Annotated in this window: 46 protein-coding genes, 1 tRNA gene and 1 pseudogene; 31 read left to right on the forward strand and 17 right to left on the reverse strand. The window is 64.6% G+C overall.

The features are described 5' to 3' along the window. Window positions 1–174: 174 nt before the first annotated feature. A tRNA-Leu gene (locus JWP90_RS00150) sits at window positions 175–257 on the reverse strand. Between the two features lie 38 nt (window positions 258–295). On the opposite strand from JWP90_RS00150, the gene JWP90_RS00155 reads away from it, so the two are divergent. Beyond that, window positions 296–901, forward strand: a complete 606-nt coding sequence (locus JWP90_RS00155) for a response regulator (protein WP_090712872.1) — start codon at window positions 296–298, stop codon at window positions 899–901. 155 nt (window positions 902–1,056) lie between these two features. Here the strand turns inward: JWP90_RS00155 and JWP90_RS00160 are convergent, their stop codons facing one another. Beyond that, window positions 1,057–1,479 (reverse strand): hotdog fold thioesterase, encoded by a 423-nt coding sequence (locus tag JWP90_RS00160; protein ID WP_297358341.1) that lies wholly within the window; start codon window positions 1,477–1,479, stop codon window positions 1,057–1,059. A 57-nt stretch (window positions 1,480–1,536) separates the two neighbouring features. Here JWP90_RS00160 and polA point away from each other — a divergent pair, with 57 nt between their 5' ends. The 8 genes from polA (at window position 1,537) to uvrB (ending at window position 15,367) form a co-directional block, all read left to right on the forward strand. Then, the gene (gene polA / locus JWP90_RS00165; RefSeq protein ID WP_297358343.1) at window positions 1,537–4,200 is read left to right on the forward strand and encodes a DNA polymerase I; all 2,664 of its coding nucleotides are present in this window, start codon (window positions 1,537–1,539) and stop codon (window positions 4,198–4,200) included. Between the two features lie 41 nt (window positions 4,201–4,241). Beyond that, entirely contained in the window at window positions 4,242–5,918 is a 1,677-nt protein-coding gene (locus tag JWP90_RS00170; RefSeq protein WP_297358344.1) for a DUF885 domain-containing protein, read from the forward strand. 4 nt (window positions 5,919–5,922) lie between these two features. Beyond that, window positions 5,923–6,837: a hypothetical protein gene (locus JWP90_RS00175; protein WP_297358346.1), complete on the forward strand. Its 915-nt coding sequence runs from the start codon at window positions 5,923–5,925 to the stop codon at window positions 6,835–6,837. Between the two features lie 145 nt (window positions 6,838–6,982). Further along, window positions 6,983–10,171, forward strand: a complete 3,189-nt coding sequence (locus JWP90_RS00180; RefSeq protein ID WP_297358348.1) for a metallophosphoesterase — start codon at window positions 6,983–6,985, stop codon at window positions 10,169–10,171. A 175-nt stretch (window positions 10,172–10,346) separates the two neighbouring features. Beyond that, window positions 10,347–11,792: a 30S ribosomal protein S1 gene (gene rpsA / locus JWP90_RS00185; protein ID WP_297358350.1), complete on the forward strand. Its 1,446-nt coding sequence runs from the start codon at window positions 10,347–10,349 to the stop codon at window positions 11,790–11,792. A gap of 182 nt (window positions 11,793–11,974) precedes the next feature. Next, window positions 11,975–12,634, forward strand: a complete 660-nt coding sequence (locus JWP90_RS00190; RefSeq protein ID WP_297358352.1) for a TetR/AcrR family transcriptional regulator — start codon at window positions 11,975–11,977, stop codon at window positions 12,632–12,634. Between the two features lie 13 nt (window positions 12,635–12,647). Further along, window positions 12,648–13,256: a dephospho-CoA kinase gene (coaE, locus tag JWP90_RS00195; protein WP_297358354.1), complete on the forward strand. Its 609-nt coding sequence runs from the start codon at window positions 12,648–12,650 to the stop codon at window positions 13,254–13,256. 44 nt (window positions 13,257–13,300) lie between these two features. Beyond that, window positions 13,301–15,367 (forward strand): excinuclease ABC subunit UvrB, encoded by a 2,067-nt coding sequence (uvrB, locus tag JWP90_RS00200; protein WP_297358356.1) that lies wholly within the window; start codon window positions 13,301–13,303, stop codon window positions 15,365–15,367. A gap of 5 nt (window positions 15,368–15,372) precedes the next feature. Here the strand turns inward: uvrB and JWP90_RS00205 are convergent, their stop codons facing one another. Further along, on the reverse strand, window positions 15,373–16,047 hold the full coding sequence (locus tag JWP90_RS00205) for a protein-L-isoaspartate(D-aspartate) O-methyltransferase (RefSeq protein ID WP_297358358.1): 675 nt from the start codon (window positions 16,045–16,047) through the stop codon (window positions 15,373–15,375). Between the two features lie 58 nt (window positions 16,048–16,105). Here JWP90_RS00205 and uvrA point away from each other — a divergent pair, with 58 nt between their 5' ends. The 10 genes from uvrA (at window position 16,106) to JWP90_RS00255 (ending at window position 27,421) form a co-directional block, all read left to right on the forward strand. Beyond that, window positions 16,106–19,012: an excinuclease ABC subunit UvrA gene (uvrA, locus tag JWP90_RS00210; RefSeq protein ID WP_297358360.1), complete on the forward strand. Its 2,907-nt coding sequence runs from the start codon at window positions 16,106–16,108 to the stop codon at window positions 19,010–19,012. After that, window positions 19,013–20,914 carry an excinuclease ABC subunit UvrC gene (uvrC, locus tag JWP90_RS00215; protein WP_297358362.1) on the forward strand — a complete coding sequence of 634 codons (1,902 nt, stop codon included), beginning with the start codon at window positions 19,013–19,015 and terminating at the stop codon, window positions 20,912–20,914. Window positions 20,915–20,968: 54 nt separating this feature from the next. Then, the gene (gene rapZ, locus JWP90_RS00220) at window positions 20,969–21,841 is read left to right on the forward strand and encodes an RNase adapter RapZ (RefSeq protein ID WP_297358364.1); all 873 of its coding nucleotides are present in this window, start codon (window positions 20,969–20,971) and stop codon (window positions 21,839–21,841) included. Between the two features lie 48 nt (window positions 21,842–21,889). Continuing rightward, window positions 21,890–22,870, forward strand: a complete 981-nt coding sequence (gene whiA, locus JWP90_RS00225) for a DNA-binding protein WhiA (protein ID WP_297358366.1) — start codon at window positions 21,890–21,892, stop codon at window positions 22,868–22,870. Between the two features lie 108 nt (window positions 22,871–22,978). After that, complete coding sequence (locus JWP90_RS00230) at window positions 22,979–23,605, forward strand: superoxide dismutase (RefSeq protein WP_297358368.1); 627 nt, start codon at window positions 22,979–22,981, stop codon at window positions 23,603–23,605. A gap of 101 nt (window positions 23,606–23,706) precedes the next feature. Next, a complete protein-coding gene (gap, locus tag JWP90_RS00235; protein WP_297358370.1) occupies window positions 23,707–24,711 on the forward strand; it encodes a type I glyceraldehyde-3-phosphate dehydrogenase in 1,005 nt (334 codons plus the stop codon). Window positions 24,712–24,721: 10 nt separating this feature from the next. Beyond that, a complete protein-coding gene (gene pgk, locus JWP90_RS00240; protein WP_297358372.1) occupies window positions 24,722–25,939 on the forward strand; it encodes a phosphoglycerate kinase in 1,218 nt (405 codons plus the stop codon). Next, window positions 25,936–26,730, forward strand: a complete 795-nt coding sequence (gene tpiA / locus JWP90_RS00245; RefSeq protein ID WP_297358374.1) for a triose-phosphate isomerase — start codon at window positions 25,936–25,938, stop codon at window positions 26,728–26,730. The genes pgk and tpiA overlap by 4 nt, the downstream gene beginning before the upstream one ends. 70 nt (window positions 26,731–26,800) lie before the next feature. Beyond that, the gene (gene secG, locus JWP90_RS00250) at window positions 26,801–27,052 is read left to right on the forward strand and encodes a preprotein translocase subunit SecG (RefSeq protein ID WP_297358376.1); all 252 of its coding nucleotides are present in this window, start codon (window positions 26,801–26,803) and stop codon (window positions 27,050–27,052) included. A gap of 9 nt (window positions 27,053–27,061) precedes the next feature. After that, window positions 27,062–27,421 (forward strand): RNA polymerase-binding protein RbpA, encoded by a 360-nt coding sequence (locus tag JWP90_RS00255; RefSeq protein ID WP_297358379.1) that lies wholly within the window; start codon window positions 27,062–27,064, stop codon window positions 27,419–27,421. 80 nt (window positions 27,422–27,501) lie between these two features. Here JWP90_RS00255 and pgl read toward each other — a convergent pair whose 3' ends face one another. The 6 genes from pgl to tkt are packed head-to-tail and all read right to left on the reverse strand — an operon-like array spanning window position 27,502 to window position 35,636. Next, on the reverse strand, window positions 27,502–28,272 hold the full coding sequence (gene pgl / locus JWP90_RS00260) for a 6-phosphogluconolactonase (protein WP_297358381.1): 771 nt from the start codon (window positions 28,270–28,272) through the stop codon (window positions 27,502–27,504). Continuing rightward, window positions 28,269–29,231, reverse strand: a complete 963-nt coding sequence (locus JWP90_RS00265) for a glucose-6-phosphate dehydrogenase assembly protein OpcA (RefSeq protein WP_297358383.1) — start codon at window positions 29,229–29,231, stop codon at window positions 28,269–28,271. The genes pgl and JWP90_RS00265 overlap by 4 nt, the downstream gene beginning before the upstream one ends. Beyond that, complete coding sequence (gene zwf, locus JWP90_RS00270) at window positions 29,228–30,772, reverse strand: glucose-6-phosphate dehydrogenase (RefSeq protein ID WP_297358385.1); 1,545 nt, start codon at window positions 30,770–30,772, stop codon at window positions 29,228–29,230. Before zwf ends, JWP90_RS00265 begins: the two co-directional genes overlap by 4 nt. 32 nt (window positions 30,773–30,804) lie before the next feature. Then, window positions 30,805–32,415, reverse strand: a complete 1,611-nt coding sequence (locus JWP90_RS00275; RefSeq protein ID WP_297358387.1) for a glucose-6-phosphate isomerase — start codon at window positions 32,413–32,415, stop codon at window positions 30,805–30,807. Beyond that, a complete protein-coding gene (tal, locus tag JWP90_RS00280) occupies window positions 32,412–33,524 on the reverse strand; it encodes a transaldolase (protein ID WP_297358389.1) in 1,113 nt (370 codons plus the stop codon). The genes JWP90_RS00275 and tal overlap by 4 nt, the downstream gene beginning before the upstream one ends. Window positions 33,525–33,545: 21 nt before the next feature. Continuing rightward, on the reverse strand, window positions 33,546–35,636 hold the full coding sequence (tkt, locus tag JWP90_RS00285; RefSeq protein WP_297358391.1) for a transketolase: 2,091 nt from the start codon (window positions 35,634–35,636) through the stop codon (window positions 33,546–33,548). 278 nt (window positions 35,637–35,914) lie between these two features. Between tkt and JWP90_RS00290 the strand changes: the two genes are divergently transcribed. After that, window positions 35,915–36,835, forward strand: coding sequence for a heme o synthase (locus JWP90_RS00290; RefSeq protein ID WP_297358393.1), 921 nt, complete (start codon window positions 35,915–35,917; stop codon window positions 36,833–36,835). 131 nt (window positions 36,836–36,966) lie between these two features. Here JWP90_RS00290 and JWP90_RS00295 read toward each other — a convergent pair whose 3' ends face one another. Then, the gene (locus JWP90_RS00295; RefSeq protein WP_297358395.1) at window positions 36,967–37,926 is read right to left on the reverse strand and encodes a COX15/CtaA family protein; all 960 of its coding nucleotides are present in this window, start codon (window positions 37,924–37,926) and stop codon (window positions 36,967–36,969) included. A 271-nt stretch (window positions 37,927–38,197) separates the two neighbouring features. Between JWP90_RS00295 and sufB the strand changes: the two genes are divergently transcribed. The 7 genes from sufB (at window position 38,198) to JWP90_RS00330 (ending at window position 45,170) form a co-directional block, all read left to right on the forward strand. After that, window positions 38,198–39,616 carry a Fe-S cluster assembly protein SufB gene (gene sufB / locus JWP90_RS00300; protein ID WP_297358397.1) on the forward strand — a complete coding sequence of 473 codons (1,419 nt, stop codon included), beginning with the start codon at window positions 38,198–38,200 and terminating at the stop codon, window positions 39,614–39,616. Further along, entirely contained in the window at window positions 39,617–40,834 is a 1,218-nt protein-coding gene (gene sufD / locus JWP90_RS00305) for a Fe-S cluster assembly protein SufD (RefSeq protein ID WP_297358399.1), read from the forward strand. It begins immediately after the preceding gene. A 2-nt stretch (window positions 40,835–40,836) separates the two neighbouring features. Continuing rightward, on the forward strand, window positions 40,837–41,160 hold the full coding sequence (locus JWP90_RS00310; RefSeq protein ID WP_297358401.1) for a non-heme iron oxygenase ferredoxin subunit: 324 nt from the start codon (window positions 40,837–40,839) through the stop codon (window positions 41,158–41,160). A gap of 4 nt (window positions 41,161–41,164) precedes the next feature. Then, entirely contained in the window at window positions 41,165–41,929 is a 765-nt protein-coding gene (sufC, locus tag JWP90_RS00315) for a Fe-S cluster assembly ATPase SufC (RefSeq protein ID WP_297358403.1), read from the forward strand. A gap of 9 nt (window positions 41,930–41,938) precedes the next feature. Continuing rightward, complete coding sequence (locus JWP90_RS00320; protein ID WP_297358405.1) at window positions 41,939–42,268, forward strand: metal-sulfur cluster assembly factor; 330 nt, start codon at window positions 41,939–41,941, stop codon at window positions 42,266–42,268. 26 nt (window positions 42,269–42,294) lie between these two features. Next, window positions 42,295–43,506: an aminotransferase class I/II-fold pyridoxal phosphate-dependent enzyme gene (locus JWP90_RS00325; protein WP_297358407.1), complete on the forward strand. Its 1,212-nt coding sequence runs from the start codon at window positions 42,295–42,297 to the stop codon at window positions 43,504–43,506. A gap of 65 nt (window positions 43,507–43,571) precedes the next feature. Continuing rightward, entirely contained in the window at window positions 43,572–45,170 is a 1,599-nt protein-coding gene (locus tag JWP90_RS00330; RefSeq protein ID WP_297358409.1) for an ABC-F family ATP-binding cassette domain-containing protein, read from the forward strand. Between the two features lie 3 nt (window positions 45,171–45,173). Here JWP90_RS00330 and JWP90_RS00335 read toward each other — a convergent pair whose 3' ends face one another. Genes JWP90_RS00335 through JWP90_RS00345 form a run of 3 tightly spaced genes read right to left on the reverse strand, consistent with a single transcriptional unit; the run spans window position 45,174 to window position 46,539 of the window. Next, window positions 45,174–46,019: an SURF1 family protein gene (locus JWP90_RS00335; RefSeq protein WP_297358411.1), complete on the reverse strand. Its 846-nt coding sequence runs from the start codon at window positions 46,017–46,019 to the stop codon at window positions 45,174–45,176. After that, window positions 46,016–46,240, reverse strand: a complete 225-nt coding sequence (locus tag JWP90_RS00340; protein WP_297358414.1) for a hypothetical protein — start codon at window positions 46,238–46,240, stop codon at window positions 46,016–46,018. Before JWP90_RS00340 ends, JWP90_RS00335 begins: the two co-directional genes overlap by 4 nt. Continuing rightward, entirely contained in the window at window positions 46,237–46,539 is a 303-nt protein-coding gene (locus JWP90_RS00345) for a DUF3099 domain-containing protein (RefSeq protein ID WP_297358416.1), read from the reverse strand. The genes JWP90_RS00340 and JWP90_RS00345 overlap by 4 nt, the downstream gene beginning before the upstream one ends. Before the next feature lie 97 nt (window positions 46,540–46,636). Between JWP90_RS00345 and JWP90_RS00350 the strand changes: the two genes are divergently transcribed. Beyond that, window positions 46,637–47,359 carry a beta-ketoacyl-ACP reductase gene (locus JWP90_RS00350; RefSeq protein WP_297358418.1) on the forward strand — a complete coding sequence of 241 codons (723 nt, stop codon included), beginning with the start codon at window positions 46,637–46,639 and terminating at the stop codon, window positions 47,357–47,359. A 7-nt stretch (window positions 47,360–47,366) separates the two neighbouring features. Here the strand turns inward: JWP90_RS00350 and serB are convergent, their stop codons facing one another. Next, a complete protein-coding gene (gene serB, locus JWP90_RS00355) occupies window positions 47,367–48,038 on the reverse strand; it encodes a phosphoserine phosphatase SerB (protein ID WP_297358420.1) in 672 nt (223 codons plus the stop codon). Beyond that, window positions 48,035–49,279 carry a glucose-1-phosphate adenylyltransferase gene (locus JWP90_RS00360; protein ID WP_297358423.1) on the reverse strand — a complete coding sequence of 415 codons (1,245 nt, stop codon included), beginning with the start codon at window positions 49,277–49,279 and terminating at the stop codon, window positions 48,035–48,037. The genes serB and JWP90_RS00360 overlap by 4 nt, the downstream gene beginning before the upstream one ends. 46 nt (window positions 49,280–49,325) lie before the next feature. Here JWP90_RS00360 and glgA point away from each other — a divergent pair, with 46 nt between their 5' ends. The 3 genes from glgA to JWP90_RS00375 all read left to right on the forward strand — a co-directional run bounded on the left by glgA (window position 49,326) and on the right by JWP90_RS00375 (window position 51,713). Then, window positions 49,326–50,513, forward strand: a complete 1,188-nt coding sequence (gene glgA, locus JWP90_RS00365) for a glycogen synthase (RefSeq protein WP_297358425.1) — start codon at window positions 49,326–49,328, stop codon at window positions 50,511–50,513. Window positions 50,514–50,563: 50 nt separating this feature from the next. After that, complete coding sequence (locus JWP90_RS00370) at window positions 50,564–51,346, forward strand: ABC transporter ATP-binding protein (protein ID WP_297358427.1); 783 nt, start codon at window positions 50,564–50,566, stop codon at window positions 51,344–51,346. A gap of 115 nt (window positions 51,347–51,461) precedes the next feature. Next, entirely contained in the window at window positions 51,462–51,713 is a 252-nt protein-coding gene (locus JWP90_RS00375; protein WP_121672176.1) for a type B 50S ribosomal protein L31, read from the forward strand. 233 nt (window positions 51,714–51,946) lie between these two features. On the opposite strand, the gene JWP90_RS00380 is transcribed toward JWP90_RS00375, so the two are convergent. Beyond that, a complete protein-coding gene (locus tag JWP90_RS00380; RefSeq protein ID WP_297358431.1) occupies window positions 51,947–52,642 on the reverse strand; it encodes an exonuclease domain-containing protein in 696 nt (231 codons plus the stop codon). Between the two features lie 44 nt (window positions 52,643–52,686). Further along, window positions 52,687–54,435 (reverse strand): annotated as a pseudogene (treS, locus tag JWP90_RS00385) (maltose alpha-D-glucosyltransferase). Between the last annotated feature and the right edge of the window lie 149 nt (window positions 54,436–54,584).

Raw genomic sequence — 54,584 nt, forward strand, 5'->3', positions numbered from 1 at the left:
CTCGGCACCTACCCCGTAGCTCGACAAGCACATGGCGATCGGCTCGGCTCTGTCGATGTGCAACAACAGGCTGTCCGCCCGTTTCGGCGGGAACAGACCACGCCACCGGCGTCGAAAGCAGACAACCCCTCGGCTTCCGTGTGAGCACGGGGAAGCCGAGGGGTCATCGTGTTGTACCGGTGGTGGGACTCGAACCCACACGTCCTTTCGAACAAAGCATTTTGAGTGCTCCGCGTCTGCCATTCCGCCACACCGGCGCGTAACAACGAGGACAAGAGTACCGTAGGATTAAGGCGTGACCGAGCCAGATGTAACACCCCCAGCCCCGCGCCGAGTTGTCGTAGCCGAAGATGAATCCCTCATCCGCCTCGATATCGTCGAGATCCTCCGAGACAACGGGTTCGAGGTCGTCGGAGAAGCTGGCGACGGAGAGACCGCCGTGGCCCTCGCCACCGAACTGCGCCCAGACCTGGTCATCATGGATGTCAAGATGCCGCAGCTCGATGGCATCTCCGCCGCTGAGCGCCTCAACAAGGCTCAGATCGCCCCGGTTGTGCTGCTCACCGCATTCAGCCAGAAAGAGCTCGTCGAACGCGCAAGCGAAGCGGGAGCACTGGCCTATGTCGTCAAGCCGTTCACCCCGAACGACCTCCTCCCGGCCATCGAGATCGCTCTCAGCCGTTACCAGCAGATCATCACCCTCGAAGCCGAAGTCGCCGACATGGTCGAGCGTTTCGAGACCCGCAAGCTCGTCGACCGCGCCAAGGGTTTGCTCAACGAGAAGATGGGCCTGACCGAGCCCGAAGCATTCCGCTGGATCCAGAAGGCGTCGATGGACCGCCGTCTGACCATGCACGACGTCGCCCAGGCGATCGTCGAACAGCTCACCGCGAAGAAGTAACGTCGACGTAAAAACGGGCCGGTTCTCCGGCCCGTTTTGCGGTTAACGGATGCCGCCGACTCATCCGTCGCAAACGTCGGGTCCCCGTCGCCGAAACCGGCATTCAGGACGGACGAACGCACCGTGACGGCATCCGTCCCCAATGCCGAATTCCGTCAGCCGACAGGCAGATCCTTGATCAGGTTCGTGATCCGGATGGTCGAACAGCGCCGGCCCTGCTCGTCGGTGACCGCGATCTCGTGCACGGTCATCGATCGGCCCAGGTGGATCGGCGTGCAGACGCCTGTGACGATCCCCGAGGTGGCAGACCGGGTGTGGGTGGCATTGATGTCGATGCCGACCGCGAGTTTTCCGGCGCCGGCCCACAGGTTCGCCGACATCGAGCCGAGCGACTCACCCAGGACCACATAGGCACCGCCGTGGAGCAGCATGGCTGGCTGGGTGTTGCCTTCGACCGGCATGGTCGCAACGGCCCGATCGATGGAGAATTCGAGGAACTCGATACCCATCTTCGCCGCCAGTGCACCGCCGCCGCGCTGCAGAACATAGTCGAGGTCGTCGGGGGTCGTCTCGGTCATCGTCGCCTTTGCTCGTGCTCGAAACCCACTGTCGCAAGTCGCTTGTAGGCTGGTGTGGTGTCGGACAACGAAAAGCCTACCCTCCTCGTCATTGACGGTCATTCCCTAGCATTCCGGGCGTTCTACGCACTTCCGGTCGACAGCTTCTCGACGAAGGACGGACAGCACACCAACGCCATCCACGGCTTCCTCGCGATGTTGATCAACCTCCTTCGCGACCACAAACCGACGCACATCGCTGTCGCTTTCGACATCTCCCGATCCAGCTTCCGCACGCGGGAGTACCCGGACTACAAGGGCACGCGGGGCGAGACCCCTTCGGAGTTCATCGGGCAGGTTCCGCTCCTCCAGGACGCGCTCAAGGCGATGAACATCACCACCATCTCGATCGAGGACTACGAAGCCGACGACATCCTGGCCACGCTCTCCGTACAGGGCAAGGAGCAGGGATTCCGCGTGCTCGTGGTCTCCGGCGACCGCGACACCATCCAGCTCGTCAACGACGACGTGATCCTGCTCTACCCGTCGCGCATGGGTGTCTCCGACCTGACCCGCTACGACGCCGCGAAGGTCATGGAACGCTACGGTATTCAGCCCCACCAGTACCCGGAGGTCGCCGCTCTCGTCGGGGAGACCAGCGACAACCTCCCCGGCGTACCGAAGGTCGGCGAGAAGACCGCTGTGAAGTGGCTGAACCTCTACGGCTCGCTCGACGGCATCCTCCAGAACGCCGACAAAATCACCGGCAAGGTCGGCGAGAGCCTCCGCGAGCACAAAGAGAACGCCGTCCGTAACCGGCGGCTCAACCACCTGCTTACGGATGTGGAACTTCCGGTCACCATCGACTCGCTTATGAAGCGCCCCATCGATCAGCAGGCGGTGCGCGACATCTTCGGCCGGCTCGAATTGCGCACCATGCTCGACCGCCTGCTCAAGGCGGAGGGCGTCGAGGAGGAAAACGACGCATCCGGATCGCCCTCCGGCGCCGGACTCGCCAGCCCTGTGCCGCAGCAACTCCTCGATGAAGAGCTCGACGCGTGGCTGACCCGCGCCGTCGCGGCACACCCGGACGGCCTCGGCTTCACGGTGGACCTGCACGACGGCAAGCCCGCCGGGATGGGCATCTCGACGCCGACGGAGTGCCTCACCGTCGGCTGGGTTCCCGGCCGCGCTGACTACGCGCCGTTCGAGAAATGGCTGGCCAGCCCGTCGCCGAAGCTCATGAACGACGCGAAGCGGCAGCTCAAGGCGCTCAAGACCGCGGGGCTTTCGTTCGACGGGCTCGCCTATGACACCCACGTTGCCGGCTGGCTTCTGCGTCCAGGCGGTCAGGACAAGACTCTCTCCGACCTCGTCAGCCGGTACCTGGACGAAACCCTTCCGGTGTCAGATCCCAACCAGCTCGTCCCGGTGAACGAACCGGCGTCAGCGCCGGTCGAGGCCTGGTACACGCTCCGGCTCGTCGACGCGCTCAACGAGGTGCTCGACCCCGGCTCCAGGAACGTGCTGACCTCGATCGAAGTGCCGACCCTGCTCACCCTCGTCGACATCGAACTGCGCGGCGTCACCGTCAACCACGCCCAGCTCACCGGACTGAGCGCCGAACTGGCCGCGAAAGCCGCCGACCTGGCATCCCAGGCCTACGCGATTCTCGGACACGAAGTGAACCTCGGCTCGCCGAAGCAGTTGCAGGAAGTGCTGTTCAACGAACTGGACATGCCGAAGACCCGCGCCAATAAGACGGGCTTCTCGACCGATGCCGGTGCGCTGGCCGACCTGCAGGCATCCAACCCGCATCCTTTCCTCGGGCTCCTGCTCGAACACCGTGACGCGAGCAAGCTGCGTCAGATCGTCGAAACAGTCGACAAAGCCATCGGGAACGACGGCAGGGTCCACACGAGTTACGTGCAGACTGGGACGACGACGGGGCGGATCTCGTCGACCGACCCGAACCTCCAGAACATTCCTGTGCGCACCGAAGAGGGCAGGCGCATCCGTGCGTCGTTCGAGGCAGGCGCCGGCTACGAGACGCTGCTCACCGCTGACTACTCACAGATCGAGATGCGAATCATGGCGCACCTCTCAGGCGACGAGGGCCTGATCGAGGCGTTCCGCTCCGGTGAAGACCTGCACCGGTTCGTCGGGGCGCGGATCTTCGGCGTGGAGCCGGCAGATGTGACGAACGAGATGCGCACGAAGGTCAAGGCGATGTCGTATGGCCTCGCCTATGGGCTCAGCGCCTTCGGGCTGTCGAAGCAGCTGCGGATCGACTCATCCGAAGCCAAAACGCTCATGAGCGACTACTTCGCTCGCTTCGGCGCCGTGCGGGACTACCTCCGCAACGTCGTGGAACAGGCTGTTGAAGACGGCTACACCACGACCATCTTCGGCCGCCGCCGCCCGTTCCCTGACCTGAAGAGCCCCAACCGCGTGTTGCGCGACAACGCGCAGCGCGCAGCCCTCAACGCTCCGATCCAGGGGTCGGCTGCCGACATCATGAAGATCGCGATGATCCATATCGAAGCAGACACGGCAGCTCAGAATCTCGGTTCCCGCATGCTCATGCAGGTGCACGACGAATTGATCTTCGAAGTGGTCGAGGGGGAGTGGGACGCCCTCGAGGCGATCGTCCGCACCAGAATGGCGGGCGCTGCAGACCTGACAGTGCCGCTCGACGTCCACGTCGGCCGGGGCCACAACTGGGATACCGCCGCGCACTGAACTCCGTGACGGGCGGGCGCCACTGTCCTATGCTCGACTCCATGACCGAACCCACGCGCGCCCCGTCTGCCGTCGATGCCATCGCCGAGGATTGGGTCGACACTCTCGTCGACCTGGACCCGCTGGTCGGAACCTACATCGGTCGCACCGAGGCCAACGCCAGGTTCGGGGACTTCTCGCCGGCGGGGCATGACCGGTACGTCGCCGAGGCGAAACGGGTCCTTGCCGATCTCGAGGCGGTGAAGCCCGTCGACGAGATCGACGAGGTCACCAGGACAGACCTTGCCAGTGAACTCCGGCTCGACCTGGAAAGCGCGGATGCGCAGTTGCACCTGCGCGACCTCAACGTCATCGCATCGCCCGCGCAAGGCATCCGTGAAATCTTCGACATCATGCCGACGGCGACGGTCGACGACTGGGATGACGTCTCCACCCGGTTGAAAGCGCTTCCTGACGCCATCGCCGGATACATCGAGACGTTGCGCCTCGGCATCGAACGAGGAGTGACCCCGGCGAAACGGCAAGTGCGTGAGGTGTTCGAACAGGCGAAGAAGTACAGCGCGGACGAGGGCTTCTTCCTCGACCTCGCCGCCACGGCGGCTCCGGCTGAGGGCCAGCTTCCTGCGTCTCTCGCGTACGACCTCTCCGCCAACGCCGGGCAGGCGGCTGTCGCCTACCGCTCGCTCGCTGATTTCCTCGCCCACGAACTGGAACCGGTCGCCCAGGAGCAGGATGCCGTCGGCCGCGAAATCTACGCGCTCCAGTCGCGCCGGTTCCTCGGCGCCACCGTCGATCTCGACGAGACCTACGAGTGGGGGATCGACGAGCTCGCCAGAATGACGGCCGAACAGGAGTCCATCGCCCGCGAGATCAAGCCAGGGGCAAGCGTTGCAGAGGCCATCGCATTCCTCGACGGCGACCCCACCCGCAAGCTCCACGGCACCGAAGCGTTGCAGGCTTGGATGCAGCAGATCAGCGACCGCGCTGTCGCCGAACTCGGGCAGAGCCATTTCGACATCCCCGACGAGATCCGCACGATCGAATGCAGGATCGCCCCGACACAGGAGGGCGGGATCTACTACACCGGCCCAACCGATGACTTCTCGCGCCCCGGTCGCATGTGGTGGTCGGTGCCAGAGGGCGTCACAGAGTTCGACACCTGGCGTGAACTCACCACCGTCTATCACGAGGGCGTTCCCGGACACCACCTGCAAATCGGCCAGGCGGTGTACAACCGCGCCAAGCTCAACACCTGGCGCCGGCAGCTCGCCGGTACGTCTGGCCATGCGGAGGGGTGGGCCCTCTACGCCGAGCGGCTGATGGAGCAGCTCGGATACCTCGACGACCCGGCCGACCGGCTCGGGATGCTCGACGGACAGCGGATGCGGGCAGCGCGTGTCGTCCTCGACATCGGGGTGCACCTCGGAAAACCACACCCGGACGGCACTGGCACGTGGACGGCGGACGATGCGTTCGCGTTCCTCGGGAAGAATGTGAACATGAACGAGGGTTTCGTGCGCTTCGAGGTGAACCGTTACCTCGGCTGGCCCGGGCAGGCTCCGTCGTACAAGGTGGGACAGCGGATCTGGGAGCAGCTTCGTGACGAGTACGCGCGCCGTGAAGGGAACGCTTTCGACATCAAGGAGTTCCACAGGAAAGCGCTCGACCTCGGCGGCGTCGGCCTCGACACTCTCAAGCGCACTCTCCTTGCCGGCTGACCCGTTGAGCCGAATCGCCCTCGTCAGCCACGGGCTGACCGATCCAGCGTTCTCCGACGACGACCTCCCGTTCCTCGTCGATGGCTTCGCCAACGCCGGAGTCGACGCCCGGGTCGTTCTCTGGACTGACCCGTCGGCCAACTGGCGGGACTTTGATCTCGTGATCATCAGATCGCCGTGGGACTACCCGGCTCGAGCGGCGGAGTTCCTGACCTGGCTCGACCGGGTGGCATCCGTCGTCCCCGTGCTGAATACACCTGCCGTGATCCGGTGGAACATCGACAAGGTCTACCTGCGGGACATCGCCGCCGTCTCGGACGTGCCACTCGTGCCGACAATCTTCTGTACGACGATCGAGGAGGTTCACGCCGCCGTCTCTGGACTGGGTTCCGCCCGGCTCGTCGTCAAGCCTTCTGTGTCCGCTGGGTCGCAGAACACCGGCCTGTTCGACTCCGGCGACGCGGCGGCCACCGAGCTCGCCGCCCATATCCTCGATATCGGCAAGACGGTCATGGTGCAGCCGGCGATCGAAGGGGTGCAGGAACGCGGCGAACACGCGCTCCTCTATTTCGACGGGCGTTTCAGCCACGCCATCTCGAAGGGGCCGTTGCTCGCCGTCGGTGGGGGACTGCTCGGCGGAGCGTATGCCGAGACGATCGAATCCATCGACGCCCACCCGGCTGAACGAGCGATCGGTGACGCCCTCATCTCGGCAGCAACCAGGGTACTGGTCCGGCACGGACTGTCCGATTCGGATGCGCTCCCGCTGTATGCGCGTATCGACATCGTCCACGACCCGGAACTCGGCCCTCTTGTTCTGGAGGCAGAGCTTTTCGAGCCGTCGCTGTTCATCGGATGGGATCCGTCGGCCGGGGCCCGATTCGTCGCAGCAGTGCTGCAGCGGCTGACGCATATCTGAGTGTCCCTCACTTTGGGGACTGTTGTGGGGCACTCCGAGGGACCGATCCTGATACCAGCCGTGTCGAACCAGCCCGGCACGGCAGGAGATGTATATGGTCTGGCAGCCAGGGAGAGCTCGTCGGGATTCCGCGGCCCGGGCCCGGATGTGGGCACTCGCAGCCCTGCTCGCTGCCGTTCTGCTTGGCGCGCTTCTCGTCCCGAACATCCGCGCTTCGGTCGCGGGGGATCCTCCTGCCGCCGAGGACTTCACGCTCGCGGTTCTGCCAGATGTCCAGGGATACACCGCGACCACGACCCATGAATCGACCCTCGGCGATCAGGTCAAGTGGCTCGTGGAGAAGAAGGAGGATCTCAACATCGCCTGGGTCACCCAGCTCGGAGACCTCGTCGAGGCCTGGCCGGACGGTGACCAATGGGGACGAGCCGACAAATACATGAAAGTACTCGACGACGCCCGGATACCGAACAGCGTGCTTCCCGGCAACCATGACCTTGACCTCGTGACAGGCGAATCAAGCACCTACGACAGTTATTTTCCGCCGTCACGATATTCGACGGCGAGCTGGAACTCGGCGACGGCGTCCTACGGCGGCTACCTCGGCCAGAATCTTTTCGGGCCTGACCCCGTCGACCGCAAGAACAAGGACAACTTCGGCCTGTTCACCGCGGGCGGCCTGGACTTCGTCCTCATCAATCTCGAGTTCGAATCGCCGGACTACACACTGGACTGGGCACAGAAGGTGCTCGACGCCTACCCGGACCGTCGCGCCATCATCTCCACCCACGGATTCGTCTCCACGGCAGGCGCCCGCTCGGATGTCGTGCTCAGAAGCGACCCAAATGCCAATTCCGCGGCCGAGGTCTGGAACAAGCTCATCTACGACAACTGCAACATCTTCCTCGTCCTCAACGGCCACTGGCACGCCGGCGACGAGGGCGAAGCCCGCCGCGCCGATTCGAACGCGTGCGGCAAGCCAGTGCACCAGATCCTCTCGAACTACCAGGAGCGGATCAACGGCGGCGACGGATGGCTGCGCTATTACCACTTCTCGCCGTCCACCAACACCATCAAAGCCAGGACGTACTCACCGAAACTCGGCCGGTTCGAGAAGGATTCGGACAGCGCCTTCTCCGTCGCATACGATATGTCGCCGACCCGCGATGTGAACAACAAGGACATTCTGGTGCGCGGCGGCAGCACGTGGGCGTGGTGGTACCAGAACACGCCCTGGCCGGAGGATTGGTCCACTCGCGGCTTCGTCGACGGCAACTGGCCGAGGGGGAACGCCGCCCTCGGGTTCGGAGCGGACGGTAACACGACGAATATCGATGCTCCTGCACCAACAGCGAACCGGGGGACGAGTGCCCTGTTCCGGCATTCCTTCCAGGTCACGGACGCCGACCGGTTGAGTTCGGTGAACATCGCCACCCGCGCCGATGACGGACTCGCCGTCAGTGTCAACGGCGTCGAGGTCGGCAGGATGAACATGCCGAAAGGGACTGTCAAGTACACCACCTACGCCAGTTCCGCGCGGAGCACCGACGATGCGACCGCCGAAGCCGCCGTGTTCTCGGTGCCGGCGACGCTCCTGCGGGACGGGCGGAACGTGGTCTCGGCGTCTGTTCACCTCAATTACAAGGCGACGCCTGACCTGAGCTTCGACCTGGTCATGTCGGCAGTGCGCGAGGGCGGGGAGCCGCCCCCGGCGCCCCCGCGCCGTCCGGTCGTGACCGCGACAGCGATCGACAGCACAACGGCGCTCATCGGCTGGCAAGGCGGCGAGGACCCTGCCGTCGAGTACCGGATCAGCCGGGACGGCGGAACGCCCGCAACGGTTTCCGAACCCACGAGAACGTTCACCGACTCCGGGCTGCCGCCCGGTTCACAACACGAGTACACCGTCGTCGCTGTCGGAGAGACCGGGCTGCTGTCGCCTGGCGGGTCCGGGTCGGTCACGTTGCCGCCGCCGCCGGTCGGGGTCCCGACCCCGGTCACCGTCGTCGACGCCGGGTCGAGCTGGAAGTGGCTGTATTCGTCGTCGGATTGGCCCCCCGGTTGGACCGGACCTTCGTTCGCCGATGCCACGTGGGCCGAAGGCCGGGCTCCGCTGGGCTTCGGCAGCCCATCCATCATCACCAACATCGACGTACCGCCGCCCAGATCGGACAGGCCCCCTTCCGCGCTTTTCCGGCACTCGTTCACGCTTACTGCCGCTCATGAGTACTCCAGGATGGTCGTGTCGACCCACGCGGACGACGGTGTGGCAGTGTGGGTCAACGGTACCGAGGTCGGGCGGAACAACGTGACGGGACTGCTCGACGACTCGACCAACGCGAGCTCAGCCGAGCGCACAACGTCCGCGATCGCGACGCCCGCACGGTTCGACGTTCCTGCTTCTCTCCTGCGTGACGGTGAGAACGTTGTAGCGGTCTCTGTCCATCTCAACTACAAGGAAACGTCGGATGCCAGCATGGATCTGTCGCTCACCGGCGAACGGACCACAGGGGAACAGACCGAGCTGCCCCCTGGACCTCCCACCGTCACCGCCACCGCGACCAGCCCTACCGAAGCGAGCGTCGCCTGGACGCCAGGTTCAGGACCAGAAACAGTCTCGTATCGCATCCTCCGCAACGGCAGCCAGGTCGGAACGGCGACCGAACCGACCAGGACCTTCTCCGACACCGGAGTGACTGCGTCGAGGAGTTACTCGTATGCGGTTGTCGCCATAGGTGCGACGGGGCTCGCCTCAGCGGCGGGCGCTGCAGAGGCAACGACTCCTGCACCACCGATCACCGGCAGTCCCGAGATCCTCGTACCGCGCGGGTCCGCGTGGTCCTGGTTGTATTCGAACTCCGCGTGGCCGGCAGGCTGGACGAGCGTCGCGTTCGACGACACCTCCTGGGCCGAGGACCGTGCGCCGTTCGGATTCGGATTCCATGAAGTGCGCACCAACATCGACGTCCCGCCTCCCACCAGCGACAGGCCAAGGGCCTCCGTGTTCCGTCACACCTTCACGATCGACGACGCCTCCGAACTTTCCAGCATCTCGGCCGAGGTCCAGGTCGACGACGGCGTCGTGGTGTACCTCAACGGCGTCGAGATCGGTCGGACGAACATGACCTCGGGCAAGATCAGCTCAAGCACGTATTCGCATCGCGCCCCCCGGACGAGCGAGGCAGCGGCCGCGCCAGTGACCTTCACCATTCCGTCCTCACTCGTCACCGACGGAACGAATGTGCTCTCGGCATCCGTCCACCTCAATTTCCGGGCAACCCGAGACGTGAGTTTCGACCTTGCCGTGACTGCCACCAGGACCCCATCCGTGGGCTGAATTCGGCAATTCCGGGCGAGCGGGTCCAGCTTGCTTCCCAGAAGTCAGACCGGATAGACTGACATGTCACTTTTGTGACGTTCTATCCGTTCGCCGTACACGGAAAACATCCCGACAATTCATTATTGGGGGATCGTGTCGGCCCGAAATCAGTCCTTACTGGAGCAACCACTACATGACAACCGCAACGACCGCCAAGCAGGTCGCTATCAACGACATCGGATCGGCTGAAGACTTCCTGGCCGCGGTCGAGAAAACACTGAAGTTCTTCAACGACGGAGACCTCATCGAGGGCACCGTCGTCAAGATCGATCGCGACGAGGTCCTCCTCGATGTCGGCTACAAGACCGAGGGTGTCATTCCCTCGCGCGAACTTTCCATCAAGCACGACGTCGACCCGTCCGAGGTCGTTCAGGTCGGCGACATGGTCGAAGCCCTCGTCCTCCAGAAGGAAGACAAAGAAGGCCGGCTCATCCTGTCCAAGAAGCGCGCGCAGTACGAGCGCGCGTGGGGCGACGTCGAGTTGATCAAGGACACCGATGGCGTCGTGACCGGTTCGGTCATCGAGGTCGTCAAGGGTGGCCTCATCGTCGACATCGGGCTCCGCGGCTTCCTGCCCGCGTCGCTTATCGAGCTTCGCCGGGTTCGTGACCTCACGCCGTACCTTGGCCAGGAGATCGAAGCCAAGATCCTCGAGCTCGACAAGAACCGCAACAACGTTGTGCTTTCGCGTCGCGCGCTGCTCGAGCAGACTCAGTCCGAGAGCCGCACCACGTTCCTGAACAACCTCCAGAAGGGTCAGGTCCGCAAGGGCATCGTCTCGTCGATCATCAACTTCGGTGCGTTCGTCGACCTCGGTGGCGTCGACGGTCTCGTCCACGTCTCTGAGCTCAGCTGGAAGCACATCGAGCACGCTTCCGAGGTTGTCGAGGTTGGCCAGGAGGTCACCGTCGAGATCCTCGAGGTCGACCTCGACCGTGAGCGTGTCTCCCTGTCGCTCAAGGCGACGCAGGAAGACCCGTGGCAGGTCTTCGCCCGCACCCACGCCATCGGCCAGGTTGCACCGGGTAAGGTCACCAAGCTCGTTCCGTTCGGCGCGTTCGTCCGCGTCGCAGACGGCATCGAGGGACTCGTTCACATCTCCGAGCTCAGCGGCAAGCACGTCGAGCTCGCCGAGCAGGTTGTCTCGGTCGGTGACGAGGTCTTCGTCAAGGTCATCGACATCGACCTCGAGCGCCGTCGGATCTCGCTGAGCCTCAAGCAGGCCAACGAGGGCGTCGACCCCGAGGGCACCGAGTTCGACCCGGCACTCTACGGAATGCTCACCGAGTACGACGACCAGGGCAACTACAAGTACCCTGAGGGCTTCGACCCGGAGACCAACGAGTGGAAAGAGGGCTTCGACACCCAACGCGAGAAGTGGGAGCAGGACTACGCTGCAGCCCAGGCTCGCTGGGAAGCTCACAAGAAGCAGGTTGCGACCGCAGCGACGGAAGAGGCCGCAGCAGCGTCCGCACCGTCCGCGGGATCCACCTTCTCGAGCGAGACGGCAGGCGCCGGCACTCTCGCTGACGACGAGTCGCTCGCGGCTCTTCGCGAGAAGCTGACCAGCAACTCCTAAGCAACGCCACACGCGACTGGCCGGTCCCGAACAGGGGCCGGCCAGTCGTCGTGTTCCCGCCCGAACCTCTCCATCACCCCCGTTTGGTGGGGGCGAACAGAACCGTCCGACTGCTAACGTTGGGCGAGAATGCTGCGGGTTGGGGGCGGCTCCCTGTTCAAATCAACTATTGAAGGCGCGACGTGGACGTTGGTTCTCTAAGGCACTATCTGGCAAAGGACATCTCCAGTGAGACGTCACTAAGGAACAATCCGCAGCAGGAGCGAAGCCGTCAGAGCCTCGAAGCGGTTCTTCGGGTCTGCGGTGAGATCATCGACGAGTCGGGTCACGCGGGTGTCACGACCGCCGAGGTCGCGAAACGCGCCGAGATGGCGATCGGAACTGTCTACCGCTTCTTCCCCGACCGGATCGCCCTCATGCTCGGGGTGTACCAGTACATGCAGGACCAGTACGTGGCCCTGTGCATCGACAAACTGCTCGAAGCCAACCCAGCCACCTGGCAGGAAGCGCTTGGGATCATGACGGACACCTCCGTTCTCGCGCGCCGCACCATCCCCGGTTTCAAGGCGACCCAGTATCGGATCCTCGGCGATGAGGAGAGCCAGGAGCAGTACCTCAAGGGAGCGAACGAGTTCATCGCCGCACTTGCCGGCCTCCTCGCCCAATTCGATTTCCCGACAGACGAGCAGTGGCTCGTCCACCTCAACGTCGCCGTGGAACTGTCCCGTGCGCTTCAGCGTCTCGCCTTCGACGCATCGCCGGACGGTGACCCGTGGCTGCTCGCCGAAGCACGCTCGGTGCCGGTCGGTTACCTCGAGGGTCACCTCGTCCCCGTCGCCTGAGCCCGCCGGCATCGTGTACCTGATCGGCCTGACCGGAGGCATCGCTTCTGGCAAGTCCACCATCGCGAGGCGCTTGACAGAACACGGAGCCGTCCTCATCGACGCCGACCAGCTGTCGAGAGAAGCCGTCGAACCGGGCACACCCGCCCTCGCAACCATCGTCGAACGGTTCGGTAGCGGGGTCCTCAACGCTGATGGCAGCCTCGACCGTGCCGCTCTCGGCGAGATCGTGTTCTCCGATCCGGAGGCGCTGGCGACGCTCAACGCGATCGTGCACCCCGCGGTCCGCAGTCTCAGTTCGAAACGCATCGAGGACGCGGGGAACGCCGACCCCGCCGCCGTCGTGGTCTACGACATCCCTCTGCTCGTGGAATCCCGGAACGAGTACCCGTTCGACCTCATCGTCGTCGCCCACGCCTCCCCAGCCACCCGCATGACCCGCCTTACCGGGATCCGGGGGATGCACAAGGCTGAAGCCCGCAAACGCATCGATGCCCAGGCCGGCGACGAGGAACGCCTTGCGGTTGCCGACGTCGTGATCGACACGGAGGGGAACCTGGAAGACACCCTCACCCAGGCGGACCGGCTCTGGGATCGGGTCAGGACGGCGCCCTCCCGCTAGCGGCCACCGGCTCCGATGTCGGTGGAGGTGCCTAGACTCGAAGTATGCAAACCACCCGCTCTGTGCACCCCTTTGAGGTCATCAGCGAATACACCCCGAGCGGCGACCAGCCCAAGGCGATCGCCGAACTGAGTGGCCGCATCAATGCAGGCGAAACGGATGTCGTCCTGCTCGGCGCGACGGGAACCGGCAAGTCGGCGACGACGGCGTGGCTGATCGAAGCCGTCCAGCGCCCCACACTCGTCCTCGCCCACAACAAGACTCTCGCCGCCCAGCTCGCCAACGAGTTCCGCGAACTGATGCCGAACAACGCGGTCGAATACTTCGTCTCCTACTACGACTACTACCAGCCTGAGGCGTACGTCCCGCAGACCGACACCTTCATCGAGAAGGACTCGTCCGTCAACGCCGAGGTCGAACGGCTCCGGCACTCGACAACGAACTCCCTGCTGAGCCGGCGCGATGTCATCGTGGTGTCCACTGTCTCCTGCATCTACGGGCTCGGCAAGCCAGAAGAGTACCTCAACGCGATGATGGCGCTGCAGGTCGGCCAGAGGGTCGACCGGGACTGGCTGATCCGCAAGTTCATCTCGATGCAGTACAACCGCAACGACGTCGATTTCTCACGCGGTAACTTCCGGGTGCGCGGCGACACGATCGAGATCATCCCCGTCTACGAAGAACTCGCCGTCCGGATCGAGATGTTCGGCGACGAGATCGAGGGACTTTACTCGCTGCATCCGCTGACCGGTGACATCGTCCGCAAACTCGACTCGGTCTCGGTGTTCCCCGGGTCGCACTACGTGGCGAGCACCGACGTGATGCAGCGAGCCATCGGCACCATCCAGGAAGAACTCGAGCAGCGGCTCGCAGAGCTGGAACGGCAGGGCAAACTCCTCGAAGCCCAGCGACTGCGCATGCGCACCACATTCGACCTCGAGATGATGCAGCAAATCGGTTTCTGTTCGGGCATCGAGAACTACTCAAGACACATGGACGGCCGCGCACCGGGGCAGGCCCCACACTGCCTGATCGACTACTTCCCCGACGATTTCCTCGTCGTCATCGATGAATCGCACGTCACCGTGCCGCAGATCGGGGCGATGTACGAGGGAGACTCGTCGCGCAAGCGCACCCTCGTCGAGCATGGCTTCCGGCTGCCGAGCGCCCTCGACAACCGTCCGCTCAAGTGGAACGAATTCAAGGACCGGGTCGGCCAGACGGTGTACCTGTCAGCGACCCCAGGCCGCTACGAGATGGGCGTGGCCGACGGCGTTGTCGAGCAGATCATCCGACCGACCGGGCTCGTGGACCCGCAGATCATCGTCAAGCCGTCGAAGGGCCAGATCGACGACCTGCTCGAGGAGATCCGGCTGCGTGCCGGTCGCGACGAACGAGTCCTGGTCACCACTCTCACGAAGAAGATGGCGGAAGAACTGACCGACTTCCTCACCGAAGCGGGTGTCCGTGTCCGCTACCTGCACTCCGACGTCGACACGCTGCGTCGGGTGGAATTGCTCAGTGAGCTTCGGTCAGGGCTCTACGACGTCCTCATCGGTATCAACCTGCTCCGAGAGGGGCTCGACCTTCCTGAGGTTTCGCTCGTGGCCATCCTCGACGCCGACAAAGAGGGATTCCTCCGCTCATCCACGTCGCTCATCCAGACGATCGGTCGTGCCGCTCGGAACGTCTCGGGCGAAGTTCACATGTATGCCGACGTGCTGACCGATTCGATGCAGCGCGCGATCGAGGAGACCACGAGACGCCGCGAGACCCAGGTGGCCTACAACCTCGAACACGGCATCGACCCGACCCCGTTGCGCAAGAAGATCGCCGACATCACGGATGCCCTCGCCCGCGAGGGAGCAGACACCGCCCAGATGCTCGCCCACCGCGACGGCAGAAAAAAGAGCCCGACACCGCGACTGCGCCGGGAGGGCATCGCCTCAGAGGGCGCCGCCGAACTCGAGTCGATCATCGCCGACCTCAACGCCCAGATGCTGGCGGCGGCTGCGGAACTCAAGTTCGAGCTCGCCGGCCGGCTGCGCGACGAGCTGTCTGACCTGAAACGGGACCTACGCCAGATGGAGAAGGCGGGGCACCTCGGCTGACGGGCTCAGTCGTCGTTCTCTTCGAAGAGCGGAGCACCGAGCCCGTTCGCACCGATCAGCGGCACGAAGGTGACGCCGCCGAGATCATCCATCTGAGAAATCCGGTCAGGCCCGAGGGTGAAACGTTTGAGCTTCTGGCCGAACCCTGGTGTGCCGAGGGGCATCACCAGGCGCCCGCCGTCCTTCAACTGCTCCAGCCATGGCTCGGGGACGCGGGGTGCAGCCGCAGCAACAACGATCGCATCGTACGGTGCAGCATCCGGCCACCCAAGCGTGCCGTCCCCGGTCACCACCGAGACGTTGGAGTAACCGAGCCGAGCGAGGACTCTGCGCGCTCCCTCCGCGAGTTCAGGATGCCGTTCGATCGACACGACGTCAGCGACGATCTCCGCCAGGACCGCGGCCGCATACCCGGACCCCGTGCCAACGTCGAGCACGGAACAGTGCTCATCGAGACGGGCAGCCTCCATCGTCAGCGCGACGATGTAGGGCTGCGAAATCGTCTGCCCTGAGGCGATCGGCAGCGGGTGGTCCTCGTAGGCGCTCGACCGTGAAAGCCGGCGGACGAACTCCTCGCGGGGCACACGCCGCATCGCGTCAAGCACGCGCGGGTCACGGATGCCGCGGGCCGCGATCTGGTCAGCCACCATCCGTTCCCTCTTCGCAGCGTAGGCGCCCATGGCCCTCATTGTGCACCCTGGGGACGGTGATGTCAGTGGGTCAACGTAGACTCGTGGGGTGTCAATCTCGAAGGTAAATTCCACGTCAAAACTCAGCGTCCGCGGTGCCCGCGTGCACAACCTGCGCAACGTCGACCTCGATATTCCGCGGGACTCCCTCGTGGTGTTCACCGGCCTGTCAGGCTCAGGAAAGTCGTCCCTCGCCTTCGACACGATCTTCGCCGAGGGGCAACGCCGCTACGTCGAATCGCTTTCGGCTTACGCCCGCCAGTTCCTCGGGCAGGTGGACAGGCCAGACGTCGACTTCATCGAGGGGCTCAGCCCCGCCGTGTCGATCGACCAGAAATCGACCAACCGCAACCCACGGTCCACCGTCGGCACGATCACCGAGGTTTACGACTACATGCGGCTGCTCTGGGCCCGCATCGGGGTTCCTCACTGCCCCCAGTGCGGTGAGCGGATCGAACGACAGACCGTGCAGCAGATCGCCGATCAGCTGATGGAGCTGGAGACCGGCACCCGCTACATGGTGATGAGCCCGATCGTCTCCCAGAAGAAGGGCGAATTCGTCGACCTGTTCAAGGATCTGGCCGCTAAGGGCTACGCCCGCGCGCTCGTCGACGGCGAGCAGATCCAGCTGAACGAGCCGCCGACCCTCAAGAAGTCCTACAAGCACGACATCTCCGTCGTCGTCGACCGGCTCGTCGCCGGCCCTGACGCGCTCAGCCGGCTCACCGACTCCCTGGAGACAGCCCTCGGGCTGACCGACGGCCTTGTGCAGGTCAAACTCGTCGACGAGGACGGCCCGGATGCCGTGCGGTCGTACAGCGAGAAGCTCTCCTGCCCGAACAACCACCCGGTCCAGCTCACCGAGATCGAGCCGCGTACCTTCAGCTTCAACGCACCGTTCGGCGCCTGCCCCGAGTGCTCAGGGCTCGGCACCCGCATGTCCGTCGACCAGGACCTCCTCATCGGCGATGAGGATCTCAGCATCGACGACGGCGTGATCATCCCGTGGACCACCCAAGGCAAGGGCCTCTACCAGTACTACGAGAAGCTGCTCGAAGGTCTTGCGCGCGACCTGGACTTCTCACTCCGCACCCCCTGGAAGAAACTCCCGGCGAAGGTACAGGAAGCGGTTCTGCGAGGCGAAAACTTCAAGGTGAAGGTCAAGTGGAAGAACCGTTACGGCCGTGAAGTGAGTTACACCTCCGGTTTCGAGGGTGTGATGCCGTACATCGAACGGCAGTACGCCCAGGCCGAGACCGATGTCCAGAGGGCACGATGGGGCGAGTATCTCCGCGAGATCCCCTGCCCGGTCTGCGACGGCAAACGGCTCAAACCAGAAGTTCTCAGCGTGCTCATCCACGGCGCGAACATCGCGGATGTCGCCTCGCTGAGCCTCAGCGACGCACGCGAGTTCATGGACCAGATGGACCTGACCGACCGTGAGGGCATGATCGGCGCCCAGGTGCTCCGTGAGATCAAGGTCCGGCTGGACTTCCTGATCCAGGTGGGGCTGAACTACCTGAACCTCTCGCGCACCGCCGGTTCGCTCTCCGGCGGTGAGGCCCAGCGCATCCGGCTGGCGACCCAGATCGGGTCAGGACTCACCGGTGTTCTCTACGTCCTCGACGAACCGAGCATCGGACTCCACCAGCGCGACAACCGTCGCCTCATCCAGACGCTCGTCACGCTGCGTGACCTCGGCAACACGCTCATCGTCGTCGAACACGACGAGGACACCATCCGGACCGCCGACTGGATCGTCGACATCGGCCCGGGGGCAGGGGTCAACGGTGGCACAGTCGTGCACTCGGGCTCCTACGACGACCTGTTGTCGAACTCCCGGTCGCTCACCGGCGACTACCTCTCAGGGCGCAAAGAGATCGCGGTACCGGAGACACGCAGGCCGGTGGACCCGGAGCGGATCGTCACCGTCGTCGGGGCCGAGGCGAACAACCTCCGCAAGGTCACCGTCGATTTCCCGCTCGGGATCTTCACCGCGGTGACCGGCGTCAGCGGATCGGGCAAGTCCTCACTTGTGAACGACGTCCTCTACCGCGTTCTCGCCAACAAGCTCAACGGCGCCAGGAAACTGCCTGGCAAGCACACCCGAGTGACCGGCGTCGAGCAGCTCGACAAGGTGATCCACGTCGACCAGGCACCGATCGGGCGGACCCCGCGTTCCAACCCGGCCACATACACGGGTGTTTTCGACCGCATCAGGAACCTGTTCTCGGAGACAATCGAAGCCAAGACGCGCGGTTACCTTCCCGGGCGGTTCAGCTTCAACGTCAAGGGCGGGCGCTGCGAGGCCTGCTCGGGTGACGGCACGATCAAAATTGAGATGAACTTCCTCCCCGATGTCTATGTCGCGTGCGAAGTCTGTGGTGGAGCGCGGTACAACCGCGACACCCTTTCGGTGCATTACAAAGGCAAGAACATCGCTGAGGTCCTCGACATGCCGATCGCGGAGGCCGCGGACTTCTTCGAACCCATCACGGCGATCCACCGCTACCTGAAGACCCTCGTCGAGGTGGGGCTCGGCTATGTCCGGCTTGGCCAGAGCGCCACGACGCTCTCCGGGGGCGAGGCACAGCGTGTAAAACTTGCCACCGAACTTCAGCGGCGGACGAATGGCCGGAGCATCTATGTGCTCGACGAGCCGACGACCGGGTTGCACTTCGAAGACGTTCGTAAGCTGTTGCTCGTGCTCAACAGCCTCGTCGACAAGGGCAACACCGTCATCGTGATCGAGCACAACCTCGACGTGATCAAGTCGGCTGACTGGCTGATCGATCTCGGGCCGGAGGGTGGCGCTGGGGGCGGCAAGGTCCTCGCCACCGGAACGCCCGAGAAACTTGCCAGGGTCAAGAAGAGCCACACCGGGTACTACCTCAAGGAAGTCCTCGATGCTTACGAGATGAGTGCGGGCCAGGTCGACACCCGTAAGGCGGGGTAAGTGGGAGGAACCCTCAGTTACCGGCCACGTCCAGGCGAGATTCCGACGAGCCCAGGCGTGTACCGGTTCCGCGACGAGAATTCGCGCGTCCTGTACGTCGGAAAGGCGAAGAACCTCCGCGCCCGGCTCAGCAACTATTTCGCCCCACTGCCGAGCCTGCACGAACGCACGCGACGCATGGTCACCACGGCACGGAGCGTTGAGTGGACCGTGGTCGGCAGCGACATCGACGCGCTGCAGCTCGAGTACACCTGGATCAAAGAGTTCGAACCGCCGTTCAACGTCAAGTTCCGCGACGACAAGACGTACCCGTACCTCGCTGTGACACTCGCCGACGAAGCCCCCCGCGTCCTCGTCACCCGCAACCCTCGAATCCGGGGGGCGAAGTATTTCGGCCCGTACCCGAAGATCTGGGCGGTCCATGAAACCATCGACCTGATGATCAAGGCGTTCCCGATCCGCACGTGCTCCGACTCGAGCTACAAACGTGCAATGCAGTCCGGGCGCCCATGCTTCCCCGGACAGATCGGGCGTTGCGGCGGCCCCTGCTCCGGACGGGTCAGCATCGACGAACACCGCGCCATGGTGAACGACTTCGTCAGCTTCCTGAACGGCAACGACAAGAGGTTCGTCACCGAAGCGACCAGGAAGATGCGTGAGGCGGCGGCCGTGCAGGACTATGAGGCTGCCGCGCGCTACCGTGACCGGCTCCAGGCACTCGAGGCTGTGCTGGACAAAAGCGCCGTCGTTCTCAAGGACTCGGTCGACGCTGACCTGTTCGGGCTCGCCCACGATGAACTCTCGGCAGCCGTCCAGCAGTTCATCGTCCGGGGTGGCCGGATCCGCGGTGTTCGCTCGTGGACGGTCGACAAGGAACTCGACCTCTCCACCGCTGAACTCGTCGACAGCGTCCTGCAGCGCGCATACGACTCAGGTGGTGTCGTCGACATCCCCAGGGAAATTCTTGTCCCCGAACGTCCCGAGGATGCCGCCGAACTCGAGACCTGGCTCGCCGGGCTCCGCGGCAAGGGCAAAGTGCGTCTCCACACGGCACAGCGCGGCGAGAAAGCGGCACTCATGCAGACCGCCGTCATCAATGCCAAGAACTCGCTCATGCTGTACAAAACCAGGCGCAGCGCCGATTTCGTGGCTCGATCGCAAGCGTTGACCGACATCCAGGCGGCGATCGGGATGGAGCAGGCACCACTGCGGATCGAGTGTTTCGACGTCTCGCACCTCTCGGGGACCAATATCGTCGCATCGATGGTGGTGTTCGAGGATGGCCTGCCGAGGAAAGACCAGTACCGCCGGTTCAGCATCGCTGAGTCCACCGACGACACGGAGTCGATCTACCAAGTGCTTTCGAGGCGCCTGGCGTACCTGATCGAGCCGGAGACGAGCGAGGAGGACGGCGCGGCAGCAGACACGGATGCGGCAGCCGAGCCAGTCGCGAAGCCACGGAAGTTCGCTTATCCACCGCAACTGCTCATCGTCGACGGTGGCCAGCCGCAGGTGCAGGCCGCGCGCCGCGCCCTTCTCGAATCGGGCAGGACAGACATCCAGCTCGTCGGGATGGCGAAGCGGCTGGAGGAGATCTGGCTCCCGGACAGCGACTACCCCGTCATCCTTCCCCGCAATTCAGAGGCGCTGTTCCTCCTTCAAAGAGTCCGAGACGAAGCGCACCGTTTCGCGATCACCTACCAGCGGTCGAAACGCCGGGCAGACATCTCGAGCGTTCTCACCGACATCCCCGGGCTGGGCCCGGCGAGAGTCAAGTCGTTGCTGCGGCATTTCGGCTCGGTCGCGAAGCTCAAACAGGCAACGCCCGAAGCCATCACCGAAGTCGCCGGCATCGGCCCCGCCCTGGCCACAGCAATCCACGCCCAGTTGAACAGTCGATAGGCTGGGGAGGACAGCCGGATCACGCCGGTTGCCCAACGGAAAGTGCAGGAAACGGTGGAACAGCCGATCCCTCAGGAAGTACTGATCGTCACGGGCATGTCCGGCGCCGGCCGGTCCACGGTGGCGAACGCACTGGAGGATCTCGACTGGTACGTCGTCGACAACCTTCCACCGCAGATGCTCCGGCCGCTCATCGACCTGGCCGAACGGGCGGGGGGAGAGCTGCCCAGGATCGCCGCTGTCGTCGACGTTCGCGGCCGCGACTTCTTCAGCGACTTCCAGCAGATGATTCAGAAGCTTCGTTCAGGAACCAAGCTCCGGGTCGTTTTCCTCGACGCGACGGATGCCGCACTGGTCCGCCGATTCGACGCGGTCCGCCGCCCGCACCCCCTCCAGGGTGCAGGGACGATCCTCGACGGCATCGCGAACGAACGCACGAGGACTGCCGCAGTGCGAGAGTCCAGCGACATCGTGATCGACACCTCTGACCTCAACGTGCACCAGCTTGCCACCAAGACGGCCGAGCTTTTCGCTGCTGAGGGCACACCGGGAGTTCGGCTCACCGTGATGAGTTTCGGCTTCAAATACGGCCTACCATCGGACGCCGACACGGTCGCAGACGCCCGATTCCTGCCCAACCCGTTTTGGGTTCCAGAGCTTCGGGCGCATACTGGACTGGACGCCGAAGTCAGCGACTTCGTGCTCGACCAGCCCGGCGCCAGGGAATTCCTCGACAGTTATGCGACGGCCCTCGCCCCGGTTCTGGCCGGGTATCAGCGCGAAAACAAACGTTTCGCCACGTTCGCCATCGGCTGCACGGGCGGAAAACATCGCTCCGTCGCTCTCGCACTTCAGCTCGCGGACAAGCTCGCCGAGCTGCCCGGAGTGGCCACGAGCGTCAAACACAGGGACCTCGGACGCGAATAACAGCGCCCGGTCCGAAATTCGACTTCACCACACGAGATAGGACAACGATTGGCACTGACTGCTGAGGTCAAAGAAGAACTGGCCGGGATCGTGGAATCGAAGACAGCCGTTCGGGCTGCTGAGCTGACCTCAATCCTTCGCTTCAGCGGTGGGCTCCACCTCATCTCCAGCCGCATCGCCATCGAATCGGAACTGGAAACCCCGCAGCTCGCCCGTCGCATCCGCAAGGACCTCGCCGAACTGTACGGCGTGCGCAGCGATGTCAGCATGACGAGCGGTTCCGGGACCCGCAGGGGCGAGTCCTACCTGGTTCGCGTCCAGGACGGAGGCGAGACCCTCGCGCGCCAGACCGGCCTGCTCGACGCCCGGCGCCGGCCGATCCGTGGCCTGCCGAACCGTCTCACGACGGGAACCAAAGCCGAACTCGCCGCCGTCTGGCGCGGAGCGTTCCTCGCAGCGGGAAGCCTCACCGACCCCGGTCGCTCGGCAGCCCTCGAGATCACCTGCCCGGGCAACGAATCGGCGATGGCCCTCGTCGGGGCGGCTGGTCGTCTCGGCGTCGCAGCCAAGGCACGGGAGGTGCGAGGCGTTCACCGTGTCGTCATCCGCGACGGCGAAGCGATCAGCGCGATGCTCGTTCTCATGGGAGCGCACGGCACGGTCAAGGCGTGGGAGGAACTCCGTCAACGCCGGGAGGTTCGCGCCACAGCCAACCGCCTGGTCAACTTCGACGATGCGAACCTCCGCCGATCGGCCCAGGCCGCCGTCGCTGCCTGCGCACGTGTCGAACGCGCCATGGAGATCCTCAGCGACGACATCCCGGAACACCTGCGCTATGCCGGGGAGCTTCGGCTGCGCTTCCGGGATGCGAGCCTCGACGAACTCGGCCACCACGCAGACCCTCCGATGACCAAGGATGCGATTGCCGGCCGGATCCGTCGCCTCCTGGCCATGGCAGACAAACGTGCCCAGGACCTCGGGCTGCCTGGGACGGACGCCAACCTCCCGCCCGGTCTCGACGACGTCTGATCCGTTCCACGCCCCACCCCAACGGCTCAAGGGACCTGACTAGACTGGAAACGTCGGCCTGAGCCGCATCACAGGCGGCCGGCGACACAAGAAGAGGAGACATAAACAATGGCTGAATACACCCTCCCTGACCTCCCGTATGACTACTCGGCACTCGAGCCGAGCATCTCAGGGGCCATCATGGAACTGCACCATTCCAAGCACCACCAGACCTATGTGACCGGAGCGAACACCGCGCTCGCACAGTTGGCTGAGGCACGGGACTCCGACAACCTCGCTAACGTCAACAAGCTGGAGAAGGACCTCGCCTTCAACCTTGGCGGCCACGTCAACCACTCGATTTTCTGGACCAACCTTTCGCCGAACGGCGGCGACAAGCCCACCGGCGAGCTTGCCTCTGCGATCGACGAGTACTTCGGCTCATTCGACAAGTTCCGCGCCCACTTCACCGCGGCCGCCCTCGGCGTCCAGGGTTCCGGCTGGGCTGTGCTCGCCTGGGATTCGATCGGCCAGAAACTCATCGTCCAGCAGTTCTTCGACCAGCAGTCCAACTTCGCGGCAGGCACCGTCCCGGTGCTGATGCTCGACGTCTGGGAGCACGCCTACTACCTCGACTACAAGAACGTCCGCGCCGACTACGTCAAGGCGTTCTGGAACATCACCAACTGGGAGAACGTCCAACAGCGTTTCCTCACCGCCCGCGAGAAGACCGCCGGGCTCCTGCTACTGTCATAACCGACATGGTCGTCCGGGTTACCCGGACGACCATTTCCTTCTCCCACCCCAACGGTCCAACACAAGAATGCGCTTCGGCGCCACAGAAACAGGAGAGATCCTTGTCCGTAAAGATCGGTATCAACGGGTTCGGCCGCATCGGCCGCAACTACTTCCGCGCAGCTCTTGCCAAGGGCAGCGACCTCGAAATTGTCGCGGTCAATGACCTCACCGACAACAAGACTCTTGCCCACCTTCTCAAGTACGACTCGATCAACGGCCGTCTCGACGCCACCGTCGAGTTCGACGGCGAGCAGATCGTCGTCGACGGCAAGGCCATCAAGGTGTTCGCCGAGCGCGACCCGGCGAACCTGCCATGGGGCGAGCTCGGTGTCGACATCGTCATCGAGTCCACCGGTTTCTTCACCGACGCTGTCGACGCCAAAAAGCACATCACCGCTGGTGCCAAGAAGGTCCTGATCTCTGCGCCGGCCAAGGGCGAGGACGCGACGTTCGTTCTGGGCGTCAACGAACACCTGTACGACCCGGAGAACCACCACATCATCTCCAACGCATCCTGCACGACGAACTGCCTCGCGCCGCTCGCCAAGGTCTTCAACGACGAGTTCGGTATCGAACGCGGACTGATGACCACCGTGCACGCCTACACCGCAGATCAGAACCTGCAGGACGGCCCGCACAGCGACCTCCGTCGTGCACGCGCAGCCGCAGTCAACATCGTCCCGACCTCCACCGGTGCAGCGAAGGCGATCGGCCTCGTCCTGCCCGAGCTGAAGGGCAAGCTCGACGGCTTCGCGCTCCGCGTCCCGGTTCCGACCGGCTCGATCACCGATTTGACCGTCGAGTCGTCCCGTCCGGTCACGGTCGACGAGGTCAAGGCGGCGTACAAGGCTGCAGCCGAAGGCCCGCTCAAGGGAATCCTCAAGTACACCGAAGACGAGATCGTCTCGAGCGACATCGTCGCCGACCCGCACTCGTCCATCTTCGACGCCGGCCTCCTGCGCGTCATGGGCAACCAGGTCAAGCTGGTGAGCTGGTACGACAACGAGTGGGGTTACTCCAACCGCCTCGTCGACCTCACCGAGTACGTCGCAGACCGTCTCTAGAAACGCAGCCGTGTCGCTTCGCACTCTCGAATCGCTTGGCTCGATCGCCGGCACGCGCATCGTCGTTCGGTGTGACCTCAATGTTCCTCTCAAGGACGGGGTCATCACCGACGACGGGCGCGTGCGCGCATCGCTGCCCACGCTGAAAGCCCTGCTCGACAACGGAGCACGGGTTGTCGTGATCTCGCACCTGGGTCGGCCCGACGGCGCCCCGGACGCCCGGTACAGCCTCGCCCCCGTGGCCAAGCGGCTCTCCGAGCTTCTCGGTTCCGTGGTTCCCTTCGCTTCCGACACCGTCGGCCCCGACGCACAGAAGGTCGTCGACGCACTCCAAGACGGCCAGGTCGCCATCCTGGAGAACCTCAGGTTCAACCCGGGGGAGACCAGCAAGGACGAGGAAGAACGCACCGTCTTCGCCCAGAAGCTCGCTGCCTTCGGCGACGCATTCGTCTCCGACGGGTTCGGCGTCGTGCACCGCAAGCAGGCCAGCGTGTACGAGCTCCCGAAGCTCCTGCCGAGCGCGGCCGGTCAGCTGATCTCCACCGAACTCGATGTCCTCGATCGGCTCACCGAGTCGCCTGAGCGCCCGTACACCGTCGTCCTCGGCGGATCGAAGGTCTCCGACAAACTCGGGGTCATCGGTCATCTGCTGCCCAGGGTCGACACTCTCCTCATCGGCGGAGGGATGCTCTTCACCTTCCTGGCCGCTCAAGGGCACAAGGTCGGCTCGAGCCTGCTCGAGAAGGACCAGCTCGACACGGTGAGGGGTTACCTCGCCGAGGCGGAAAAGCTCGGAGTCGACATCGTCCTGCCGACGGATGTCGTCGTCGCGGCGTCGTTCAGTGCGGACGCGGAGCACGTCGTCCAGGCCGCTGACGCCATCGAAGACACTGCTTTCGGCGCCTCCGGCCTCGGCCTTGACATCGGGCCTGAGACGTCGGCCCGCTTCGCCGACATCATCCGTGCATCCCGAACCGTGTTCTGGAACGGGCCGATGGGTGTCTTCGAACTCGCGCCGTTCGCCGCGGGAACCAAGACCGTCGCGCAGGCGCTCACTGACGTCGATGGACTCAGTGTGGTCGGTGGCGGCGACTCAGCAGCCGCGGTGCGCGAACTGGGCTTCGACGACGATCAATTCGGACACATATCGACCGGTGGCGGCGCGAGCCTCGAATTCCTCGAGGGCAAGCGGCTCCCGGGACTGGAGATTTTGGGATGGGAACAATGACAGGATCCGTTCGACGGACGCCGCTGATCGCGGGCAACTGGAAGATGAACCTGGATCACCTCCAGTCCATCGCTTTTGTCCAGAAGCTCGCCTGGGGTCTGGCAGATGCCAAACACGACGTGGCCAGCGTGGAGGTGGCGGTCTTTCCGCCGTTCACCGACCTGCGCAGCGTGCAGACGCTCGTCGCGGCCGACAAGCTCCCGATCGCCTTCGGCGCTCAGGACCTGTCTGAGCACGACTCCGGCGCGTACACCGGGGAGATCTCCGGTGCGTTCCTCACCGCCCTCGACTGCGGCTACGTTCTCATCGGGCACTCCGAACGGCGCACACTGCACGCTGAGTCGGACGAGCAGGTCTCAGGAAAGGTCCGCGCGGCGCTCAGGCACAACCTGGTGCCGATCATCTGTGTGGGCGAGACCGCAGAGGATCTCGAGAAGCACGGCCCAAGCGCCGTGCCCGTCGCGCAGCTGAGAGCGGCCATCGCCGGCATCACATCGACAGTCGACATCGTCGTGGCCTACGAGCCAGTCTGGGCGATCGGCTCCGGCCAGGCGGCCACCCCTGAGCAGGCCGAGCAGGTGGCGGCAGCTTTGCGGGCCGTGCTCGTCGAGGCCCTGGGGGAAGACGTGGCCCAGAAGACACGCATCCTCTACGGCGGGTCGGTCAAGTCATCGAACATCGCCGGGTTCATGCGTGAGCCCAATGTCGACGGCGCACTCGTCGGAGGCGCGAGCCTCGACGTGAACGAGTTCTCGAGCATCGTGCGGTACCAGAAGCACGTCGGACTCTGACGGCCGCAGCCTCACGCTATAATTGAGCGCGGTTCATGGAACTCCATGGCCGCCACATGAAAGGTCCTTTGTGGAGATACTCCAGGTCGTTTTGCAGGTGGTGCTCGGAATCACGAGCCTCCTGCTCACATTCCTCATCCTCTTGCACAAGGGGCGCGGTGGTGGATTGTCGGATATGTTCGGCGGCGGCATGGGATCGAGCCTTGGCTCATCCGGTGTTGCCGAACGTAACCTCAACCGGTTCACCGTCGTACTCGCTCTCGTTTGGTTCAGCTCGATCGTTGCGCTTGGTCTCATCACCAAGTTCTCCGTGGGCGTGTAGGAGGAACATATGGCTGCCGGAGGTAGCGCAATTCGTGGTTCACGTGTGGGTGCAGGCCCAATGGGCGAGCAGGACCATGGCTTCCATGCTGATCGCATCGCGGTCTCGTACTGGGACATCCTCGGCAACGAGACGGTCCGGCATTTCTCTGCCAGCCTTCCCGACGACGAGATCCCCGAAACGATCGACAGCCCGTCATCCGGTCTCCCGGCCGGGCGCAACCAGGCCAACCCGCCTGAGATCGCCAAGCTGGAGCCGTACAAGACTCACCTCGCGTATGTGAAGGAGCGTCGCACCGAGGAAGAGGCTGAGGCCCTTCTCGATGAGGCACTCCAGCAGCTGCGCGCGCGACGCGGAACCGCACAGTAATACTCGCGCTCCGGTGTGACCGGAACAGAAGAAGCCCCCGTCGGAATCGACGGGGGCTTCTTCTGTGACTGCGAGCAGGCTCAGTAGCTCGGGGCGATGAGATTCTCGGGGACTTCGGATGCCGCGTCGGCGTCGACGAAGAACACCGTCCGTTTGCGGCCCTTCATCCCGGCGATGGGAACCTCGGTGTATGCGGCGCCGGCAAGGGCGAGACCGAGGACCGACGCCTTGTCTGCTCCGGAGAGCGCCACCCAGATCCGCTGCGACGAATTGATCGCCGAGCGGGTGAGGCTGATGCGCTCAGGGGGCGGCTTGGGGGAGTTGCGCACAGCCACAACCGTCGCGTCACGTTCGAGGACCTCAGGTCGGTCAGGGAACAGGGATGCCGTGTGGCCGTCAGGACCCACGCCGAGGAAGGTGATATCGAAGCGGGGCAGCCGGTTCTCGCCGTCGGCGTTCGCCGCCAGCTCTTCCGCGTAGGCCGCCGCCGCCGCATCCAGGTCGAGCGAGCCGTCCGAGGACGCGCAGGCGTGAATGTTGGCCGCGGGGATGTCGATGTGATCGAGCAGAGCCTCCCGCGCTTTGGCCTCGTTACGCTCAGGGTCACCAGCCGGGAGCCAACGCTCGTCGCCCCACCAGAAGTGCACGCGGGACCAGTCGACGCTGTCCCTTGCGGGCGACGCGTTGATGGAGCCGAGGATCTTGATCGCGACACGGCCGCCCTCGAGCACGAGGTTGACCCGGTCGTACTCGTCGAGCAGGTCGACCGTCTTGGTCAGGAACCGTGCCGTGATGGAGGCAGCCAGGGCGTCGCTGTCGGCGTGCACGAGCACGCGTCGTTCGTTCGTCATTGAGTCTTACCTTCCCCGGTGGCGCTCTCCACATCGAGCTGGCGCACACCCTTGGTGATCACTTCACCGTACAACGGATCAGGGTCGAGCCGGCGCAGTTCCTCGGCGAGGCAGTCGCGCAGACTCCGCCTCGGCAGGCTCAACTCATGAGTCGGCTGATTTGGCTGTGTGAGTTTAGCGATGGTGTCGTGCGGGCGCTCCAGCACGATGTCTCCGCTCGCGCGGGTCAGTCGCACCCCGTGGATGCCGGTATCGCCTGAGCCTCGAGCGGTCAGCTCCTGGACAACGGGCACCTGAAGCTGCATCTGCAGCCAGGCGGCGAGCAGGACTGTGGACGTCGAGTCGGCGGCACCGGCCACCGTCACGCCGGTCACCGGTTCATAGGGTGGCTGGTCGAGAACCGCGGCGAGCTGAGCACGCCAGAGGGTGAGCCTGGTCCACGCAAAATCCGTGTCGCCAGGCGCGTACGCGCGGGACAGGTCCAGAAGGGCCGCATGCGGGTCCTCGTGCTCGGAGGCATCCGTTATCCGGCGCTGAGCGATCTGACCGATCGCCGTTTTGGCCACGTCGACCGGTGCCTCGATCGGCCACCAGGCGACCACGGGGGCGTCGGGCAGGAGCAGGCCGTTGATGAGGCTGACCTCGTTGTCGGCTGCTTCACCATATGCGCGCAGGATGATCACTTCGCTTGCGCCGGCGTCCCCACCGACCCGGATCTGCGCGTCGATCCGCGCGGAGTCGCCGTTGCTCGCCGGAATCCTGGAGAACACGAGGACCCGCATCGGATGCTCGCGGGATGCGTCGTTCGCTGCTTCGATCGCCTCCTCCTCTTCGCCCAGCTGCGAGACGATGACGAGGGTGAGAACGCGGCCGAGCGCGACGGCTCCGCCGTCTTCCCGCAGGGTGACGAGTCGCTTCGACAGTTTGCTGATGGTGGTGTCGGGCAGATCGACAATCATGGTCGCCTCCAAGTGCGTCCGTCGCGGGCCAAAAGCTCGTCGGCGGAGTTCGGGCCCCAGGAGCCCGGCAGGTACTGTTCGAGAGGACCGCCCTGAGCGGCCCAGTATTCTTCGATCGGGTCGAGGATCTTCCACGACAGCTCGACCTCCGCGTGCCGAGGGAACAAAGGCGGGTCGCCGAGCAGTACATCGAGGATGAGTCGCTCGTACGCCTCAGGGCTCGCCTCGGTGAACGCGTGGCCGTAACCGAAGTCCATGGTCACGTCGCGCACCTGGGTGCCGGCACCTGGAACCTTGGAACCGAAGCGGATGGTCACACCCTCGTCCGGCTGCACCCTGATGACGAGGGCGTTCTGGCCGAGCTCGGATGTCTGGCTTTCCGCGAAAAGGAACTGCGGCGCGCGTTTGAACACGACGGCGATTTCGGTCACCCGGCGGCCGAGGCGCTTGCCTGCCCGAAGGTAGAACGGGACGCCGTCCCAGCGACGGGTCTTGATGTCGAGACGCATCGCCGCGTAGGTCTCGGTGGTGGAGTCGGAGGACATGCCGTCCTCTTCGAGGAAGCCTGGCACCTTCTCGCCCCCCTGCCAACCGCCTGCGTACTGACCACGAGCGGTCGCAGTGCCGAGATCCGCCGGCAGGCTCACAGCGGCGAGAACCTTCTCCTTTTCGGCCCGGAGGTCCTTCGCGTCGAACGACAGGGGCTCCTCCATGGCCGTGAGAGCGAGAAGCTGCAGGATGTGGTTCTGGATGACGTCGCGCGCGGCGCCGATCCCGTCGTAGTACCCCGCCCGTCCGCCGACGCCGATGTCCTCCGCCATGCTGATCTGCACGTGGTCGACGAAATGCGAGTTCCAGATCGGCTCGAACATCTGATTCGCGAAGCGCAGCGCGAGGATGTTCTGCACCGTCTCCTTGCCCAGGTAGTGGTCGATCCGGAACACGGAGTCGGCCGGGAAGACCGATTCGACGACGGTGTTCAGCTCGCGAGCAGTCTTGAGGTTGGACCCGAACGGCTTCTCGATGACCACTCGGCGCCACTGGCCTTCGCTGGCGTCCGCGAGTCCTGAACGTCGCAGCTGCTCGGTGACAGCGGGGAACGCCTTCGGCGGGATCGACAGGTAGAACGCATGGTTGCCCATGGTCCCGCGCTCGACATCCAGCTTCTCGACGGTCTCCTTGAGGTGCTCGAACGCCTTGTCGTCACTGAACTCGCCCGGGACGAAGCGGATGCCCTGTGCGAGCTGATTCCAGACTTCCTCCCGGTATTCCGTGCGGGCGTATGTCTTCACCGCTTCGTGCACGACCTCCATGAAGTCCTGGTCCTCCCAGTCTCTCCTGGCGAAACCCACCAGGGAGAAACCGGGAGGAAGCAGTCCCCGGTTCGCGAGGTCGTAAACCGCCGGCATCAGCTTCTTGCGGGACAGGTCACCTGTCACACCGAAGATGATGAGTCCGCTTGGCCCGGCGATGCGGTTCAGACGACGATCGGAATCCACCCGAAGGGGGTTGGATTCGGGGGTGATATCCACCGGGGACATGCAGCTCCTAGGTAACGGCCAACCAGCGTTCGCTAGTTGATGGCCTCAAACAATGACACGATGTTGTTCTCCGGATCCGTCAGGCGAAGAGTGACGACCGGGCGACCGGCATCCGCGAGCACGCTCGCATCGCCCTGCGCCTGCGCCTGGATCAGCTGACCGAAGGTGAACGGGCGACCTGGGACGTCCAGGTCGGTCGGGGAGTCCTGGGTGATCTGCAGGAAAACGCCTACCGCTGGACCGCCCTTGTGGAACTGTCCGGTGGAGTGCAGGAACCGCGGGCCCCACCCGAAGGTGACCGGCCGTCCGGCAACACCAGCGAGCATGCTGCGGATGCCTTCCAGCTGGGGGAGTGCGACCCGGTCGACATAGGCCTGCACCGCGAGGTAGCCGTTGTCGTCAAGTTGAGCGACCAAAGCGTCGATCGCCTGCTTCACCGTCGCCGCCTGCCCAAGCACCCTCGCGTCGCCGCGTACTTCGATGCCGTTCTCGGAGAACAGCGGCGCTGTCGGCTCCGGGCGTGCGTCGAGGAGGCCGCGCGTTGCGATCTTGGCAGATTCCACGTCAGGCTGGTCGAAGGGGTTGATGCCGAGGATCCGTCCGGCAATCACCGTCGCGTATTCCCAGACCAGGATCTGCGCACCGAGCGTACCCGAGACAAGGATCTCGCCCTCGTGACGGTCCCGCGGGAACAGGTGCAGCTGGGTGGCGTCATCGACCAGGCGGACCACCTGGACGTCGGGGTATCCGCCGGAGAGTTCGGGAGCGAACGTGTCGACGACGACGGGCAGCAGCCCCGTGCCCTGCTTACCGGTCGACTCAGCCAGAAGCTGTTCAGCCCAGTCGGCGAATCCGACGATGTGCGTGCCGTCGGCGACGATGGCCAGCTTGTCGCGAAGCGGGCTCGTCCCGGCGATCGCCGCGCCGAGGATCAGGCCAGGGTTGTGCTTGTCATCGATCGACAGCTCCACGGCGACCGAATCCGCCTCATCCAGAAGCGCACCGACGTCGACACCCGCCAGCCCTGACGGCACCAGGCCGAAAGCGGTGAGAGCCGAGTACCGGCCGCCGACGTTCGGGTCGGCGTTGAAGACGCGGTAGCCGGCTTCACGGGCGGAGGCGTCGAGCGGGGAGCCCGGGTCGGTGACGACGATGATGCGGCCGCGCGGGTCGATTCCGGCGTCGGTGAACGCTTTCTCGTACGCGCGGCGCTGGCTGTCCGTCTCAACGGTCGACCCGGATTTCGACGACACGACGAGGGCGGATGCCTCAAGTCGGTCGGCGAGGGCCGCGAGGACCTGGCCGGGAGCCGTCGAATCGAGAACCGTCAGGTTGCCGCCCAGGGTGCGGGTGATCACCTCGGGCGCGAGGGACGAGCCACCCATCCCGGCGAGGACGATGTGCTCCACTCCTGCTTCCGAGAGTTCGGCGCGGAGCGCCTCGATCTCGGGAACCAGGGGACGCGAGACCGTGGTCGCCTCGGTCCAGCCGAGCCGCTTGGACGCTTCCTCCTCCGAGTTCGAACCCCATAGGGCGGCGTCCTGACCGGTGATCCCTGAAGCGACCATGTCGGCCACGAGAGTGGGCACGACCGCGTCTACCGCAGCCTGTGCGGCGCCGGAGACGTGGATCTTGAAGCTCATTTTGCGGCCGCCAGTGCTTGGGTGACGGTGTCAAGGAGCTCATTCCAGGAGACGATGAACTTCTCAACGCCCTCCTTCTCGAGGAGCGCGGTGACGTCGTCATATGAGATGCCGAGGGCTGCGATGGCGTCGAGGGCCTTGTTCGCCTCGTCGTACGAACCGGTGACGGTGTCGCCGTCGATCTGGCCGTGGTCGAAGGTCGCCTCGAGGGTCTTCTCAGGCATGGTGTTGACCACACCATCGGCGACGAGCTGGGTCACGTAGAGGGTGTCTGGCAGGTTCGGGTCCTTGACTCCGGTCGACGCCCACAGCGGACGCTGCTTGTTGGCACCGGCGGCGAGCAGACCTGCAGCGCGCTCCGAAGCGAAGGTCTGCTCGAAGACCTCGTAGGCGAGCTGGGCGTTGGCGACGCCCGACTTGCTCTTGAGCGCGAGCGCCTCGTCGGTACCGACGGCCACAAGACGCTTGTCGATCTCGGTGTCGACACGCGACACGAAGAAGGAGGCGACGGAGTGGATGGTGGACAGGTCGATGCCAGCCGCTTTGGCCTGCTCGAGGCCGGTGAGGTAGGCGTTCATGACCTCGCGGTAACGCTGCAGGCTGAAGATGAGCGTGACGTTGACGCTGATGCCTGCCGCAATCGCGGCGGTGATGGCTTCGAGGCCTTCGACCGTTGCCGGGATCTTGATCATCACGTTGGGCTTGTCGATCTTCGCCCAGAGCTGCTTGGCTTCCGCGATGGTCGCTGCGGCGTCGTGGGCGAGGCGAGGCTCGACCTCGATCGAGACCCGGCCGTCGAAACCGTTCGAGGCGTCGTAGATCGGGCGGAACAGGTCAGCGGCCCGAGAGACGTCGGCGGTGGTGATTTCGAAGACCGCCTCGGTGACGTCCTTGCCCGCTGCCGCGAGTTCGGAGACCTGCTCGGCGTAGCTTTCACCGTTGCTGAGGGCCTGGGCGAAGATCGTCGGGTTGGTGGTGACCCCGACGACGTTGCGGGTGTCGATGAGCTGCTGGAGGCTGCCGGAGTCCATCCGGCCTCGGGACAGGTCGTCGAGCCAGATGCTGACGCCTGCATCGGAAAGCTGGGCGGTGGGGGTGTTCTCAGTCATGATTTTTCCTTCTGCCCGGTGTTACTTGCCGAGCGTTTCTTTGGCGGCGGCGACGACGGCTTCAGTGGTGATGCCGAACTCGCGGAACAGGGTCTTGTAGTCAGCTGACGCACCGAAGTGCTCGATCGACACGGAACGACCGGCATCGCCGACGATACTCCTCCAGGTCAACGCGAGGCCGGCCTCTACCGATACCCGGGCGGTGACGCCAGAGGGGAGGACCTTCTCCTGGTACGCGGCGTCCTGCTCTTCGAACCATTCCAGGCAGGGAACCGAGACGACGCGGGCGTTCACGCCGTCGGCCTTGAGCGCTTCGCGGGCGTTCACGGCTAGCTGCACCTCGGAACCGGTTGCGATCAGGATGACGTCGGGGGTGCCGTTCGGAGCTTCGGCGAGGATGTACGCACCCTTTACGACGTTCGATGCGGCGGCGAAGGTCTCACCGGATGCCTCACCGGTGCCGCGTTCGAACACCGGAATATTCTGGCGAGTCAGCGCGATTCCTGCCGGCCCGCCACGGCGGGCGAGGATCTCCTGCCAGGCGTAGCCGACCTCGTTTGCGTCGCCGGGACGGACGACGGCGAGGTTCGGGATGGCGCGGAGGGTGGCGAGCTGCTCGATCGGCTGGTGCGTCGGGCCGTCTTCACCGAGCGCGACGGAGTCATGGGTCCAGACGAAGATCGACGGCACGTTCATCAGCGCCGCAAGCCGGACAGCCGGACGCATGTAGTCGCTGAAGATCAGGAACGTTCCACCGTAGGCGCGGGTGGGGCCGTGCAGGACGATGCCGTTGAGAATCGCACCCATGGCGTGCTCACGGATGCCGAAGTGCAGCACACGGCCGTACTCGTTGCCGGTCCATTCGCCGGTGGAGTGCTCGCTCGGAACGAATGAGGCGGCACCTTCGATGGTGGTGTTGTTGGATTCGGCGAGGTCTGCCGAACCGCCCCAGAGTTCGGGGATGACCGGTCCGAGCGCGTTGAGGACCTTCCCGGATGCCGCACGCGTCGACACATCCTTGCCCGGTTCGAAGACCGGAAGTGCGTCTTCGACGCCGTCGGGCAGTTCACCGGTGAGCAGGCGGTCGAGGAGAGCGCTCTTTTCCGGGTTTGCGGTCTTCCAGGCGTCGAAGCCCTTCTGCCATTCGGCCCGATCAGCGGCGCCACGCTCGACGGCCTTGCGGGTGTGGGCGAGGACCTCATCGGAGACGACGAAGCTCTCGGCCGGGTCGAAGCCGAGGACTTCCTTCACCGCGGCGAGTTCGTCTGCACCGAGCGCTGAACCGTGGATCTTTCCGGTGTTCTGCTTCTTCGGGCTCGGCCATCCGATGATCGTCTTGAGGATGATCAGCGAGGGGCGGGTGGTTTCGGCCTTCGCAGCTTCGATGGCGTCGTTCAGCGCGTGGATGTCCTCGACGTAGTCGCCGGTCTTCTTCCAGTCGACCGTCTGCACGTGCCAGTGGTATGACTCGTAGCGCTTGGCGACGTCCTCGGTGAAAGCGATGTTGGTGTCGTCTTCGATCGAAATCTGGTTGGAGTCGTAGATGGCGATGAGGTTGCCGAGCTGCTGGTGGCCTGCGAGCGAGGATGCCTCGCTGGTGATGCCTTCCTGCAGGTCGCCGTCGCCGGCGACGACGTAGACGAAGTGGTCGAACGGGCTCTTGCCTGCGGCCGTGTCCGGGTCGAGCAGACCGCGCTCGTAGCGTGCCGCGTAGGCGAAGCCCACGGCTGAGGCGAGTCCCTGACCGAGCGGTCCTGTGGTGATTTCAACGCCGTCGGTGTGGCCGAATTCGGGGTGTCCAGGAGTGAGTGATCCCCAGGTGCGAAGCGACTTGAGGTCGTCGAGCTCGAGTCCGTAACCGCCCAGGTACAACTGGACGTACTGAGTCAGCGAGCTGTGGCCGACGGAGAGCACGAAGCGGTCCCGTCCAAGCCAGTGCTGATCGCTCGGGTCACGCCGCATCACCTTCTGGAAGAGCAGGTAGGCGGCCGGCGCGAGGCTCATGGCCGTACCCGGGTGGCCGTTCCCGACCTTCTCGACCGCATCCGCTGCGAGGAGGCGGGCGGTGTCAACCGCCGTGTTGTCAATGGAATCCCATTGCAAAGCTGCCACTTTAGTGACCCTTCTGATCGAAATCGTCGGGCCATCTCTGGTCCGGCGCTGAGGCGCGATACACGCACATTGGCTTCATTGGCTCCGCCGCACGCGACCCGTCCCGCAGGAGAGCAGGAAGAACTCAGCGCCGCGAACGGTTAGGCGAGCGTCTCCAGTATAGGGAACCCAGCACCCAGGTGCCGGGATGGTTGCGCCAGACGACGAGCCTTCCATCGGCCATGCCGTCGCGGAGTTCTCGCCTAGAATGGGGTGGCAAGCCACCGGTAAGAGGAGCGATGAACATTGCTGTAGAAGACCGCGTCACGCCACAACGCGTGAACGCCGTCGACAAAGTCAAAGGGTACATCTCCCTCACGAAACCCCGGGTGATGGAACTTCTCCTGGTGACAACCATCCCCGTGATGATCCTCGCGCAAGGCGGCATTCCCGACCTCTGGCTCGTGCTGGCAACGGTGATCGGTGGGTCGCTCAGCGCAGGGTCCGCCGGTGCCTTCAACTGCTACATCGACCGTGACATCGACAGGGTGATGAAGCGCACGAGCAATCGCCCGCTGGTCACCGGCGTCCTGAGCCCCAGGGAAGCACTCGTCTTCTCCTGGGTGCTCGCCGTGGCATCCACCGTTTGGCTGTACCTGACCACGAACGCGCTCACAGCGGCGCTCTCGGTCGGTGCCATCTTCTTCTACGTCGTGATCTACACGCTTTGGCTCAAGCGCTGGACCTCGCAGAACATCATTTGGGGTGGCATCGCCGGCTGCTTCCCTGTGCTCATCGGCTGGTCTGCGGTTGCGAACTCGCTGAGCTGGGCACCGTTCATCCTCTTCGCGGTGGTGTTCCTATGGACTCCGCCTCACTACTGGCCGCTGTCGATGAAATACCGTGACGACTACAAGTCGGCCGGCGTTCCGATGCTCTCCGTGGTCCGCGGCCGTGCGCAGGTGGGACTGCAGGTCATCCTGTACGCGTGGGCGACGGTTGCCTGCTCCCTGCTGCTCATCCCGGTCGCATCGATGGGGATCGTCTACACGGTCGTCGCCGTGGCATCCGGCGGTTGGTTCATCTTTGAGACGCACCGCCTGTACAACCTGGCCATTCACCACGAGAAGGTGTCGCCGATGCGCGTCTTCCACGGGTCGATCAGTTACCTCACGTTGTTGTTCCTGGCCGTCGGGATCGACCCGCTGCTGCCGTTCTGACCCGCTGCGGTTCTCGCGTGAGGGCGCCCAGAGCGCTGTGCGCGGGGAGCGCCGCGAGTCGCTGAGGGCACGAAGGGCTGCTCCCCGAGATTCGGAGCGAGCACGACAGACCCCTCAGCACCGCTGAAACCCTAGGGTGCCCGCAACGTCTCGGCAGGTTCCACCGCGACGGGCGCGGACGCCGACACTGTGAGATTGAGCACGGTCATGGTCATCGCAGCGGCGAGAACACAGGCGAGCACCATGTGCAGGCCGACCAGGATCTCCGGGAGGCCCATCCGTGCCTGCGCGACACCGACGACGATCTGCACGCCCTCGATCACGAGGAGGAGTGCGGAGGGGAAGCGGAGGCTCGGCACCGGAATCAGCCACGCGGCCGCAACGATCACGACCGTCAGCGCGAGGGTGATGTATGCCGGCCACGAGTGGACGTGCTGCAGCAGTTCCGAATCCAGTCCGTTACGCGCAGCGCCCTTGTCTCCGGCATGCGGGCCGGAGCCTGTGGTGAGGATGCCGACCACGATCGTCACTGCGACGAAGAACGCCGCGGCGTGGGTGCTCGCTGCCAGCCAGGCCGGAGCGGTGCGCACCGTGGCGCTGTTGCCGCGATAGACCCGGAAGACAAGGACCGCGCCGAGGACGACGAGCACGATGCTGAGCACGAAGTGCAGCCCGACGACGTATGGGTTGAGTCCGCTGAGCACGGTGATCCCGCCGATGACCGCCTGGAACAGAACGCTGCAGGCCGGGATGACGGTGAGGATGAAGATGTCCCTGCGCTGCTCCCGGTACTTCAGCACGAACAGCACCGCCAGAATCGCGATGATCTGAAGGACGAAGAAGAGGGTGCGGTTGCCGAACTCGATCACGCCATGAATGCCCATTTCAGGCGTCGACACGAACGATTCAGCGGTGCACCTGGGCCAGGTCGGGCAGCCGAGCCCTGAACCGGTGAGCCGCACGGCGCCCCCTGTGCCGACGAGCGTCGTCTGCGCGGCGAGGTTCAGCCACGCGATCACGCGGACCCGACGGTCGACGCTGGTCGGGAGCCAGTCCCAGAAACGTCTGGCGGCCTGTGCGATCGTGTTCACTGTCGAGTGTTCCTCTACTTGTGTTGTTACTGTGACTGGCTCGCTGCCTGCTGCTATTCACCCGCAAACCCTGTAGAATCGAGGGGTTCATGCATTTAAGTCTGGCACTCGCCAGCGAACGGCGCGGGAGCAGCGCGGCCCCCGTCCTTGAACAATTGTAGATACGCAAATCAGCCGCCCGCACACTCTGAGCAACTCCTGTTGTCCAGTCGTGCGCGGGAATGCGACGCGCAGAAATCCTGTTACGCAGCTGAGAAGGAAAGAGGTTGACATGTCAGATGTTTTGATTGACCGCCCCGAACTCGCGAGCCTTGGGCAGTACGAATTCGGCTGGGCGGACTCTGACACCGCGGGCGCTTCTGCCCGACGCGGCGTGTCGCCCGAAGTCGTCTCCGACATCTCCGCTCTCAAGAGCGAACCCGATTGGATGCTGCAACGCCGGCTCAAGGGCCTCGCCCTGTTCGAGCGCAAGCCGATGCCGACCTGGGGAGCCGACCTCTCCGAAATCGACTTCGACAACATCAAGTACTTCGTCCGCTCCACCGAGAAGCAGGCGCAGACCTGGGATGACCTCCCCGATGACATCAAAAACACCTACGAGAAGCTTGGAATCCCCGAGGCGGAGCGCCAGCGGCTCGTCTCCGGCGTCGCCGCCCAGTATGAGTCCGAGGTCGTTTACCACCAGATCAACGAGGACCTCGAACGCCAGGGCGTCATCTTCATGGACACTGACACGGCTCTCAAGGAGCACCCGGAATTCTTCGAGGAATACTTCGGCACCGTGATCCCGGCCGGCGACAACAAGTTCGCCGCGCTGAACACCGCCGTCTGGTCAGGCGGATCGTTCGTCTACGTGCCACCAGGCGTCCACGTCGAGATTCCGCTGCAGGCCTATTTCCGGATCAACACCGAGAACATGGGTCAGTTCGAGCGCACGCTGATCATCGCCGACGAGGGCAGCTACGTGCACTACATCGAAGGTTGCACGGCTCCGATCTACAAGTCGGACTCACTGCACTCAGCCGTCGTCGAGATCATCGTGAAGAAGAACGCCCGCGTTCGTTACACGACGATCCAGAACTGGTCGAACAACGTGTACAACCTCGTCACCAAGCGCGCCACCGCCGCTGAGGGCGCGACGATGGAGTGGATCGACGGAAACATCGGCTCCAAAGTGACGATGAAGTACCCGTCGATCTTCCTGATGGGGGAGCACGCCAAGGGCGAGACGCTCTCCGTGGCGTTCGCCGGCCCCGGCCAGCACCAGGACGCCGGCGCCAAGATGATCCACATGGCCCCGTACACGCAGTCGTCGATCGTCTCCAAGTCGATCGCCCGCGGCGGCGGTCGTGCCGGTTATCGGGGTGAGGTCCGCGTGGATGCCAATGCGCACCACTCGGCGAACACCGTGCGCTGTGACGCCCTCCTCGTCGACACCATTTCGCGGAGCGACACCTACCCAGCCATCGACATCCGGGTCGACGACGTCCAGCTCGGCCACGAGGCCACCGTCTCCAAGGTGAGCGAAGAGCAGCTCTTCTACCTGATGAGCCGGGGCATGCCCGAGGACGAGGCCATGGCGATGATCGTCCGTGGCTTCATCGAGCCCATCGCTCGTGAACTCCCGATGGAATACGCACTCGAACTCAACAAGCTCATCGAAATGGGCATGGAAGGATCGGTCGGCTAAATGACGATCTCCGCGCCGGAAGCAACAACCACAAAGCTCGAGAACACCGGGCAGCTGGGCTACAAGAAGCACACCGACGGCGGATGGGGACTCGTCCCGATCCAAACCCGTTCCGAGCGATTCGCCTCGACCAACGTCGAAGATTTCCCCGCGGTCACCGGGCGTGAAGCGGTCTGGAAGCTCACCCCCATCGACCGGGTAGCCGATCTGATCGACGGCCCGCTCGACGGCGGCGTCTACGACATCGACGCGACGCTGGTCGAGGGCGTCGACGTCCGCTGGGTCGACAGGACGGACACCCGGATCGGCAGCGCGGGCACGCCGGAAGAACGGGCATCGGCCAACGCCTGGACACAGTTCGAGAAGGCTCTCGCGATCACGGTCTCCGGCGAAGAGGCGAAGACCGTCCGCGTCCGCCGCTCGGACCTGGGCTCCGGCGCCCGTGCTGCGCACGTTATCCTCGAGGCAAAACCGTTCAGCACCGGCCTCGTGATCCTCGCGAACACGGGTTCATCGCTCCTCACCGAGAACGTCGAAATCCTCGTCGGCGAGGGTGCCAACCTCACGGTGGTGACCGTCCAGCAGTGGGACGACGACGCCGTCCACCTCGCGTCGCATTTCACGACCGTTGGCCGTGACGCTCGTGTGAAGCACGTCGTCGTCACTCTCGGCGGGAGCGTCGTCCGGGTCAACCCGTCAACGCACCTCAACGCCCAGGGCGGCGAGGTCGAAGCTCTCGGACTCTACTTCGCGGATGCCGGGCAGCACCTGGAACAGCAGGTTTACGTCGACCACGACGCACCGCACACCCGCAGCCGGGTCACATACAAGGGCGCACTCCAGGGTGCAGGCGCACGCACCGTATGGGTCGGCGATGTCCTCATCCGCCAGAGCGCGACCGGCACCGACAGCTACGAGCAGAACCGTAACCTCGTCCTCACCGACGGCACGCGGGCGGATTCCATTCCCAACCTCGAAATCGAGACCGGGGACATCGCCGGCGCAGGCCATGCGAGTGCCACCGGCCGATTCGATGACGAGCAGCTGTTCTACCTGCAGGCTCGTGGCATCCCCGAAGAGGAGGCGCGCCGCCTGGTCGTGCGCGGATTCCTCACCGAGATCGTGCAGCAGATCGGCGACCCCGAACTCGAGGAAAGACTCGAAATCGCGATCGAAGAAGAACTGAACGGAACCAGCCTCTCGACGGACGGCCGCTAGAGGTGGCCGATCTCGTCTGCGCCCTCAGCGACCTCAAGGTCAACGAGGCGAAACGTGTCGTCGTGCAAGGCAAACCGATCGCGCTCGTCCTCGACGGCAACGGAGAAGTCCACGCGATCGGTGACACCTGCACCCACGGAGACATCTCGCTGTCCGAGGGTTTCGTCGAGGACGACACCCTCGAATGCTGGGCGCACGGCTCCCAGTTCTCCCTTCTCACCGGCAAGCCTCTGTCGCTTCCCGCCTACGAACCCGTCCCGGTCTACCTGGTCCAGCTGACTGACGGCAACATTTTCATCGACCCGACCGTAACGAAAGAGATCTGAGCTCATGGCTGTACTTGAAATCCGCGACCTGCACGTCAGCGTCCAGACCGAACAGGGATCCAAGCCCATCCTGCGCGGTGTCGACCTCACCATCAAAAAGGGCGAGACCCACGCCATCATGGGCCCCAACGGCTCAGGCAAGTCCACGCTCGCCTACACGATCGCCGGTCACCCGAAGTACACGGTCGACTCAGGGTCGATCACCCTCGACGGCCAGGACGTCCTCGCGATGACCGTCGACGAGCGCGCCCGCGCTGGTCTCTTCCTTGCCATGCAGTACCCGGTCGAGATCCCCGGTGTCACCGTCACGAACTTCCTCCGCACGGCCAAGACAGCCATCGACGGTGAGGCGCCGCCCATCCGTCACTGGATCAAGGACGTCAAGTCCTCGATGAAGAACCTTCGGATGGATTCGACCTTCGCCGAGCGCAACGTCAACGAAGGATTCTCCGGCGGCGAGAAAAAGCGTCACGAGGTCCTCCAGATGGAGCTGCTCAAGCCCACCTTCGCCGTCCTCGATGAGACCGACTCCGGACTCGACGTCGACGCTCTGAAGATCGTCTCCGAAGGCGTCAACCGTGCCAAGGAGAACACCAACCTCGGTGTGCTCCTCATCACCCACTACACGCGCATCCTCCGCTACATCAAGCCGGACTTCGTGCACGTCTTCGTCGATGGCCGCATCGCCGAGCAGGGCGGCCCTGAACTCGCCGACCGGCTCGAGGACGAGGGTTACGACCGCTTCCTCGTCGGCGAAGCGACAGCGTAGGCTTCGATCATGGTGACGACTCTGAGCCCGCAGCGCTTCGACGAAATCGAAGAGGCTCTCAAGGAAGTGATGGATCCCGAACTCGGGATCAACATCGTCGACCTCGGACTGATCTACGACCTGGGCTGGGATGAGGAGAACGACGCGCTCATCATCCACATGACGCTGACCTCTGCCGGATGCCCGCTGACCGACGTCCTCGAAGAACAGACCGGCCAGGCACTGGACGGCGTCGTCGACGCGTTCCGGATCAACTGGGTCTGGATGCCACCGTGGGGTCCGGAGAAGATCACGGACGACGGCCGAGACATGATGCGGGCGCTCGGCTTCTCGATCTGACGAATCCGAACGGATATGGTCGGAGGATGGCAGCTGTCACCTCCGACCCCATCGACATCCTGCGTTCCCGCACGAGCGAGAAGTGGGCAGAGCATCCGGAAGACGTTCTGCCGATGTTCGTCGCTGAAATGGATTACCCGCTCGCCGAACCGATCCGACGTGCGCTGCACGACGCGATCGATCGAGGCGATGCGGGATATGTCGCATCGAGCAACCCTCTTGCTACCGCTTTCCGCGGTTTCGCGCAGCGCCGCTGGGGCTGGGATCTGACCGGTGCGAGGCTGCTCTCGACGGCCGATGTGAGCATGGGCATCGTCGAGATCCTCCGCCAGGTCACCGAGCCGGGGGACCGGGTGGTGATCACGCCACCGGTCTACCCGCCGTTCTTCGACCTCGTCGCAGAGGCGGGCGCATCCGTCGCTGCGGTTCCGCTTGTGGACGCCGGTGCCGGGCTGCGCCTCGATCTGCACGCACTCGAGCGAGCGTTCGCCGCGGGTGCCCGCGCATTCGTGCTGTGCAATCCGCACAACCCGCTCGGGCATCCGCACAGCCGGGATGAGCTCACGGAGCTCGCCGATCTGGCCGCCGCGTACGGCGTCCGGGTGATCAGTGACGAGATTCACGCCCCGCTCGTCCACCCGGGGTCCACGTTCACGCCGTACCTCAGCGTCTCCGAATCCGCCCGGGCGTCGGGTTTCGCGTTGCACTCAGCCAGTAAGGCCTGGAACATCGCTGGCCTGAAGTGCGCTCTCCTGGTGGCGGAGGGGGATGAGCCTGCCCGGATCCTCGACCGGATGCCGTACGAGGTCACCTGGCGAACCGGCCAGTTCGGGATGCTCGCCTCGACGGCGGCGTACACCGACGGCGACGAGTGGCTCGACGGCGTCCTCAGCTCGCTCACCTCGAACCTGGATCTGCTCGACCGTCTCCTGCGGGAGCACCTCCCCGAGGTCAGCTGGTGCAGGCCTGAGGCGAGCTATTTGGCCTGGCTCGATTTCCGTGGTCGCGGCTGGGGGAACGACCCCGCCGAACATATCCTCCGCGAAGCGAAGGTCGCGCTCAGTCCTGGCCCCGGATTCGGTGAGCCTGGTGCCGGATTCGCGCGGATGAACATCGCGTGCTCGCCCGGGCTGCTGGAGGGGGCCATCCGGCGAATCGCCGCCGTGCCGCCAGGAACGCGCACCGGAGAGCCGGGGAGTCAGACGGGCGCGGGCGAGATCCCAGCCAGGGCCACGTAGACTGTCGGGTTGACCCCTTTGTTTATCGCGCCGCTTTTGGCGCGCCGTCAAGAATTGGACCTGCTTTGCTGAGTGTGCACGATCTCGAAATTCGCGTCGGGGCACGGGTTCTCATGGACGAGGTCAATTTCCGCGTCTCCGATGGTGACAAGATCGGCCTCGTCGGCCGCAACGGCGCTGGGAAGACCACGCTGACGAAGGTTCTCGCCGGCGAACTGCAGCCGTCGAAGGGCAAGGTGGAACGTTCGGGAGAACTCGGCTACCTCCCTCAGGATCCCCGTTCAGGCGACCCTCAAGAACTCGCGCGCACCCGCATCCTCAACGCTCGAGGACTCGGCAGCCTCGTCCTCGGCATGCAGGAAGCCACGATGGGAATGGCGTCGCCGGATGCCGCGACGAGTGCCGCCGCGATGAAAAAGTACGGGAACCTCGAAGAACGGTTCCAGATGCTCGGCGGCTACGCCGCCGAAGCGGAAGCCGCGTCGATCGCCAGCAACCTCAACCTGCCTGACCGGATTCTCGACCAGCAGTTGAAGACGTTGTCCGGCGGGCAGCGCCGGCGGATCGAACTGGCCAGGATCCTGTTCTCCGATGCCCGCACAATGATCCTCGACGAACCGACGAACCACCTCGACGCCGACTCGGTGACCTGGCTCCGAGAGTTCCTCAAGACATACACCGGCGGGTTCATCGTCATCACCCACGACGTGGAACTCGTCGGCGAAACCGTCAACAAGGTGTTCTATCTCGACGGAAACCGTCAGGTCATCGACGTCTACAACATGAACTGGAAGAACTACCAGCGTCAGCGTGAAGCCGACGAGGAACGACGCAAGAAGGAACGCGTCAACGTCGAGAAGAAGGCAACGTCGCTCCAGCTCCAGGCCGCTCGTTTCGGCGCCAAGGCGTCCAAAGCAGCGTCAGCGCACCAGATGGTCGCCAGGGCCGAGAAAATGCTCTCCGGCCTCGACGAGGTGCGTACCGTCGAGCGCGTCGCCAAACTGCGGTTCCCCGACCCCGCTCCGTGCGGGCGGACACCGCTGATGGCGTCGAATCTGTCGCGCAGCTACGGCTCGCTGGAGATCTTCACGGCCGTGGACCTCGCCGTCGACCGCGGTTCGAAGGTTGTGGTTCTCGGCCTCAACGGTGCCGGAAAGACGACACTGCTGCGTATTCTCGCTGGTGTCGACAAACCAGACACCGGGCAGGTCGAACCGGGCCACGGCCTCAGGATCGGCTATTTCGCGCAGGAGCACGAGACGCTCGACGTCAAGCGAAGCGTCCTTGAGAACATGGTGTCCAGTTCACCGAACATCACCGAAACCGAGGCGCGAAAGGTCCTCGGATCCTTCCTGTTCACCGGCGACGACTCACACAAGCCCGCCGGCGTCCTGTCCGGTGGGGAGAAGACACGACTGGCACTTGCCATGATCGTCGTTTCAGGGGCGAATGTTCTGCTTCTCGATGAGCCGACGAACAACCTCGACCCCGCGAGCCGCGCCGAGATCCTCGACGCCCTTGCGCATTTCACCGGCGCTGTCGTCCTGGTCAGCCACGACGAGGGGGCTGTCCAGGCGCTCAACCCCGAGCGGGTCCTCATCCTGCCTGACGGCGTCGAGGACCACTGGAACAAGGATTACCTCGAACTGATCGAGCTGGCCTGACGCTCAGCGCAGGGATGCGTCGAGGAGGTCGTCCTCGACGTCGGCGTCGGAGCGCTTGGCCACGCGCTTGCGTTCACGCTCGGCCGCGCGCGCCTGCTCCGCCGGGTCATCGGCGTTGAGGTGACGGTATTCCTCGCGGATGGCGTAACCGAGGAACGCGAACCCCAGCAACCCGAAGACGATCCACTGCAGCGCGTACGACAGGTGTGAGCCCTCGTCGAGTTCCGGTTTGAAGGCGGGAAGCGGGCGGTCCTGCGCCGGTGGGGGTGTTTCTGACGCCAGCAACCCGTACGCGCCGGTGTAGACCGGAGCGTCGATCCGGTCGTCGAACTGCGAAAGCTCAACCGTCGCGATCTGCCCCTCGGCGGCGCTGCGTCCCGCGAGGGCCGGCTCGCCCGGCTTCAGCCGTACCGTCACGGTGACCTCGCCCGTCGGTGGTGCTGGGACCACATCGGGGAGGTCCTGGGCGTTGCCAGTCGGAAGCCATCCCCGGTCGACGACGAAGACGCTGCCGTCGGTCATCCGCAACGGGGTGAGTACTTCGAAACCGGGCTGGCCGTTCCTGGGCCGGTTGCGCACGAGAACCTGCGCCTCTTCGAGGTAACTGCCGGTGATCACGACCGGTGTCCATTCGAGGTCATCCTGCCAGGATTCGGGCGAGAGAAGCACCTCGGTGAGGGGAATCGGATCGTTCTCGTAGTTGTCGAGAACCCGTGAGTTCTCAAGCTTCTTCTCCTCGAGCCGTGACACCTGCCAGTGGGAAAGCAGCACACAGACGACCGCGAAGATCACGGCGACGGCCAGGTAGCCGAACCATCGTTTGCTGATCACGAATCGCCAGTTCTTCACGATGCCCCCTTCGGGCTCAGGGGGACGGTGGTGACCGGGAAGTCCCGGGCAGCGAGGAAGTCGTGCAGGTAGCCGCGGTGCTCATCGCACGCGAGCCAGACCTTCACCCGGTCTTCCGGGTGGATCTTCGGATTGCGCCACTCGATCCGCCATCCGGCCGTGGCTGGGCACCCGGCCCGCGAGCAGGTGAACTGCGCGGGCTCCTGGAACAGTCCGATCATGACGCCTGTCGGTCCTGCTCGTCGTGCTCAGACGTTTTCCGCTCGGGGATGGCGACAACACCGCCGGGGCGCAGCACCGTCGTGTCAACACTTGGCGCACCGACGTTGGCGAGCACGACAGCGACATATGGCAGGCAGATCGCTCCTGCCGCGCACACGAACAGCCACCAGCCATCGACGAACAGCATCATCACAAGACACACCACACGGATGCTCATAGCAATCGTGTACTTGAGCATTCGTGCTCGTCGGTCCGCATCCGGCGACGGCGGCAGTGAGGTGATGGATGGTTGTTTCATTCACTCCAAGACTACGCTTGTTTGCGCACCCCAGCAGGGTCAGGGGACATCCCCCACCCGCACGAGCTGGGAATTCACCCCACAACGGAAGGCCGACATGCCCCACTCTGAGAACTCCCCGCGCACGGTACTCGTCACAGGCGGGAACCGCGGAATCGGCTACGCAATCGCGGAGGAGTTCGTCGCACTCGGGCACCGGGTCGCCGTCACAGCACGGTCCGGCGAGGGCCCGGCCGGCAGCCTCACCGTCCGCGCCGACGTCACCGACGCCGACTCGATCGATGCAGCATTCAGCGAGATCGAGCAGAAGCTCGGACCGGTCGAGGTCGTGGTCGCCAACGCGGGGATCACCCGAGACACGCTTCTGATGCGGATGAGCGAGGACGACTTCGACAGCGTGGTGAACACGAACCTCGGCGGCTCGTTCCGGGTGGTCAAGCGTGCGTCCAAGGGCATGCTCAAAGCCCGGTTCGGCCGGATCGTGCTCATCTCGAGCGTCGTCGGCTTGTACGGCGGCCCCGGCCAGGTGAACTACGCGGCGTCGAAGGCCGGCCTCGTTGGGATGGCCCGCTCGATCACGCGCGAACTCGGCGCGCGGGGCATCACGGCCAATGTCATCGCCCCCGGTTTCATCGAGACGGACATGACCGCCGAGCTACCAGAGGCAACCCAGGCGGAATACAAGAAGGGCATTCCGGCCGGGCGGTTCGCGACACCGACCGAGGTCGCGAAAGTCGTCGCCTGGGTCGCCGGCGACGACGCCGGCTACATCTCAGGGGCGGTCATCCCGGTCGACGGCGGACTCGGGATGGGCCACTGACCGCGGGTCAGCCGCGCAGCCCAAGCAGAGGCAGGACGTCTGCGAGGTCGACGTGGTCGAGGACCACGTCGGCCTGCTCGCGGACGGCGGGTTTGGCGTTGAAAGCGACGCTGAGCCCGGCAACGCCCATCATCAGCAGGTCATTCGCACCATCGCCGATCGCGATCGTCCGCGAGGCCGGCACACCGGCATCCGCTGCCCATTCCAGGAGGGCGGACGCCTTCGCGCCGGCATCGACGATAGGACCGTCGACGCGTCCGGACAGGAGGCTGCCGGACAGCTCGAGCCGGTTGGCTCGCCAGACGTCGAGACCGAGCGTTGCTGCGAGTGGATCGAGCAGTTCGTGGAAGCCCCCGGACACGACGCCGACCCGGCCGCCCGCGGCCTGGATCCCCGCGATGAGCTCGTGCACGCCGCGCGTGGGACGGATCCGGCCGGACACTGTCCGGAAGACGGACTCGTGCAGCCCGGCGAGCGTGGCGACCCGACCCCGAAGGCTCTCCGCGAAGTCCAGTTCGCCGCGCATCGCACGTTCGGTCACATCGGCGACGAGGTCGAGCGAGCCTGCCTCCTCGGCGAGGAGTTCGATGACTTCGTTCTCGATCAGGGTGGAGTCGGCATCGAGCACGACGAGGAACCGGGCCGGCACCTGGGGCGACGGCGGAAGGGAAGAGCTCATCGGGGAACGCGCACTCCCTTGCCCACAACGGTGAGTCCCGAGTCCGTCACCGTGAAACCGCGGGCACGGTCACGATCGTGGTTGACGCCGATGGCGGCGCCGTCTTCGACGATGACCTCCTTGTCGAGGATCGCCCGTTTCACCACGGCATCCGGTCCGACGATCACACGGTCGAACAGCACCGAGTCGGTGACGCTGGCACCAGACTCGATCTTCGACCATGCCCCGAGCACGCTGCGTTCGATGTGGGCACCGGAGATCAGCGAACCGAGCGAGACGATCGAATCAATGGTCTGACCCAGGTTGCCTTTCGCGTCGCGCACGAATTTCGCCGGCGGAGAGTTGAGCTGCTGGCTGAAGATCGGCCACTCACTGTTGTACAGGTTGAAAATCGGCAGCGTCGAGATGAGATCCTGGTGCGCCTCGAAGAACGAGTCGATCGTCCCCACGTCACGCCAGTAGTACCGGTCACGGTCGGTCGACCCCGGCACGGTGTTGTTCTTGAGGTCGTAGACGCCGGCGTCACCGCGAGCGACGAAGTCGGGCACGATGTCGCCGCCCATGTCGTGGTTGGAGTCGGTTCGCTCACCGTCACGCGTGACGGCATCGATGAGCGCGTCGGTGTTGAAGACGTAGTTACCCATCGAGGCGAGGACCTCATGGGGTGCGTCCGCGAGCCCTTCGGCGTTGATCGGCTTCTCGAGGAACTCGGCGATCTTCGTCGGGTCCTCCGGATCGAGCTGGATCACGCCGAACTGGTCGCTGAGCTCGATCGGCTGGCGGATCGCAGCGACCGTCGCACCATGACCCGAATCGATGTGGGCCTGAACCATGTCTCGGAAGTCCATCCGGTACACGTGGTCGGCACCGACGACGACGACGATGTCGGGCTTCTCGTCGCGGATGAGGTTGAGGCTCTGCAGGATCGCGTCGGCTGAACCGGAGAACCAGCGTTTCCCAAGCCGCTGCTGGGCCGGAACGGAGGCGACATAGGCGTTCAGGAGGCCGGACAGGCGCCAGGTCTGCGACACGTGACGGTCGAGGCTGTGCGACTTGTATTGGGTCAGAACGACGATCTGGGTGAAGCCTGAGTTGATCAGGTTGGACAGCGCGAAGTCGATCAGGCGGTACTGCCCAGCGAACGGCACAGCGGGTTTCGCCCGGTCAGCCGTAAGCGGCATGAGGCGTTTCCCTTCGCCACCGGCGAGAACAATTGCAAAGATCTTCTTCGTTGCGACCATGCCCCCCAGACTAGAGGCAACCCCATACCTGTACTAGCTTCATGACATGCGAGTTGATCTTCTTACCCGAGAATACCCACCAGAAATCTACGGCGGAGCCGGCGTGCACGTCGCCGAGCTCGTCTCGGCCATGCGGGGGGAGATCGACGTCACCGTGCGCTGTTTCGGCGCCGAACGCACCGAAACGGACACCTTCGCCTATCGCGTTCCTGCCGAACTCGAGGGAGCGAACGGGGCGCTCACCACCCTCGGCACCGACCTGCTGATGGCGCAGGACGCCGCAGGGGCCGACCTCGTCCATTCGCACACCTGGTACGCGAACGGCGCCGGGCATGTCGCGAAACTGCTCCACGGCATCCCGCACGTCGTCTCCGCGCACAGTCTCGAGCCGCTCCGCCCGTGGAAGGCTGAGCAGCTCGGCGGCGGCTACCGTGTCTCGAGCTGGATCGAGAAGACCGCGTTCGAGGCAGCGGATGCCGTCATCGCCGTCAGCAACGGCATGCGGCGTGACATCCTCCGGAGCTACCCGGCACTGGACGAGTCCCGCGTGCACACCATCTACAACGGCATCGACCTCGCCGCCTGGCAGCCCGTGCACGACGATGAGCTGGTCCGTTCGCTCGGAATCGACCCGACCCGCCCGAGCGTCGTGTTTGTCGGCCGGATCACGCGGCAGAAGGGCCTGCCGTACCTTCTCCGTGCCGCAGCCATGCTGCCTGCTGATGTGCAGCTCGTGCTCTGTGCCGGCGCCCCTGACACACCTGAGATCCTCGCCGAGGTCGAAGCGGGAGTGCGCGAACTGGCGAAAGAACGCTCTGGGGTGGTGTGGATCGACCGGCTGCTGCCGCGGAACGAGCTGTGCGCCGTACTCACCGCTGCCACCACGTTCGTATGCCCGTCGGTCTATGAACCGCTGGGCATCGTCAACCTCGAGGCGATGGCCTGCGGCGCAGCCGTCGTCGGGACCGCGACCGGCGGCATCCCCGAAGTCGTCGAGGACGGTGTCACCGGCCGCCTTGTTCCCATCGAGCAGGTCACCGACGGCACAGGGACACCGGTCGACCCCGAGCGGTTCGTCGCCGACCTCGCCGCCACCCTCACCGAAGTGGTATCCGATCCGGATGCCGCGAAGGCTATGGGCGAGGCCGGGCGGCTCCGCGCCGAACGCGAGTTCAGCTGGGACCGGATCGGTCGTGAGACCATCGCGCTGTACCGCTCGATCGTGGCGCGCTGACGGGCGAGCCACGGCACGGCCGACCGGATCGGACGGATAGGCTAGAGAACATGTCGAGCGTTTTGCAGTTGAGTGACGTGTCCGTTGTGCGCAATGGCCGTGCGATCGTGGATTCCGTGTCGTGGACCGTCGAGGGGGACCAGCGCTGGGTGGTGCTCGGCCCCAATGGGGCAGGCAAGACCACCATCCTGCAGCTCTCATCGACCCTCATGCACCCCAGTTCAGGAACTGTCGAGATCCTCGACTCCCAACTCGGCAAGGTCGACGTCTTCGATCTGCGCCCGCGGATCGGAATCGCCTCGACAGCGATGGCCCGTCGGGTTCCTTTTGAGGAGACCGTGCTCGATGTCGTCATGACCGCCGCATACTCGGTCACCGGCCGTTGGAACGAGGACTACGAGGACATCGACGTGAAGCGCGCCAGGCGCGTTCTCGCCGAGTGGCACCTCGAGGACCTCGCTGAGCGCCGGTTCGGAACCCTCAGCGACGGCGAACAGAAGCGTGTGCAGATCGCACGCTCGGTCATGACCGACCCTGAGTTGCTTCTGCTCGACGAGCCGGCCGCCAGCCTCGACCTCGGCGCGCGCGAAGAGCTCGTCAAGCTGCTCGGTGGTTACGCCCAGTCGGAGGAATCGCCCGCCATCGTCATGGTCACCCACCACGTCGAGGAGGTTCCGGTCGGTTTCACCCATGCCCTGCTCCTCAACGACGGCAAGGTCGTGGCATCCGGCCCGATCGCGGAGGCTCTCACCAGCGAGACGCTGACGGAGACCTTCGGTCTGCCGATCACACTCAGCGAGACCGACGGCCGCTACAGCGCGCGTGCCCACTGACGCCCGGCATCTGATAAAGTAGGTAGCTGGCCCGATGGCCATCCGCTTTCTTGCCGCGCAGTCCGTGCGAGCGAGACTGAAACACAATCTCCTCTTACCTCACAAGGAAGTCCTCATGAAGACTGACATCCACCCCGACTACAAGCCGGTTGTTTTCCGCGACCTCGCCTCAGGCGCAGTGTTCCTCACTCGCTCGACCGTTGGCAGCTCGAAGACCATGGAGTGGGAGGACGGCAACGTCTACCCCGTCATCGACGTTGAGATCTCCTCTGAGTCGCACCCGTTCTACACGGGCAAGCAGCGCATCATGGACTCCGCAGGACGTGTCGAGAAGTTCAACAAGCGCTTCAAGGGCTTCGGCAACTAACCGAAACCGTCTCACGCAAGGACCCGCAGTCTTCGGACTGCGGGTCCTTGTCGTTGGTGGCATGGCGGCTGTTCACCCGTGCCAAGGTGCCGGGTGCCGGGTGCCCGGGTCACGTACCCACGCGTTCCGCACGCCCTCACGCCGCACGCCGGATGACTACGACCGCAGCGAGTGAACTCGCCGCGCCGAGACCCGCACTCGAGACGCCGTGACGGCGCACCGGGGGAGTGGCCTCAGCGCACCGGCCATCCGGTGGATGCCACAAAAGTGGCGTCACGCGTGCGGCGCATGTAGTCCTGAAAGCTGTCGGCCTGATCCTGGCACCAGCCGGCCTGCAACCGGTGCAACTCCAGGGCATCCACATCGAGTGAGTTGCCGTGGACACGAGCGATGGCCAGGGCCACCCGACCAGCGGCGATGGCGTCTGCTCCGGCATCGTGCGCTTCGGTGAGTTCGACACCGTAGTGGAGCGCCGCCGCCTCCAGAGTGCGCTTGCCTTTGCGGTACCGGTCCATGGCCTTGTCGATGACAAGCGGGTCGATGACCGGGGTCGGGTCGACAAGCGGCGCCACCGAATGTCTCACCGACTCGTGGAACAGCAGCGAGAGGTCGTACGGGGCGTTGTAGATGACGACGGGGATGCCCGCGTCGAAGTAGCCGCGCAATTCGGCGACGATCTCAGCGACCACGACGGCGGCTGGCCTGCCCTCTGCCCTCGCCCGTTCGGTGCTGATCCCGTGCACGGCCGTGGCCTGCTCGGGGATCTCAACACCGGGGTCGGCGAGCCAGTCGCGGCGGTGCAGGACGTCTCCGTGCCCGTTCAGCAGCCCGACGTTCGCGCTCACGATGCGGCTCGTGACCACGTCGATGCCTGTCGTCTCCAGGTCGAAGACGGCGAGGGAGTCTGACCACGGTGTTACTGCTGTTATCTGCACGGGGGCAACGTTAGGGCGGACCACCGACACGTCGTCGCTCACGCGTGACGCCGCTGCGAGAAGGGCGAGTCGGTCGGGCGTGCCACATGAAGCCAGTAGAAGCTCTGCGTGGCGATCGTCAGCGTCACCTCGCCGTTCTCGTCGAACGGCGGGAACTCTCCGCCGCCGAACAGGTCGAAGAGCCGGCACCCGGCGAGCTCAGGGGCGATGATCTTCGTCGCGATGGGATGGTGCGAGAAGCTGAAGACACAGAGGATGTCTTCCTTCTCATCCCCGATGTGACCGCCGGTATGGCCGCCGGTTCCGGAATAGCTGCGGACGAAGCTGAGAACGGATTCGTGATCGTTCGTCACCACCTCCACCGTGCCGAGCCCGAACGCCGGGTGGCCCTTGCGAACGTGGATGACGTTGCGCACCCAGTGCAGCAGCGAGCGGGATTGGGCGAGCTGCGATTCAACGTTCACAAGGGTGTAGTTGAAGACGAGGGACTGGACAACCGGAAGATAGAGCTTGCCGGGGTCTGCGGACGAGAAGCCGGCGTTGCGGTCGGGTGTCCACTGCATCGGCGTCCGGGACGAGTCGCGGTCGGCAAGCCAGATGTTGTCGCCCATGCCGATCTCGTCGCCGTAGTAGATGAACGGGCTCCCCGGCAGCGAGAACAACAGGGCATGGGCGAGTTCGAGTTCGGCGCGCGAATTGTCGAGCAGCGGAGCGAGGCGGCGCCGGATGCCGATGTTCGCTCGCATCCGCGGATCGTATGCGTACCAGCCGTACATTGCCTGGCGGTATTCCTCGCTGACCATCTCGAGGGTGAGCTCGTCATGGTTGCGGAGGAACACGGCCCAGCCGGCCCACTCCGGAACGTCGGTCGTCTCGGAAAGCACGCGCACGAGTTCCTCTGCCTGCTGCGACCGCAGCGAGTAGAAGATTCTCGGCATCACCGGGAAGTCGAACGCCATGTGGCATTCAGGTTCCTCGTCCGTGCCGAAGAAGGCAGCCACTTCTCGCGGCCACTGGTTCGCCTCAGCGATCATGACGCGGCCCGGGTACTCCAGATCGACCATCGCTCGGAGTTTCTTGATGAAGGCATGCGTCTCGGGTTCGCCCTCGCCGTTGCCGCCGTCGGATTCGTACAGGTAGGGGATGGCATCCAGCCGGAAACCGTCAACGCCCATGTCGAGCCAGAATCGGACGATGTCGAACATCGCATCGTGGACGGCCGGGTTCTCGTAGTTGAGGTCCGGCTGGTGCGAGAAGAACCGGTGGAAGAAGAACTGGCGTCGGACCGGGTCGAACGGCCAGTTCGACTCCTCGGTGTCGACGAAGATCACGCGGATGTTCTCGTAGTGCTCGTCGGTGTCGCGCCAGACGTAGAAGTCGCCGTAGGGGCCGTCCGGGTCCTCGCGGGACTGCTGGAACCACTCGTGCTGGTCCGAGGTGTGGTTGATCACCATGTCGATGACGATCCGCATGTTGCGCTCGTGCGACTTGGTGACGAGTTCGCGGAAGTCGTCGAGCGTGCCGAACTCCGGCAGGATCGCCTTGTAGTCGGCGATGTCGTAGCCACCGTCACGCATCGGCTACTGGAAGAACGGCGGCAGCCAGAGCGCGTCGATCCCGAGCCACTGCAGGTAGTCGAGCTTGCCGATGACGCCCTGCAGGTCACCGATGCCGTCCCCGTTCGAGTCGACGAACGAGCGGATCATGCACTCGTAGAAGACGGACCGCTTGTACCACTGGGGGTCGAGGGTCAGGCCGGGCAGCTGGATCGGGGCTGTGAAGGTCACCGTGCTCCTCGTGGTCGTGGCCGGCCCGCATGCGCGGCCCGACGGGCCGACGGCAGGGCCCGCCCCGGACACGATAGGCGGATGATGCTGCGGGTGTCCGGGGTTGGGCGCCTCGGCGCGTCCTGGAGGCGCGGATCACCCGCACAATT

The organism is Mycetocola sp. (genome assembly GCF_025464835.1).
Lineage (GTDB): Bacteria > Actinomycetota > Actinomycetes > Actinomycetales > Microbacteriaceae > Mycetocola_A.

Excerpts from the sequence above, each read along its gene's own strand:
- sufD (WP_297358399.1), top strand. The coding sequence starts at position 39,617 with ATGACGATCTCCGCGCCGGAAGCAACAACCACAAAGCTCGAGAACACC.
- JWP90_RS00290 (WP_297358393.1), top strand. The coding sequence starts at position 35,915 with ATGAACATTGCTGTAGAAGACCGCGTCACGCCACAACGCGTGAACGCC.
- serB (WP_297358420.1), bottom strand. The coding sequence starts at position 48,038 with ATGAGCTCTTCCCTTCCGCCGTCGCCCCAGGTGCCGGCCCGGTTCCTC.
- JWP90_RS00325 (WP_297358407.1), top strand. The coding sequence starts at position 42,295 with ATGGCAGCTGTCACCTCCGACCCCATCGACATCCTGCGTTCCCGCACG.
- JWP90_RS00265 (WP_297358383.1), bottom strand. The coding sequence starts at position 29,231 with ATGATTGTCGATCTGCCCGACACCACCATCAGCAAACTGTCGAAGCGA.
- JWP90_RS00370 (WP_297358427.1), top strand. The coding sequence starts at position 50,564 with ATGTCGAGCGTTTTGCAGTTGAGTGACGTGTCCGTTGTGCGCAATGGC.
- zwf (WP_297358385.1), bottom strand. The coding sequence starts at position 30,772 with ATGTCCCCGGTGGATATCACCCCCGAATCCAACCCCCTTCGGGTGGAT.
- pgl (WP_297358381.1), bottom strand. The coding sequence starts at position 28,272 with ATGACGAACGAACGACGCGTGCTCGTGCACGCCGACAGCGACGCCCTG.
- tal (WP_297358389.1), bottom strand. The coding sequence starts at position 33,524 with ATGACTGAGAACACCCCCACCGCCCAGCTTTCCGATGCAGGCGTCAGC.
- sufC (WP_297358403.1), top strand. The coding sequence starts at position 41,165 with ATGGCTGTACTTGAAATCCGCGACCTGCACGTCAGCGTCCAGACCGAA.
- JWP90_RS00170 (WP_297358344.1), top strand. The coding sequence starts at position 4,242 with ATGACCGAACCCACGCGCGCCCCGTCTGCCGTCGATGCCATCGCCGAG.
- rpsA (WP_297358350.1), top strand. The coding sequence starts at position 10,347 with ATGACAACCGCAACGACCGCCAAGCAGGTCGCTATCAACGACATCGGA.
- uvrB (WP_297358356.1), top strand. The coding sequence starts at position 13,301 with ATGCAAACCACCCGCTCTGTGCACCCCTTTGAGGTCATCAGCGAATAC.
- JWP90_RS00375 (WP_121672176.1), top strand. The coding sequence starts at position 51,462 with ATGAAGACTGACATCCACCCCGACTACAAGCCGGTTGTTTTCCGCGAC.
- JWP90_RS00275 (WP_297358387.1), bottom strand. The coding sequence starts at position 32,415 with ATGAGCTTCAAGATCCACGTCTCCGGCGCCGCACAGGCTGCGGTAGAC.
- glgA (WP_297358425.1), top strand. The coding sequence starts at position 49,326 with ATGCGAGTTGATCTTCTTACCCGAGAATACCCACCAGAAATCTACGGC.
- JWP90_RS00345 (WP_297358416.1), bottom strand. The coding sequence starts at position 46,539 with ATGAAACAACCATCCATCACCTCACTGCCGCCGTCGCCGGATGCGGAC.
- JWP90_RS00180 (WP_297358348.1), top strand. The coding sequence starts at position 6,983 with ATGTGGGCACTCGCAGCCCTGCTCGCTGCCGTTCTGCTTGGCGCGCTT.
- JWP90_RS00160 (WP_297358341.1), bottom strand. The coding sequence starts at position 1,479 with ATGACCGAGACGACCCCCGACGACCTCGACTATGTTCTGCAGCGCGGC.
- tpiA (WP_297358374.1), top strand. The coding sequence starts at position 25,936 with ATGACAGGATCCGTTCGACGGACGCCGCTGATCGCGGGCAACTGGAAG.
- JWP90_RS00255 (WP_297358379.1), top strand. The coding sequence starts at position 27,062 with ATGGCTGCCGGAGGTAGCGCAATTCGTGGTTCACGTGTGGGTGCAGGC.
- JWP90_RS00360 (WP_297358423.1), bottom strand. The coding sequence starts at position 49,279 with ATGGTCGCAACGAAGAAGATCTTTGCAATTGTTCTCGCCGGTGGCGAA.
- JWP90_RS00205 (WP_297358358.1), bottom strand. The coding sequence starts at position 16,047 with ATGGGCGCCTACGCTGCGAAGAGGGAACGGATGGTGGCTGACCAGATC.
- JWP90_RS00350 (WP_297358418.1), top strand. The coding sequence starts at position 46,637 with ATGCCCCACTCTGAGAACTCCCCGCGCACGGTACTCGTCACAGGCGGG.
- sufB (WP_297358397.1), top strand. The coding sequence starts at position 38,198 with ATGTCAGATGTTTTGATTGACCGCCCCGAACTCGCGAGCCTTGGGCAG.
- JWP90_RS00320 (WP_297358405.1), top strand. The coding sequence starts at position 41,939 with ATGGTGACGACTCTGAGCCCGCAGCGCTTCGACGAAATCGAAGAGGCT.
- JWP90_RS00340 (WP_297358414.1), bottom strand. The coding sequence starts at position 46,240 with ATGATCGGACTGTTCCAGGAGCCCGCGCAGTTCACCTGCTCGCGGGCC.
- JWP90_RS00230 (WP_297358368.1), top strand. The coding sequence starts at position 22,979 with ATGGCTGAATACACCCTCCCTGACCTCCCGTATGACTACTCGGCACTC.